The organism is Actinoplanes sp. KI2 (assembly GCF_025630775.1).
In the GTDB taxonomy this organism is placed as follows: Bacteria; Actinomycetota; Actinomycetes; order Mycobacteriales; family Micromonosporaceae; genus Actinoplanes.
Map to the genome: position 1 here is coordinate 1 of NZ_JAOSZE010000053.1, position 54,454 is coordinate 54,454.

General features: G+C 70.9%; 58 protein-coding genes and 2 tRNA genes (1 of these 60 cut by a window edge). 28 read left to right on the forward strand and 32 right to left on the reverse strand.

The features are described from left to right. Positions 1–560 precede the first annotated feature (560 nt). Both ODJ79_RS39405 and ODJ79_RS47320 read right to left on the reverse strand, forming a co-directional pair. On the reverse strand, positions 561–1,562 hold the full coding sequence (locus ODJ79_RS39405; protein WP_263028808.1) for a hypothetical protein: 1,002 nt from the start codon (positions 1,560–1,562) through the stop codon (positions 561–563). A 108-nt stretch (positions 1,563–1,670) separates the two neighbouring features. Then, a complete protein-coding gene (locus tag ODJ79_RS47320; RefSeq protein ID WP_411267416.1) occupies positions 1,671–2,105 on the reverse strand; it encodes an Imm8 family immunity protein in 435 nt (144 codons plus the stop codon). Here ODJ79_RS47320 and ODJ79_RS39410 point away from each other — a divergent pair. Further along, positions 2,031–2,246: a hypothetical protein gene (locus ODJ79_RS39410; RefSeq protein WP_263028809.1), complete on the forward strand. Its 216-nt coding sequence runs from the start codon at positions 2,031–2,033 to the stop codon at positions 2,244–2,246. The two genes, ODJ79_RS47320 and ODJ79_RS39410, sit on opposite strands and share 75 nt — an antisense overlap. Positions 2,247–2,374: 128 nt before the next feature. On the opposite strand, the gene ODJ79_RS39415 is transcribed toward ODJ79_RS39410, so the two are convergent. Next, positions 2,375–2,749 (reverse strand): hypothetical protein, encoded by a 375-nt coding sequence (locus tag ODJ79_RS39415; RefSeq protein ID WP_263028810.1) that lies wholly within the window; start codon positions 2,747–2,749, stop codon positions 2,375–2,377. Positions 2,750–2,991: 242 nt separating this feature from the next. On the opposite strand from ODJ79_RS39415, the gene ODJ79_RS39420 reads away from it, so the two are divergent. Further along, entirely contained in the window at positions 2,992–3,678 is a 687-nt protein-coding gene (locus ODJ79_RS39420) for a hypothetical protein (protein ID WP_263028811.1), read from the forward strand. A 208-nt stretch (positions 3,679–3,886) separates the two neighbouring features. Here ODJ79_RS39420 and ODJ79_RS39425 read toward each other — a convergent pair. The 3 genes from ODJ79_RS39425 to ODJ79_RS39435 all read right to left on the reverse strand — a co-directional run bounded on the left by ODJ79_RS39425 (position 3,887) and on the right by ODJ79_RS39435 (position 6,779). Then, positions 3,887–3,963, reverse strand: a tRNA-Ile gene (locus tag ODJ79_RS39425). A gap of 47 nt (positions 3,964–4,010) precedes the next feature. Further along, the gene (locus ODJ79_RS39430) at positions 4,011–5,273 is read right to left on the reverse strand and encodes an NAD(P)/FAD-dependent oxidoreductase (protein WP_263028812.1); all 1,263 of its coding nucleotides are present in this window, start codon (positions 5,271–5,273) and stop codon (positions 4,011–4,013) included. Positions 5,274–5,366: 93 nt separating this feature from the next. Beyond that, entirely contained in the window at positions 5,367–6,779 is a 1,413-nt protein-coding gene (locus tag ODJ79_RS39435; protein WP_263028813.1) for a PLP-dependent aminotransferase family protein, read from the reverse strand. A gap of 65 nt (positions 6,780–6,844) precedes the next feature. On the opposite strand from ODJ79_RS39435, the gene ODJ79_RS39440 reads away from it, so the two are divergent. Then, a complete protein-coding gene (locus ODJ79_RS39440; protein WP_263028814.1) occupies positions 6,845–7,990 on the forward strand; it encodes a pyridoxal phosphate-dependent aminotransferase in 1,146 nt (381 codons plus the stop codon). Between the two features lie 155 nt (positions 7,991–8,145). On the opposite strand, the gene ODJ79_RS39445 is transcribed toward ODJ79_RS39440, so the two are convergent. Beyond that, positions 8,146–8,218: transfer RNA gene (locus ODJ79_RS39445), tRNA-Asn, on the reverse strand. A gap of 184 nt (positions 8,219–8,402) precedes the next feature. On the opposite strand from ODJ79_RS39445, the gene ODJ79_RS39450 reads away from it, so the two are divergent. From ODJ79_RS39450 to ODJ79_RS39465, 4 genes are all read left to right on the forward strand, one after another. Beyond that, positions 8,403–8,693 carry a hypothetical protein gene (locus ODJ79_RS39450; RefSeq protein WP_263028815.1) on the forward strand — a complete coding sequence of 97 codons (291 nt, stop codon included), beginning with the start codon at positions 8,403–8,405 and terminating at the stop codon, positions 8,691–8,693. A 240-nt stretch (positions 8,694–8,933) separates the two neighbouring features. After that, a complete protein-coding gene (locus ODJ79_RS39455) occupies positions 8,934–9,533 on the forward strand; it encodes a hypothetical protein (RefSeq protein ID WP_263028816.1) in 600 nt (199 codons plus the stop codon). A gap of 5 nt (positions 9,534–9,538) precedes the next feature. Continuing rightward, positions 9,539–9,892, forward strand: a complete 354-nt coding sequence (locus ODJ79_RS39460; RefSeq protein ID WP_263028817.1) for a hypothetical protein — start codon at positions 9,539–9,541, stop codon at positions 9,890–9,892. Between the two features lie 29 nt (positions 9,893–9,921). Further along, positions 9,922–10,494: a class I SAM-dependent methyltransferase gene (locus ODJ79_RS39465; RefSeq protein WP_263028865.1), complete on the forward strand. Its 573-nt coding sequence runs from the start codon at positions 9,922–9,924 to the stop codon at positions 10,492–10,494. Here the strand turns inward: ODJ79_RS39465 and ODJ79_RS39470 are convergent. Next, a complete protein-coding gene (locus ODJ79_RS39470; RefSeq protein WP_263028818.1) occupies positions 10,478–10,915 on the reverse strand; it encodes a hypothetical protein in 438 nt (145 codons plus the stop codon). The genes ODJ79_RS39465 and ODJ79_RS39470 overlap by 17 nt on opposite strands. A gap of 264 nt (positions 10,916–11,179) precedes the next feature. Between ODJ79_RS39470 and ODJ79_RS39475 the strand changes: the two genes are divergently transcribed. Both ODJ79_RS39475 and ODJ79_RS39480 read left to right on the forward strand, forming a co-directional pair. After that, positions 11,180–12,553 carry a cellulase family glycosylhydrolase gene (locus tag ODJ79_RS39475; protein WP_263028819.1) on the forward strand — a complete coding sequence of 458 codons (1,374 nt, stop codon included), beginning with the start codon at positions 11,180–11,182 and terminating at the stop codon, positions 12,551–12,553. A 138-nt stretch (positions 12,554–12,691) separates the two neighbouring features. Next, positions 12,692–13,339 (forward strand): hypothetical protein, encoded by a 648-nt coding sequence (locus ODJ79_RS39480; protein WP_263028820.1) that lies wholly within the window; start codon positions 12,692–12,694, stop codon positions 13,337–13,339. On the opposite strand, the gene ODJ79_RS39485 is transcribed toward ODJ79_RS39480, so the two are convergent. Beyond that, positions 13,330–14,634, reverse strand: a complete 1,305-nt coding sequence (locus tag ODJ79_RS39485; RefSeq protein WP_263028866.1) for a serine/threonine-protein kinase — start codon at positions 14,632–14,634, stop codon at positions 13,330–13,332. The genes ODJ79_RS39480 and ODJ79_RS39485 overlap by 10 nt on opposite strands. A gap of 54 nt (positions 14,635–14,688) precedes the next feature. Here ODJ79_RS39485 and ODJ79_RS39490 point away from each other — a divergent pair, with 54 nt between their 5' ends. The 3 genes from ODJ79_RS39490 (at position 14,689) to ODJ79_RS39500 (ending at position 17,223) form a co-directional block, all read left to right on the forward strand. Further along, the gene (locus ODJ79_RS39490; RefSeq protein WP_263028821.1) at positions 14,689–15,237 is read left to right on the forward strand and encodes an RNA polymerase sigma factor; all 549 of its coding nucleotides are present in this window, start codon (positions 14,689–14,691) and stop codon (positions 15,235–15,237) included. A gap of 108 nt (positions 15,238–15,345) precedes the next feature. Beyond that, a complete protein-coding gene (gene mdlC / locus ODJ79_RS39495) occupies positions 15,346–16,923 on the forward strand; it encodes a benzoylformate decarboxylase (protein ID WP_263028822.1) in 1,578 nt (525 codons plus the stop codon). A gap of 9 nt (positions 16,924–16,932) precedes the next feature. Then, complete coding sequence (locus tag ODJ79_RS39500; RefSeq protein WP_263028823.1) at positions 16,933–17,223, forward strand: DUF1905 domain-containing protein; 291 nt, start codon at positions 16,933–16,935, stop codon at positions 17,221–17,223. Here the strand turns inward: ODJ79_RS39500 and urtE are convergent, their stop codons facing one another. From urtE to ODJ79_RS39530, 6 genes are all read right to left on the reverse strand, one after another. Continuing rightward, the gene (gene urtE / locus ODJ79_RS39505; protein ID WP_263028824.1) at positions 17,224–17,916 is read right to left on the reverse strand and encodes an urea ABC transporter ATP-binding subunit UrtE; all 693 of its coding nucleotides are present in this window, start codon (positions 17,914–17,916) and stop codon (positions 17,224–17,226) included. Further along, on the reverse strand, positions 17,916–18,647 hold the full coding sequence (gene urtD / locus ODJ79_RS39510; RefSeq protein ID WP_263028825.1) for an urea ABC transporter ATP-binding protein UrtD: 732 nt from the start codon (positions 18,645–18,647) through the stop codon (positions 17,916–17,918). The genes urtE and urtD overlap by 1 nt, the downstream gene beginning before the upstream one ends. Beyond that, positions 18,644–19,726 carry an urea ABC transporter permease subunit UrtC gene (urtC, locus tag ODJ79_RS39515; RefSeq protein WP_263028826.1) on the reverse strand — a complete coding sequence of 361 codons (1,083 nt, stop codon included), beginning with the start codon at positions 19,724–19,726 and terminating at the stop codon, positions 18,644–18,646. The genes urtD and urtC overlap by 4 nt, the downstream gene beginning before the upstream one ends. A gap of 85 nt (positions 19,727–19,811) precedes the next feature. Next, complete coding sequence (gene urtB / locus ODJ79_RS39520) at positions 19,812–20,693, reverse strand: urea ABC transporter permease subunit UrtB (protein ID WP_263028867.1); 882 nt, start codon at positions 20,691–20,693, stop codon at positions 19,812–19,814. A 68-nt stretch (positions 20,694–20,761) separates the two neighbouring features. Next, positions 20,762–22,012: an urea ABC transporter substrate-binding protein gene (gene urtA / locus ODJ79_RS39525; RefSeq protein WP_263028827.1), complete on the reverse strand. Its 1,251-nt coding sequence runs from the start codon at positions 22,010–22,012 to the stop codon at positions 20,762–20,764. A gap of 170 nt (positions 22,013–22,182) precedes the next feature. Beyond that, positions 22,183–23,268, reverse strand: a complete 1,086-nt coding sequence (locus tag ODJ79_RS39530; RefSeq protein WP_263028828.1) for a substrate-binding domain-containing protein — start codon at positions 23,266–23,268, stop codon at positions 22,183–22,185. 68 nt (positions 23,269–23,336) lie between these two features. On the opposite strand from ODJ79_RS39530, the gene ODJ79_RS39535 reads away from it, so the two are divergent. From ODJ79_RS39535 to ODJ79_RS39555, 5 genes are read left to right on the forward strand one after another with little or no spacing between them, the layout of a single operon-like run. Next, positions 23,337–23,750 (forward strand): MarR family winged helix-turn-helix transcriptional regulator, encoded by a 414-nt coding sequence (locus tag ODJ79_RS39535; protein ID WP_263028829.1) that lies wholly within the window; start codon positions 23,337–23,339, stop codon positions 23,748–23,750. A gap of 26 nt (positions 23,751–23,776) precedes the next feature. Further along, complete coding sequence (locus ODJ79_RS39540; protein ID WP_263028830.1) at positions 23,777–24,343, forward strand: flavoprotein; 567 nt, start codon at positions 23,777–23,779, stop codon at positions 24,341–24,343. Next, positions 24,343–26,022, forward strand: a complete 1,680-nt coding sequence (locus ODJ79_RS39545) for a glycoside hydrolase family 3 protein (protein WP_263028831.1) — start codon at positions 24,343–24,345, stop codon at positions 26,020–26,022. Before ODJ79_RS39540 ends, ODJ79_RS39545 begins: the two co-directional genes overlap by 1 nt. Before the next feature lie 36 nt (positions 26,023–26,058). Beyond that, entirely contained in the window at positions 26,059–28,617 is a 2,559-nt protein-coding gene (locus ODJ79_RS39550) for an ATP-binding protein (protein WP_263028832.1), read from the forward strand. A gap of 49 nt (positions 28,618–28,666) precedes the next feature. Next, positions 28,667–28,804 (forward strand): hypothetical protein, encoded by a 138-nt coding sequence (locus ODJ79_RS39555; RefSeq protein ID WP_263028833.1) that lies wholly within the window; start codon positions 28,667–28,669, stop codon positions 28,802–28,804. Position 28,805: 1 nt separating this feature from the next. Here ODJ79_RS39555 and ODJ79_RS39560 read toward each other — a convergent pair whose 3' ends face one another. Both ODJ79_RS39560 and ODJ79_RS39565 read right to left on the reverse strand, forming a co-directional pair. Beyond that, a complete protein-coding gene (locus tag ODJ79_RS39560) occupies positions 28,806–29,303 on the reverse strand; it encodes an SRPBCC family protein (RefSeq protein WP_263028834.1) in 498 nt (165 codons plus the stop codon). 84 nt (positions 29,304–29,387) lie between these two features. Continuing rightward, on the reverse strand, positions 29,388–29,831 hold the full coding sequence (locus tag ODJ79_RS39565) for a protein phosphatase (RefSeq protein ID WP_263028835.1): 444 nt from the start codon (positions 29,829–29,831) through the stop codon (positions 29,388–29,390). A 163-nt stretch (positions 29,832–29,994) separates the two neighbouring features. Between ODJ79_RS39565 and argS the strand changes: the two genes are divergently transcribed. Together argS and ODJ79_RS39575 are read left to right on the forward strand one after the other, a co-directional pair. Next, on the forward strand, positions 29,995–31,689 hold the full coding sequence (gene argS, locus ODJ79_RS39570; RefSeq protein ID WP_263028836.1) for an arginine--tRNA ligase: 1,695 nt from the start codon (positions 29,995–29,997) through the stop codon (positions 31,687–31,689). 99 nt (positions 31,690–31,788) lie between these two features. After that, positions 31,789–33,588, forward strand: coding sequence for a bifunctional metallophosphatase/5'-nucleotidase (locus ODJ79_RS39575; RefSeq protein WP_263028837.1), 1,800 nt, complete (start codon positions 31,789–31,791; stop codon positions 33,586–33,588). Positions 33,589–33,630: 42 nt separating this feature from the next. Here ODJ79_RS39575 and ODJ79_RS39580 read toward each other — a convergent pair whose 3' ends face one another. The 4 genes from ODJ79_RS39580 to ODJ79_RS39595 all read right to left on the reverse strand — a co-directional run bounded on the left by ODJ79_RS39580 (position 33,631) and on the right by ODJ79_RS39595 (position 36,966). Next, positions 33,631–34,473, reverse strand: a complete 843-nt coding sequence (locus ODJ79_RS39580) for a MerR family transcriptional regulator (RefSeq protein ID WP_263028838.1) — start codon at positions 34,471–34,473, stop codon at positions 33,631–33,633. Positions 34,474–34,520: 47 nt separating this feature from the next. Continuing rightward, positions 34,521–35,915: a serine/threonine-protein kinase gene (locus ODJ79_RS39585; protein WP_263028839.1), complete on the reverse strand. Its 1,395-nt coding sequence runs from the start codon at positions 35,913–35,915 to the stop codon at positions 34,521–34,523. Positions 35,916–35,988: 73 nt separating this feature from the next. Further along, the gene (locus tag ODJ79_RS39590; protein ID WP_263028840.1) at positions 35,989–36,558 is read right to left on the reverse strand and encodes a YdeI/OmpD-associated family protein; all 570 of its coding nucleotides are present in this window, start codon (positions 36,556–36,558) and stop codon (positions 35,989–35,991) included. A gap of 60 nt (positions 36,559–36,618) precedes the next feature. Next, on the reverse strand, positions 36,619–36,966 hold the full coding sequence (locus ODJ79_RS39595; RefSeq protein WP_263028841.1) for a hypothetical protein: 348 nt from the start codon (positions 36,964–36,966) through the stop codon (positions 36,619–36,621). Positions 36,967–37,283: 317 nt separating this feature from the next. Here ODJ79_RS39595 and ODJ79_RS39600 point away from each other — a divergent pair, with 317 nt between their 5' ends. After that, entirely contained in the window at positions 37,284–37,646 is a 363-nt protein-coding gene (locus tag ODJ79_RS39600) for an STAS domain-containing protein (RefSeq protein WP_263028842.1), read from the forward strand. A gap of 156 nt (positions 37,647–37,802) precedes the next feature. Here the strand turns inward: ODJ79_RS39600 and surE are convergent, their stop codons facing one another. The 4 genes from surE to ODJ79_RS39620 all read right to left on the reverse strand — a co-directional run bounded on the left by surE (position 37,803) and on the right by ODJ79_RS39620 (position 42,315). After that, positions 37,803–38,642, reverse strand: a complete 840-nt coding sequence (gene surE / locus ODJ79_RS39605; RefSeq protein ID WP_263028843.1) for a 5'/3'-nucleotidase SurE — start codon at positions 38,640–38,642, stop codon at positions 37,803–37,805. Further along, positions 38,639–39,571, reverse strand: a complete 933-nt coding sequence (locus tag ODJ79_RS39610; RefSeq protein WP_263028844.1) for a 1-phosphofructokinase family hexose kinase — start codon at positions 39,569–39,571, stop codon at positions 38,639–38,641. Before ODJ79_RS39610 ends, surE begins: the two co-directional genes overlap by 4 nt. A 63-nt stretch (positions 39,572–39,634) precedes the next feature. Then, on the reverse strand, positions 39,635–39,946 hold the full coding sequence (locus ODJ79_RS39615; protein WP_263028845.1) for a hypothetical protein: 312 nt from the start codon (positions 39,944–39,946) through the stop codon (positions 39,635–39,637). A 188-nt stretch (positions 39,947–40,134) separates the two neighbouring features. Next, positions 40,135–42,315 (reverse strand): HelD family protein, encoded by a 2,181-nt coding sequence (locus ODJ79_RS39620; protein WP_411267414.1) that lies wholly within the window; start codon positions 42,313–42,315, stop codon positions 40,135–40,137. 46 nt (positions 42,316–42,361) lie between these two features. On the opposite strand from ODJ79_RS39620, the gene ODJ79_RS39625 reads away from it, so the two are divergent. Then, positions 42,362–42,685, forward strand: a complete 324-nt coding sequence (locus tag ODJ79_RS39625; protein WP_263028847.1) for an ArsR/SmtB family transcription factor — start codon at positions 42,362–42,364, stop codon at positions 42,683–42,685. Beyond that, positions 42,682–43,125, forward strand: coding sequence for an SRPBCC domain-containing protein (locus tag ODJ79_RS39630; protein ID WP_263028848.1), 444 nt, complete (start codon positions 42,682–42,684; stop codon positions 43,123–43,125). Before ODJ79_RS39625 ends, ODJ79_RS39630 begins: the two co-directional genes overlap by 4 nt. On the opposite strand, the gene ODJ79_RS39635 is transcribed toward ODJ79_RS39630, so the two are convergent. Continuing rightward, positions 43,122–44,084 carry an alpha/beta fold hydrolase gene (locus ODJ79_RS39635; RefSeq protein WP_263028849.1) on the reverse strand — a complete coding sequence of 321 codons (963 nt, stop codon included), beginning with the start codon at positions 44,082–44,084 and terminating at the stop codon, positions 43,122–43,124. The two genes, ODJ79_RS39630 and ODJ79_RS39635, sit on opposite strands and share 4 nt — an antisense overlap. Positions 44,085–44,278: 194 nt before the next feature. Between ODJ79_RS39635 and ODJ79_RS39640 the strand changes: the two genes are divergently transcribed. Then, complete coding sequence (locus tag ODJ79_RS39640) at positions 44,279–44,899, forward strand: carbonic anhydrase (RefSeq protein WP_263028850.1); 621 nt, start codon at positions 44,279–44,281, stop codon at positions 44,897–44,899. A 520-nt stretch (positions 44,900–45,419) separates the two neighbouring features. Here ODJ79_RS39640 and ODJ79_RS39645 read toward each other — a convergent pair. Continuing rightward, positions 45,420–45,746, reverse strand: coding sequence for a hypothetical protein (locus tag ODJ79_RS39645; protein ID WP_263028851.1), 327 nt, complete (start codon positions 45,744–45,746; stop codon positions 45,420–45,422). A 231-nt stretch (positions 45,747–45,977) separates the two neighbouring features. Here ODJ79_RS39645 and ODJ79_RS39650 point away from each other — a divergent pair, with 231 nt between their 5' ends. After that, positions 45,978–46,469 carry a DUF3145 domain-containing protein gene (locus ODJ79_RS39650; RefSeq protein ID WP_263028852.1) on the forward strand — a complete coding sequence of 164 codons (492 nt, stop codon included), beginning with the start codon at positions 45,978–45,980 and terminating at the stop codon, positions 46,467–46,469. Positions 46,470–46,541: 72 nt separating this feature from the next. Further along, a complete protein-coding gene (locus ODJ79_RS39655; protein WP_263028853.1) occupies positions 46,542–48,227 on the forward strand; it encodes a glycoside hydrolase family 3 protein in 1,686 nt (561 codons plus the stop codon). 51 nt (positions 48,228–48,278) lie between these two features. Here the strand turns inward: ODJ79_RS39655 and fabF are convergent, their stop codons facing one another. The 5 genes from fabF to ODJ79_RS39680 form a co-directional block, all read right to left on the reverse strand. Further along, positions 48,279–49,505, reverse strand: a complete 1,227-nt coding sequence (fabF, locus tag ODJ79_RS39660; protein WP_263028854.1) for a beta-ketoacyl-ACP synthase II — start codon at positions 49,503–49,505, stop codon at positions 48,279–48,281. Between the two features lies 1 nt (position 49,506). Next, positions 49,507–49,749: an acyl carrier protein gene (locus ODJ79_RS39665; RefSeq protein ID WP_020516670.1), complete on the reverse strand. Its 243-nt coding sequence runs from the start codon at positions 49,747–49,749 to the stop codon at positions 49,507–49,509. A gap of 61 nt (positions 49,750–49,810) precedes the next feature. After that, on the reverse strand, positions 49,811–50,764 hold the full coding sequence (locus tag ODJ79_RS39670; protein ID WP_263028855.1) for a beta-ketoacyl-ACP synthase III: 954 nt from the start codon (positions 50,762–50,764) through the stop codon (positions 49,811–49,813). Further along, the gene (locus tag ODJ79_RS39675; RefSeq protein WP_263028856.1) at positions 50,761–51,693 is read right to left on the reverse strand and encodes an ACP S-malonyltransferase; all 933 of its coding nucleotides are present in this window, start codon (positions 51,691–51,693) and stop codon (positions 50,761–50,763) included. Before ODJ79_RS39675 ends, ODJ79_RS39670 begins: the two co-directional genes overlap by 4 nt. A gap of 142 nt (positions 51,694–51,835) precedes the next feature. Then, positions 51,836–53,032: a PucR family transcriptional regulator gene (locus ODJ79_RS39680; RefSeq protein WP_263028857.1), complete on the reverse strand. Its 1,197-nt coding sequence runs from the start codon at positions 53,030–53,032 to the stop codon at positions 51,836–51,838. Between the two features lie 294 nt (positions 53,033–53,326). Between ODJ79_RS39680 and ODJ79_RS39685 the strand changes: the two genes are divergently transcribed. The 3 genes from ODJ79_RS39685 to ODJ79_RS39695 form a co-directional block, all read left to right on the forward strand. Beyond that, a complete protein-coding gene (locus tag ODJ79_RS39685) occupies positions 53,327–53,551 on the forward strand; it encodes a hypothetical protein (RefSeq protein ID WP_263028858.1) in 225 nt (74 codons plus the stop codon). A gap of 124 nt (positions 53,552–53,675) precedes the next feature. Further along, positions 53,676–54,227 (forward strand): TetR/AcrR family transcriptional regulator, encoded by a 552-nt coding sequence (locus tag ODJ79_RS39690; protein ID WP_263028859.1) that lies wholly within the window; start codon positions 53,676–53,678, stop codon positions 54,225–54,227. Between the two features lie 46 nt (positions 54,228–54,273). Then, positions 54,274–54,454, forward strand: partial view of a sigma factor-like helix-turn-helix DNA-binding protein gene (locus tag ODJ79_RS39695; RefSeq protein ID WP_263028860.1) — the beginning only. It continues 299 nt past the right edge of the window; 181 of the gene's 480 nt are visible here — the first part of the coding sequence; it begins with the start codon at positions 54,274–54,276; its stop codon lies off the right edge, out of view.

Below are 54,454 nucleotides of genomic sequence, written 5' to 3' on the forward strand. Positions count from 1 at the left end.
TTAGGAGCGACCACCGGACCGTGGGGCCTGGGGTCGCCCCCAGGCCAGTACCGTGGACCGGACGTGGCACAACCCGAACCGCATTCACGCTGTTCAGGGCCCGATCGTAACGTTGACGGCTGTACGCCGAACGCCTACCCTGAGCAGCTCACCGACGGTCCAGCCGTCGCAGTGTCGTCTGACGGATCCGATCGGCAAACAATATCGGCATGGCGGCCCCGGCCCCCCGACCACTACTGGTCGATCATGACGGCTATGGCGCTGACCGCCGCTGCCCGGTGTGCGACGCTTCGCTCCCGACATGCCCAGAACAACGACAGCACCTGCCAGCTGGAACGCGCCGCCGCCCCGCCGGAGCCCAGCCCACGACGACTCGCCGCCGGGGCTTCGCGTTGGCGCAGAGGCCGACGCCTTGACCACGACGATTACGTTGCGTAGCGAATTGACCGATAGAGTCCATGATCAATTCACTCATCTGCCGATGCCAGTTCATCGGAGCCTGCTTGAGTTCCATGTCCAGTCACCCGCGGTTAGGAACCTCCAATCAATCGCGGTGTCCTTCAAGTGAAATGACGTAGCCTTGTGCGGTCAAGAAGCTTGCGTAGAACTGCCAATGCATCGCTCTCAAGTTCGCCGGCCAAGAAGATTGAGTCTGCGCCTAACCCGTTGAGCGACGGCCCGAAAACTCCGCGAAGATTAGCAGTCGACCGGCCAGCCACGAGATAAAGGCGGTCGTGGAATATGGGGCCAGTGGAATCATCGACCCAGGCTAGCCTGGCAGCGGGATAAGCCCGCCGAATATGTCGCTCCCACGCCAACCCGCGGTTAGTGACTCGATGCTTGTTGAATTCTCTGTTCCACATTATCAATTGGAAGTCGTCGCGGGCTTTCACCTCGGCAAGGTATCGAAGGAAGTAATCCCAGGTGGGCCTGCGTCGTCCATCCTGCCCGGCCTCGCTCAGCAGGTACGGATCAGTGACGATGATCTTATATGCCTCACCTCGATCGCGATTGGACTTGCGTACCAGGTTAAGGAACTTGTTCCAAGTGGGCTTCGTGTCGACGGAAGCGTCGAGGCGACCGCCCAGGATCATGTATGCGAGCGGCGGATCCTCTGTGGATGGCAGTCGTCCACCTCGCCTGAGACCCGTATTCTTAATCGGACAGTTCGTCGAGGGGCAGGGAAAATCTTGCCAATAGTCCGGCCCGTCCCATGGTGGCTCCGCGCCCTGCCCGCTATCCCAATCGAACGACTGGACGGCTTCGACCTCTGCCAACCATGTGGCCAAGTCAAGGCGACCATCGTCCGCCTGAGAAAGGCTAATCGTCCCGGGCAGTCCTGTCCTCCTCAGGACGACTAGAGCAGTGAGATTGGGCTCGTCCCGGTTTGCACACTCGCGTGCCACACTGTTGAGAATAGGGGCGATCGATCTTGGGTGTTGGTCTATCTCTGCCGCGAGGTCACCATACGCCACAAGAGCTCTGTGTGGTGAGCGCGCGATGTGAATAAGTAATTCGCGTGCAGCTTGCACCAAGTGCGGTTGATGACTGATGCCGGTCATGACGTCAAACTGCCACGGATCGGCGGCGCGCGGTAGTAAATCTTCCTTGGTAGCTCCTGGCATCACACTCTCAGACCGCCGATCGCGCTCGTAAGTGCGATGTCGTGGTCACATTGCGTGGCCTTCCTCTGGTTTCTGCGGGTGCCCGTGGTCGGCCGATGTGCAGATGTCAAGGGCGGTAGTCCTCGAACTCCCAAGAGCCCAGCCGGCCCAGACGCTCGCCGGCCAGGTGTCGGCTTCAACTTCCTGTACCCTCGCCGCGAGCCAGGCTCGGAGCACTCGCATGTCGAAGTCGTCGAGGCTGACGACGAGATGGTGTCGTGCGTTGCATATACCGCCGACCTCGCGACAGGTCTTGGCGAGCCATTCCGGCGAGCACACGGTGACGTCGAAGGGCTCCTCGCCACGGCGCCGGCCGTACAGCGGCTCGCATCTCTCCCACGACCCTGGCAGAACGACGACTGCCCCATGTGGGAATCCCTGGAATACGTGGCCTGCGAGGTCGGCGACCAGCGGGCGGACATCGACGGGGACATCCGCGATGTCGTCACCGAGGAGCGCGCCGTAACCCTACGGTCAGATCCCAACCCCAATGACGTGGACTGGGCCAGGCTGGACACCGAAATGGTGGCCCTGCGTTACCCGCGCCTCTGGGCGCTGTTCGGCGAACACTGGAGCGAATAGGCCCCACACGTCTTTCGACTGCCGACAAGAACGCGTCCTCAGCTTAGGCCACCGGCATCCTGATTTGCCGCAGGCAGGGCGATACGTCGACGCGATGGGACACCTCGCACAAAAGTATCTCTTGATCGTTAGGAACGTAGCTTTACGCGAGCTGGACGCGCTCGATCGAGCTCAACGATGCCTGCTCGCTCCAGAACCACAGCAACGTAGTCAGCCGTCTGCCGCTTGATGAACTGTTTGACATAGCCATCAAGCGCATCTTGATCACCCTGGACGTCACGGTTGGCGCCGACGCGCACCCATTGCCGGCCTCGAAGGTAGTCCGGGATCCCTTCAAGGCATGCCCAGCTGATGGCAGTCCTTGTCTTCTTTGGGCCGAACAGAAGGATCAGTGCATCTGAGGTCATGGCACCGATCTGGAAGGTCGCACGCTCTGTCGGCGTGGGTAACTGGGCTTCCGGCTCCAAGCGGGCGCGGACCGCTGCTTCAACGGGACCTGTCACCACTGAATTCTCCGCCTCCCGAGCATGCAGGACAAGGCGGGCGACCTTGCTCCGGGCGGCATCTCATTTGCCGCGATTCGGTCGATGGGGTGACGCGGTTGGGGAGTGGAGCGGGCGCGGCGCCGTTAGGCGGTCCGCTCATGTTGCGCCGTACATCCCATGTTGAGCTGCCCGTACTTTTCGCGGAGCGCACGTCTCGTCGCCTTCCTGACTCAAGGATCCAGTCCAATATGATCCTCCGAATGCGACGATGGATTCTCGGCGTGCCCGGTCTGCTGACGTTGGGCGCAGGCGTATGGAAAGCCCTTAGCAGCAGCAGTGGTACTGCGGGCGGTGTGCTCGTCGTAGCCGGTGTACTGCTGCTCGTCGCGCCGTTCATGATCGACCGCCTGGAGCGGGTCGCGGTGGGCAGCGCTGGCTTGGAGCTCGGGCTTTCCCGCGACATCGCCGAGCAGGGCGCGCCAAAGGCGGCGGTCATCATCGACCGGAGCGAACTCGCGCAGCTGACCGAGGCCTACGGTGTGCTTCGGGACGTGCTGCCGGATCCGGATTACACGAATGCACGCACCTACGTCCAAGATGTGTTGGTCCGCCGGGCCGCCACGATTGCCGAGCGAGAGAAGTTCGACGCCGCCGAGATTCGAGCGCTTTTCGCGAACGGCACGCCGGTCATGCGCGTGATGGTGCTTGGCCTCATGGGCGGCGACCCATCGCTGGCGGATGCGGCCTCGCTCGCCGAGGGGATCGCAAGGCCGGCTACACGGACTGAGCAGTATGAGGCCTTGCGGTTGGCCGAGCGGCTGTGGGAACGATTCTCAGAGCACGAACGCGCCATGCTCCGCGCCGCGACGCAAGGGGTGCGGATCGCGAAGAACAGCCGCCGCGCCACGATGGCCGAGAAGATACTGGCCAAGCCCACGAGTTCCTAACCTGAGTCCGGGCGGTTGCCCGGGTTCTACGCGGCTATGGTGAGTCGCCACGCGCCGGAAAGTCCAGCCATTTCCGGAATGTTCGCCCCACGGCCCAGCCGCCACCCCTGACCTCGGCGCGTGCGTTTCCGCACGTCATGGGCCCCCTTGCCGCTCCGGTTCGGGTACCGCCACATCCGGTTTCACGTTTGCCCAGCTCACGCGCTGTTGGTGGGGCGGACGGGACTCGAACCCGTGACCGATCGATTATGAGTCGACTGCTCTAACCCACTGAGCTACCGCCCCTTACCGGCGGCGATCCTAACCCGCCACTCAACTCACAAGCCACCGATCTACGCCGCCACCTTCGCCCCCAGCCAGGCGAGCACCGCCCCCGCGGTGCGCCAGCCGCCGGCGAGGGCGCCCTGGATAGACGGACTGTCGCGGTGGTCGCCGGCCACGAAGAGGCCGTCGCCGAGGTCGACCGGTTTGCGCAGGTTGGCCTGGGGGACGCGGGCCGAGGGCAGCGCGTTGGGGATGCTGGCGACCTCCAGGAGTTCCCAGGAGTCCGTCGGTTGGCCGTACATCCGGGACAATTCCACTCGTATTACCGCCTCGGAGGCGCCGGAGGGGGCCGACACGCCGGCCACGGAGGCGGCGATCAGCGACATGCCGCCGGGGGCGTACTCGGGGGCCGCGTTGCTCACCACGACCGTGTTGGCGACGATCTCGCGGCGGTCGCCGTCGAGCAGCAGGGTCGGCTCGTCGAGCGGGGCCCGGTCGGCGCCGAAGTAGAACGTCGTCAGGCCGAGCATGTCGGGTTCCGGCAACTGCGGCAGCAGGGCGGCCGCGGTGGACGGATCGGTGGCCACGACGACGGCCCGGCAGCGGATCTCGCCGCCCTCGGTGACGACCATGCCCGGGCCGATCGACATCGCTCGGGCCCCAATCAGCAACTGCGGGTAGGGGAGCGGGCCCGCGACAGCGGCGGGGAGGGCGGCCATCCCGGCGGCGGGCACGCCGACGCGGCCGCGGGTGAAGGACCGCAGCAGCATCGCGAAGACGTGGCTCGACGTGTCCAGCGAGCGATCGGCGAAGACGCCGGAGAGGAACGGCCGTAGCACCTCTTCGATCATCCGGTGCGACAGGCCGGCCTTGCGGAGCATCTGCTGGGTGGTGGTCTCGCGCTCCTGCAGCAGCCGGGCCGGCGCCATGGTCGCGCATCGGGTGGCGAGCGCGGCGAGCTTGAGCCGGTCGCTGAGCGTACCCACGCCGGAAGTCAACGCCCCGGCGATCGCGAGCGGGCCGTGCAGCGGGTTCTCCAGCCGGTGCAGGTCGCCGCCGCGCCGCACGAGCACGCCGGAGGTGAAGTACCGCATGTCCAGCGCGCCGATGTCGACCAATGCCGGGATCCGCGGGTATGCCGTGTTGAGCACCTGGAAGCCCCGGTCGAGCCGCCAGCCGTCGACGACATCGGTGGTCACGCGTCCGCCGAGCCGGTCGGCGGCCTCGACGAGCAACCATTCGACTCCGGCGCGATCCAGGCGGCGCGCGGCGGCGAGACCGGCGAGTCCGCCGCCGACGATGACGACATCCACCTCCACGGGCTGCGACACGGGCACCTCACAAGGGGATGAAACAGGCAAGGCCCAGCGTAACGGCGCTCGCCGGTCGAGGAAGGGGAAACCTGAAGCACGCCGTGAGCCTCTTCAGACGGCCATGGCCGGCGGAAATACCGGACGCCCGGGCTCGGGCCGATACTCCCGCCAGGCCGCCGCCAGCCGCCGCACCGCCTCGCTCAACTCCGCATGCGACGCCAGGAAATGCAGCCGCAGGCGATCCGCGCTCCCGCCCCCGGCGTCCAGGCCCGACCCGGGCAGCACCGCCACCCCATGTCGCAACGCCTGCTGCGCGAACGACTGCCCATCGCCGCGGGGCAACCGCACCCACAGCGTCTGGCCGCCCGCGACGGCCGGCGCCTCCCACGTGGGCAGCAGCCGCCCGAGCTCCGACCTCAGATGGTCGTGCCGGTCCTGGCGCACCGCGGCGGAACGCGCCAGGACCTGGTCAAGGGAGGCGAACAGCGCGGTCGCCGCCAGCTGGGCCGGCACGTTGCCGCCGAGATCGGACACCGTCCGCAACCGCGCCAGCCGGTCGATCACCGCGGACGGCGCCCGCACCCACCCGACCCGCAGCCCGCCCCAGACCACCTTGCTCAGCGAGCCGATGGTGATCACCGAGGGGTTCTCGACGGCCAGCGGTGGTGGCGCCGTCCGGCCGGGGAAGCCGAGCTCGGCCAGCGCCTCGTCGTCGACGATCGGAACGCCCGCGGTCGCCAGCCGGCTCCGATCGGCCGGCGGCAGCACGGCGCCCGTCGGATTGTGGAAGGTGCTGATCACGTACACGAGAACCGGCCGATGCTCCGCGATGGCGGAAGTGAACCGGGCCAGCTCCACCGGCAGCGTGCGGAGCACCGCCGCCTCCTCGCGAAACGCCTCGAGCGCGCCGAAGTACGTCGGTGCCTGCACCAGCACCCGGTCGCCGGGCCGGATCAGCGCCCGCGCGAGCAGCGTCAGCGCCTGCTGGCCGCCGGTCGTGACCAGGACCTGGTCGGGCGTGGTCGGCAGGCCGCGGCGTGCGTACCGGTCCGCGATCGCCTGCCGCAAACCCCGATCACCCATCGGGTGATAACCGATGTCTCCGGCCAGGCGGGCCAGGTCCGGCACGATTTGCGCGTACGCCAGGGCCAGCTCCGGCGGTGGCGAGTCCGGCGCCGCGCAGGCCAGCATGATCACGCCGTCCCGGGGTTCGAGCAGGTGCAGGAAGCCGGGCGCCTCGGTCGTCGGCCGGACCGCGGCGCTCGCCGGGCCGGCCACCCGGGTGCCGCTGCCCTGCCGGCGCACGATCCGGCCCTCGGCGGCGAGCAGCTCGTACGCGGCGACCACGGTGCTGCGCCCGACCGCGAGCGCCGACGCGAGCGCGCGATCCGGCGGCAGCTCGGCCCCGGCCTGCAGTTCGCCGTCGTCGATCAGCGCCCGGATCCGCTCCGCGAGCAGCAGATACAGCGCACCGCGGCCGGACGACCAGCGGCCGAGGCGCTCCACGATCCCGATTGGCTCCATCGGCAAACCAATCTACCGGGTATTGGCTCTGCCCGTGGGCGAAACGTGCGCCGACGATGAGGCTCATGACTGTCTTCGAGCCGAGCGCCATGACCACGCTGATCGACACGACCGTCCGTTACGACCTGGCCGAGAGCACCTGTCCACCCGTACGGCTGAATGATCTTGTAGCTCCGGAGGAGCTGGCGGCGATCCCGCTCGGCTACGGCACGGTGGCCGGCGACCTGCATCTGCGCGAGCTGATCGCCACGAGCACCGGCGTCGATGCCGGCCAGGTGCTGGTCACGGTCGGCGCGATCGAGGCGATGTTCCTGCTGGCCCAGGCCGTCTGCGAACCCGGCGGCCGGGTGCTGCTGCTCGCGCCGACGTTCCCGCCCGCGCTCAGCGTCCCGGCAGCGCTCGGCGCGCGCCTGGACGTGGTGAAGTTGTCGTTCGACGAGGGCTACCGGCTGCCGATCGAGCGGGTGACCGCCGCGCTCGGCCCGGACACCCGCCTCGTGTCGCTCGCGTCGCCGCAGAACCCGTCCGGGGTGCGCTTCACCGACGCCGAGCTGGGCGCGCTGGTCGAGGCGGTGCACGATCGGGCCCCGAACGCCGTTGTCCTGGTGGACGAAACCTACCGCGATTCCAGGTACGGCAGGACGCCGGTGCTGCCCTCGGCCGCGACGCTCGCACCCGGCGTGGTCACCTGCTCCTCGGTCTCGAAGGCACACGGCGCGCCCGGCCTGCGCCTCGGCTGGCTGACCACGACCGACCCGGCGCTGCTCGGACGCCTGCGGGAGGCGAAGTTCCAGACCACGATCTCCTGCTCGCGGGTCGACGAGTTCCTGGCCGCGCGGGTGCTGAGCCGCGCCGCCGATATTCTCGCGCCGCGCGCCGAACTCCTTGAACGCCTGCTGGCCGAGCTGACCCGCTGGGCGGAGAAGCAGCAGGTCGAGATCGTGACGCCGGACGGCGGGCCGATGTGCTGCCTGCGCCTGCCGGCCGACACCGACGTCGCGGCGTTCCACCGCCGATTGGCGGCGCGGGAGACCAGGGTCGCGCCGGGCGCGTGGTTCGGCGAAGAGGATCACATCGTACGCGTGGGATTCGGTCACCTGAATGCCGCGGACTTCGGCACGGCGCTGGGACACGTGGCGGAAGCATTGACGAGGCCGAGCGGCGGTTCCGGTGGCGGGATCGACCGCGAAGACCGGCACAACCCGCGATGAGAAGCCCGATCGTTGCGTTGTGGCTCGATGTGCTCCGCGTGACCGACCCGGGCTCTGTCCGCCATCTGCCTGTACGCTGGCAGGAGAAATCGACCGGAGAAACTGGGATTGGGTTGCCCGGCGGCAACGAAATGTCGCCTCTGAGCTGGTAAAAGCTCCCCGAATAGGACTCGAACCTATAACCTGCCGGTTAACAGCCGGCTGCTCTGCCAATTGAGCTATCGGGGATCGTGCAGCACCCGCCTCGCGCGGTGCCGGGGAACAGAGTACATGACCGCGGGCCCTCGGCGCGAAGGGGATACCCGGCGTGCCGCAGCGGGGTGAAACACCTGGTGTATGAGTACCAAACGGGCAGGATGGGTAAGGGCACCGAAGAGACGCACACGCGTCAATAGCGGAAGGAGCCGCCACCATGCGCGGAAAGCTGATGTTCCTCACCGGCCTTGCGGCGGGCTTCGTCCTGGGCAGCCGTGCCGGCCGGGAGAAGTACGAGGAGATCCGGGACAGCGCCAAGAAGCTTTGGGAGAGCCCGTCGGTCCAGGAAGCGGCCGGTGTCGCCCAGGCGCAGGCCACCAAGCTCTACTCGGAGGGCAAGGACAAGCTCCAGTCCTCCAAGCTGGGCGAAAAGCTGCAGGCCGCCACGAACTCCACCCCGGCTGACTCATTGGCCGGCTCGAACAGCAAGTCCTCCGGCACACCCTGAGCCGGCTTCGACAGACGGCCGCCCCACCACGGGGCGGCCGTTTCGCGCTCAAGACATGGGCCGACGTTGTTAGGCTGCCGAGGCTGTGAGCAATCCTCCCGGCGAGTGGGCCGGATGACCGGTAGGCCTCGGGCACACGGTGGCGGAGGTGGAGACGACGGAACTCCGCCCGGCCACCGGCACGACGGCGGATCGGGGAGCCCGCATCCGGCCCGGAGCGTGGCCCGAGCGCAGGAGGCAGTGGCGGACGTTGCGCGGGCGGGGCGACCCACCGCGAACGGTGGCACCGGCCCCGCCGCGGGCCGATCGGCCGCGCCGGCCGCGCATCCCGACGACCCGCAGTTGGCCCAGATCATGCGCCGCCGGGACCTGCTCGGCGATGAGCCGCCGGAATTCAACATCGTGGCCAACGACGCCGCCTATGGGGCGCACGGCGCACACACGGACGAGCGGCACGGCCCCGGCGTGCCGCTGCCCAGAGATCCCGCCCGGCGGACGATCGAGGGCCGGATCTACGGCGACGATCCGTGGGGAAACCCCGAGAACTGGTCGTTCCGCTGGACCGATCCGTCGACCATGAACCGGACGGTGAACGACTACGTCCGGAACCACTGGACCGAGATTCGTGACGATCTCGCGTTGAACGGTCGCCACGACGCCAGTTTCAACGCCGGACACCGGGTCGGTCAGGGCTACTACAACGACGGCATGTACGGGGCCGGGCCGCGGAACTCTCACTACGCGGAGACGAGTTTCGTCAAGATCCGGATCCGTCTCCTCGAGGGCTCCGATCCGCCCGAGCCCTTCATCCTGACCTCGTTTCCGCTGGGGATAATGTGAGGCGTATGGACATGTCCCGGCTCCCGGAGTCGATGCGGGCGCGGGTCGAGGCGCGCAACGCGTTGCCCCCGCTGGACCGGGTCCGCGAGTTTCTCGGCAGCTACGTCCTGGACGCCGACAACCTCGACGAGATCCGGGCGGATCTGCGGCGGACGGCGAGCTTCAACACCATGCAGCACCACGGCGACCTGGCCGCCCTCGAAGCCGTCGTGGCCGAGGAGCATCCGCCGGGCACGCTGGCCCGCCTGGTCGGCTGGGAGGCGAACTGGGTGCTCGACGACCCGTCGGATGAGGGTGCGGCGCGGTTTCTCGGTGAGCTCGCCCAGATGGTTCGCGATGTGATCGACGAGGTGGAGTAGGCGTGGCCGAGGAGAATCTTTGGCGGCGGATGGTGGCCGAGAACCCGGAGCACTCGCGGCGGTACATTCAGCGCTTTCGGGATCTGGCGGCCGGGGGCATGGACCTCGGCGGCGAGGCTCGGATGATCGACGCCATGGTGGGGCGCGGGTCGCGGATCCTCGACGCCGGGTGCGGCACGGGGCGGGTGGGTGGCTTCCTCGTCGATGCCGGGCATGACGTGGTCGGGGTCGATCTCGATCCGGAGCTGATCGCGGTCGCCCGCGAGGAGCACCCGAAGGGCGAGTGGATCGTCGGCGACCTGGCCGACCTCGACGTGCCGGGCAAGTTCGACGCGATGGTCAGCGCGGGCAACGTGATGACCTTCGTGGCGCCCGGCACGCGGGTGGAGATCCTCCGCCGGCTGGGTGCCCACCTGCGCCCGGGCGGGCGGCTCGCGGTCGGCTTCGGTGCCGATCGTGGGTACGACTTCGACGCCTTCCTCGCCGACGCCGCGGCCGCCGGCCTGCGCCCCGACCTGCTGCTGAGCACCTGGGATCTCCGCCCGTTCACCCCCGAGTCGGACTTCCTCGTGGCGCTGCTGACCCCTACGTCGTCGACGTAGCGCCGTTCTGCACGGCGCCCTGCTGCGTCGTGCCGCCCTGCTGGGTGGTGCCGTTGCCGTTCTGCTGGTTGCCGACACCGCCGGGGCCGCCGCCGGGGAACTGGCCGTTGCCTCCACCGGGGAACTGGCCGTTGCCCGGGCCGCCCTGCTGGGTCGTGCTGCTCCCGCTCTGCACCGCCAACCCGATGCCGAACCCGGCCCCGCCGGCCAGCGCCGCGGTCAGCGCCACCGCCGCGATCACCTTCTTCCCGGTCCAGGTTCCCGAGGCGATGGTGGGAGCACCGGCCCAGCCCTCGGCCGGCGGCGGAGCGCCAACGGCCGGCGGGGCCCACTCGCCGTCGATCGTGGCCGTGACCGGCTCCGGCAACGACGAGTGCTGCCCATAGGGGGACTGCTGGGGTGCGACCTGATCGGTGCTCATCGCGCTTCCTCTCCGAGATGCATGTGCTTCTCAAAAAGGGTGCGGGAGTCACCTGTCGGCAACCTATGTCCGGCCCGTCCGCCGACTGAGACTTACCCGGCCCGGACGTCCAGGCCGGTCCGCGGTTGTCAATGGGAGCGCTCCCGATTGACGCCGGACGATGCGATCGGTAGGTTTTCGCATGTCGAGAGACATCCCGAGGGCGAGCGCGTTGCCGGCAGGCGGCGGGCTGGGGTGACGTTTCCCCCTTCCCCGAGGCAGGTCATGAAAAGACAGCTCACCCTGATCGGCACCGTCGTCGTCGCGCTCGTCGCGTCGGTGCTCACCTTCACCGGCCCGGCCTACGCGGCCACCGGTCTGCACATCAGCGGCACCACCATCGTCGAGTCCAACGGCTCGACCTTCATCATGCGCGGCATCAACCACGAGCACACCTGGTTCACGAACCAGACCAGCTCGTTCGCCAACATCAAGGCGACCGGCGCCAACACCGTCCGGGTCGTGCTCAGCGGCGGCCGGTGGACCGCCAACAGCGCCGCCGACGTGGCCAACGTGATCGCGCTCTGCAAGCAGAACAAGCTGATCTGCGTGCTCGAGGACCACGACACCACCGGGTACGGCGAGGACAGCGCGGCGTACACCCTGGACCAGGCGGTCAACTACTGGATCGGTCTGAAGAGCGTGCTGGTCGGCCAGGAGGACTACATCGTCATCAACATCGGCAACGAGCCGATCGGCAACACCAACCCGAGCCAATGGACGGCGGCGACCGTGGCCGCCGTACAGAAGATGCGCAGCAATGGTTTCCAGCACCTGCTGATGGTCGACGCGCCGAACTGGGGCCAGGACTGGCAGTACACGATGCGGGACAACGCGCAGACCGTGCTCGACGCCGACACCCAGCACAACACGGTGCTGTCCATCCACATGTACGCGGTGTTCAACACCGCCTCGTCGATCACCTCGTACCTGGACACCTTCAAGTCGAAGGGCTGGCCGCTGGTCATCGGCGAGTTCGGCTGGCAGTACGACTCCAGCCAGGTGGACGACCAGACCCTGATGTCCGAGGCGGTCAAGCGCGGCCTCGGCTACATCGGCTGGTCCTGGGCCGGCAACAACGACCCGATCCTGGACATGACGAACAACTTCGACCCCAACTCGCTCACCACCTGGGGCCAGCGGATCGTCAACGGCACCAACGGGATCAAGGCCACCTCGAAGCAGGCCACCATCTACGGCACGTCGACGACCACCCCGCCGACCACCACCCCGACGACGCCGCCCACCACCACCCCGACCACACCGCCGACCACGAGCCCGACGACGACCCCGCCGAGCGGCGGCTGCACGGCGGCGTACTCGATCGTCGGCAGCTGGCCGGGCGGCTTCCAGGCCGAGGTCAAGGTGACCGCCGGCGGCACGGCGATCAACGGCTGGACGGTGACCTGGACGTACGCCAACGGCCAGACCGTCACCCAGGCCTGGAACGCCACGGTGACCAGCAGCGGCTCGGCCGTGACCGCCAAGAACGTCAGCTACAACGGCAAGCTGGCGGCCGCCGGCACCACGAGCTTCGGCTTCCTCGGCTCGTGGAACGGCACCAACTCCGTCCCCACGCCGTCCTGCGCCGCGAGCTGAACCAGCGCGACGCCGCCGCGCCCCCGAGCCAGATCGGGGGCGCGGCTTTGCTGTTATCGGGTTGTTACCGTCAGCATCCGAACCACCTCGGCGGCGACCGCATCGCACCGAAGGACAACGCGAGAGAAAGGTCCATCCATGCGTCCCGCCCTTCTGATCGGTGCCGCCCTGCTGCTGCTGACCGCCGGCTGCTCCGGCAAGGTTCAGCACGTCGACGGCCCCGCCGCGCCGGTCACCGCGAGCCCGGCCCCATCCGTCACCGCCACCTCCGCCGCGCCGGCCACCGAGCCGACCCGCACCCCGCCGACCAGCGCGGTGCCGATCCGAAGCTCGAGCCGGGCCGCCGTGCTCGTGCTCGGGCCGAACGGATACGGCGCGCTCAAGCTCGGCATGTCCTACCGGGACGCCTCCGCGACCGGCCTGATCGACCCGTGGCAGGTTTTCGGCAACGGCAGCGGTCCGGGCTGTGTCCGCAAGACCCACCTCAAGGCGTCGAAAGACGACCGCGGCTTCGTGTACTTCTCCAACAACCTCGGGGTCGAGATCATCGACGCGTACGGTCCGAGCGTGCGCACCCCCGAGGGGGTGCACGTGGGCAGCACCACCGCGGCGATGCTCCGGGTCTACCCGAAATGGACCAACGTCGAGCTGCCGGACCCGCACGCGGAGGGCCGCGGTTACGTCACGGTGCCCGGCAACAGCAAGGCCGACTACCGGATCGTGACCCGGGACGGGAAGGTCACCGAGCTGACCCTGCAGTACCAGAAGCAGGACTGCTACGAGTGAACGGCGCGCACGATCTCGTCGGTGAGGTCGGCGTCGTCCACCTGCTTGATCTGCAGGTAGACGTCGCCGGCCAGCGCCTCGCTGTACGAGATCGCGGTACCCGCGCACCGTGTCCAGCGCACCACCCGGCCGCCCGGTATCGCGCGCTCGGACCGGTCGCACCGTTCATGCACCGGCAAGGTGGCCCGATCGAGTCCGTCCGCCGTGCCCGCGAAGACGCCCGGCCCGCCCGCGTACTCCTGGCTCCAGGAGCCCAGGTCGGCAGCGACCGCGACGCCGGGTCGATCGGCGGCCGGCAGGCCGACCGCGGCCGGGTTCCAGCCGGACTCGCGCGCCTGCCGGGCCCAGCCCGACGGCACCGCCACCGAAATCTTCCCGGACTCGTCGGCCACCCGCACCCAGCCCGCCGGGGTGCCCGCCGCCGGCAACGCGCCGCCGAGCAGCACCAGCCCGGCCACTGCCACCAGCGACCCGGTCGTCCGGCCGAGCAGATGCAGGACCCGATTGCGGGTACGCCGGGGCGCGGCCGCCGCGGCGTCCAGCGCGTCCGCCAGCGCCGCGGCCGACGGCCAGCGCCGATCCCGGTCGGTGGCCACCGCACGCAGCACGATCCGGTCGACCGTGGGCGAGATGCCGGGGCGCACCTTGGACGGCGCGAGCGCGGCGCCGTTCGGGGTGGTGGCGGTGAGCATCTGGTACGCCATGGCGCCGATCGCGTGCACGTCGGCCCGCACGTCCAGCCCGTCACCGGGCCGGGTCTGCTCGGGGGCCATGTAGCCGGGCGTCCCGGCGACGACGGTGAAGCCCGAGGCGTACGCGATCGCCTTGGCCAGCCCGAGGTCGGCGACCAGCACCCGCTCGACGCCGCGCACGGTGCCGAACAGCACATTGGACGGTTTGAGGTCGCGGTGCAGCACCCCGGACGCGTGCAGGTCGGCGGTGGCCCGGGCGACGTCGGCGGCGATCCGCAGCGCCGGCCGCACCGGAAGCGGGCCGCCGGCCATCCGCTCGGCCAGGGTGCCGCCGTCGGCGTACGTCATCACCTGGTAGGGACGCCCGTCCGGGAGCTCGCCGTAGTCGTGGATGCGGACCAGCCGCTCGGAGTCGGCCCGCCGCAGGACCTGCGCCTCCTGCTCGAAGCGGGCGCGCACGTCGGCCTGGTGCGCCCAGTTGTCGGCGAGCACCTTGATTGCCACCCAGGACTCGAGCGTCTCGTCCTCGGCGAGCCACACGGTGGCGAACGCGCCCGCGCCGAGGCGGCGCTCGACGCGGTAACGCCCGATCCGGTCCGGCATCAACACACTGACATTCTTGCTGTGCAAGGCGAGCCATCGATACGGGGGACGACCATGGGGGACGACCGTCAGGAGCTGTTGGCCCGGCGGGCGGCGGCGGGCGACGCCGCCGCGCTGAACGAGTTGCTGACCGCGATCCGCCCGGCGGTGCTGCGCCGCTGCGCCCGCTTCCTGCCGTGCTTCCAGGACGCCGAGGAGGCCTGCCAGGACGCGCTGCTGCAGGTGGCCCGCACGATCGGCCGGTTCGAGGGCCGGTCGCTCTTCTCCACCTGGCTGTACGTGGTCGTGGCGAACAGCGCGCGGCAGACGTACCGCTCGCTGCGGCGCCGCGCGGCCGAACAGGCGCACGGCGAGCCGCCGATCGACCGGCCCGACCCGCGTACGACCAGCGTCATCGCCGGCTCCCGGCTGGACCTGCTGGACGCGCTGGAACGGCTCGAGGCGCGCCGGCCCGACCTGGTGGCGCCGATCGTGCTGCGCGACGTCTGTCAGCTCGACTACGCCGAGATCGCCACGCACCTCGGCGTCCCGGTCGGCACGGTCAAGTCGCGTATCCATCAGGCCCGGGCCGACCTGCGTGCGTATCTGCTGGCGCCGATGTGAGCCGGGCTTGTCCGGACCCGCACGTTTACCTCCTGCCCGCGCACGGTGCCGCCGGCCGGTCTGGGCACCGATCGGGCCGCTCGGCATCCTGGGGGCGGAGGCGATGACATGACGACCGTGCGCGTGGCGTTCTTCGACGTCTGCCGGCAAGCCGGCATGACGACCTGGTTCGGCAACCCGGGCTCCACGGAACTGCGCATGCTGCGCGATTGGCCAACCGATTTCCGGTACGTGCTCGCGCTGCAGGAGGCGTCCGCGGTCGGGGTGGCGGCCGGCTACGCGATCGGCGCCGGCCGGGCCCAGCTGGTGAGCCTGCACTCGGCGGGCGGGGTCGGGCACGCGCTCGGTGCGATGTTCAACGCGTACCGGGATCGGGTGCCGCTGGTGGTGATCGCCGGGCAGCAGACCCGGGCGATGCTGCCGACCCGGCCGTTCCTCTCCGCCGATGAGCCGGCCCAGTTCCCCCGCCCGTACGTGAAGTGGAGTCACCAGCCGGAGACCGCGGCGGCCGTGCCGGTCGCGCTGGCCGAGGCGTACCGGGTGGCGATGCTGCCGCCGCGCGGGCCGGTGTTCCTGTCCATCCCGGAGGACGACTGGGACGCGCCCGGCGAGCCGGTGGCCGTGCGCGACATCCGAGCGGGCTTCGTCGCCGATCCGGCCGCGCTGGCCGAGGTGGCCGAGGCCCTCGGCGCCGCCCGCGCCCCGGCGATCGTGGCCGGGCCGGGCGTGGACGAGGACGACGCGTGGGCCGCCACGGTCGCCCTGGCCGAGACGGTGCGGGCCGCGGTGTGGGCGGCGCCGATGCCGAGCCGGGCCGCCTTCCCGGAGGACCACCCGCTGTTTCGCGGGTACCTGCCGCCGGTGCGGTCGTCGATCGCCGCGCTGCTCGGCGGCCACGACGTCGTGGTGGTGCTGGGCGCACCGGTCTTCACCTACCACGTGCACACCGAGGGGCCGTTCCTGGCGGCCGGCACGACGCTTTTCCACCTCGACTGCGATCCGGCGGCCGCGGCCCGCGCGGCGGTGGGCACGAGCGTGCTGACCACCGTACGGGCCGGGGTGAGCGAGCTGGCGCGGCTGGTCAAGCCGGCCACCGACCGGGCGGAACCACCGGCCCGGGGCCGGCCGGTCGCGCCGCCGCCGGCCGACCCGCTGCAGGCGACCGCGGTGCTGGGGGCGCTGCGCACGGCGCTGCCGGCGGACGCGGTCCTGGTCGAGGAGGCGCCGTCGCACAAGGACGCGCTGCACGAGCTGATCCCGGTGACCCGGCCGAAGGGGTACGTCTCCACCGGCAGCGGGGCGCTCGGCTGGGGACTGCCGGTGGCGGTCGGGCGGGCGCTCGCCGGGGAGCGGGTGGTCTGCGTCGTGGGGGACGGTTCCGCGCTCTACTGCATCCAGGCACTGTGGACGGCCGCTCGGCAGGGCGTGCCGCTGACCGTGGTGGTGCTGAACAACGCGAAATACGAGGCGGTCGCCGCGCTGGGCCGGCGGATCGGCGTACCCGAGGTGCCCGGAACCGATCTCGCGGAGCTGGACCTGACCGCCCTGGCCCGGGGTTTCGGGGTGCCCGCGCGGCGGGTGACGCGGGCGGCCGACGTCGAGGCCGCGCTCGCCGAGGCGATCACCCGGAACGGGCCCTGCCTGCTGGACATCGCGGTCGGGACAACGTCGACCACGCTCTATTAGCCTGTCCGGATGGATCTCGAGTTCACCGGCGAGATGTGGTTCTGGCGGGGACCGGCGCCCTGGCACTTCGTCACCGTTCCCGACGACGAGTGCCAGGCGATCGCGTCGGCCGCCTCGCTGGTCACCTACGGCTGGGGGATGATCCCGGTGGCGGCCCGGATCGGGCACACCGGGTGGACCACCTCGTTGTGGCCCAAGGACGGCCGGTACATCGTGCCGGTGAAGACGTCGGTGCGGCAGGCGGAGGGCATCGAGGTCGGCGACGCCGTGACCGTACGCCTGGTGGTCGACGCCGCCTGACTAGACAGTCAATGCCTGCCGCACCGCGCTCTCGGCCGCCGTACCGCCCTCGCCGGACGACGTCACCCGGCCGGCCTCCAGCACGTAGTACCGCTGGGCCGCGGTGAGCGCGAATCCCACGTGCTGCTCCACCAGCAGCACCGACATGCCGCCCCGGGACGCCACGGCCAGGATGGTCCGCTCGATCTCGGACACCACCGACGGCTGAATGCCCTCGGTCGGCTCGTCCAGCAGGAGCAGCCGCGGCCGGGTGATCAACGCCCGGGCGATCGCCAGCTGCTGCCGCTGACCGCCGGAGAGCAACCCGGCCCGCCGGGGCAACAGCTCGCGCAGCGCCGGGAACAGATCCAGCGCCTCGGCCATCGCCTGCTTGCCGTCCCGGCGGCCGTCGGCCACCAGTTGCAGGTTCTCCGCCGCGGTCAGATGCGGAAAGCTCTGCTGACCCTGCGGCACGTACGCCATGCCGCGCGCCACCCGCTGGTGCGGCGCCAGCCGGGTGATGTCCTCGCCGTCCAGCCGTACGCTGCCCTGCCGCGGCTTGAGCAGTCCGGCCGCGCATCGCAGCAGCGTGCTCTTGCCGGCGCCGTTGTGGCCCAGCGCGGCGGCCACACCGTCGGCCGGGACGGCGAGCGAGACGCCGTGCAGCACCACGCTCCGGCCGTACCCGACGTGCACCTCGTCGAACTCCAGCATCACGCCACCCCGTGTCCCAGGTAGACCTCCTGGACCCGGGGGTCCGCCTGCACCTCGGCCACGGTGCCCTCGGAGAGGACCTTGCCGGCGTGCATCACGGTGACCGTCCGGGCGAACCGCCGGAGGAAGTCCATGTCGTGCTCGATGACCAGCACCGTGCGGTCGGCGGCGAGCCGGCCCAGCAGTTCGCCGGTGGCGTCCCGCTCGGCCTGGCTCATCCCGGCGACCGGTTCGTCCAGCAGCAGCAGCTTGGCGTCCTGGACCAGGAGCATGCCGATCTCGAGCCACTGCTTCTGCCCGTGCGCGAGGGTGCCGGCCGGCTCGTCGCGCACGGCGGAGAGACCGACGGTCGACAGCGCGGCTGCCACCGGCTCCGGCACCCGCTTGCGCGCCCGCAGCAGGCTGAGCGGAGACCGCCTCCACCCGGCCGCGATGTCCAGGTTCTGCAGGACGGTGAGCTCCTCGAACACCGCCGCGGTCTGGAACGTGCGGCCCACTCCGAGCCGGGCGATCCGGTGCACCTTGCGGCCCAGCAGCTGATGGCCGTCGAAGGTTACCGAGCCGGTCGCCTTCACCAAACCGGTAATGGCGTCGATCAATGTAGTTTTGCCCGCGCCGTTCGGCCCGATCACGAACCGTACGTCGCCGGCCGGCACATCCAGATCGACGCCGCCGACCGCCACGAACCCGTCGAAGACCACGCGCAGGTCGCGCACCGCGAGCCCACTCATTTTCCGTCCTTTCGCCACAGCCGCCAGAGCGAGGCCAGCCCGCCCGGCAAGAAGACAATCGGAAGGATGAACAGCAGGCCCTCGAAATAGGTCCAGGCCGAGGGCGCCCGCTCGGAGAGGGCGGTACGCGCCCAGGCGACCGCGATCGCGCCGAGGGCCGGGCCGACCAGGCTCGCCCGGCCGCCGACCGCCACGCCGACCACGAACTCGATCGACGGCACCACGCCGACCAGTGCCGGCGAGATGATCCCGACGGCCGGCACGAACAGCGCGCCGGCCAGCCCGGCCATGCCGGCGGCGACGACGTACGCGACGAGCTTGACATTGGCCGGGTCGTAGCCGAGGAACCGCACCCGTTCCTCGGCGTCGCGCACCGCCACGAGCAGCTCACCGTACCGACTGCGGATCAACTGCCGGGCGATGGCGAGCACGAGCAGCAGCGCGCCGGCGACGATGAAGTAGATCATCTTGCGGTTGACCGGGTCGTTCAGGTCGTACCCGAAGAAGCCCTGGATGTCGGTCAGGCCGTTGGTACCGCCGGTGGTGCCCTGCTGGCCGACCAGGAAGATCGCCATGGCCGCCGCGAGGGCCTGCGACAGGATCGCGAAGTAGGCGCCGCGTACCCGCCGCCGGAAGATCAGCAGGCCGAGCAGGAGGGCCACCAGCATCGGCAGCGCCACGGGGGCGACCAGGGCGAACACCGGGTTCGCGAACGGTCGCCACCACCACGGCAGCGCGTCGAGCTGCCCGTACAACTGCATGAAGTCCGGCAGGTTGCCGGCGCCCGCGTCGGTGAGCTTGAGATGCATGGCCATCGCGTAGCCGCCAAGGCCGAAGAAGACGCCCTGGCCGAGCGTCAGCATCCCGCCGCGGCCCCAGGCCAGCCCGATGCCGACCGCGATGATGGCCAGGCAGAGGTACTTGGCCAGCAGGCCCAGCCGGAAGTCGTCGAGCATGACCGGGGCGAGCGCGAACAGCACGACGGCCCCGGCCGCGAAGCCGGCCAGCGCCCGCAGCCGGGTCCGCCGCCGGGGTGGCTCGACCGGCGACGCGACCGGCGGAGTGACGACCGCCGTCATGCTGTGTCCTCCTTCGGCATGCCCTTCTGGCCCTCGCCTGCGGCCTGGGCGCGCCGCTTGCGGAGGTGCCGCTCGGTGCAGGCGGTCATGCCAGGCTCCGGGTCCGCAAGGTGAACAGGCCCTGCGGACGCCACTGGAGGAAGGCCACGATCGCCACGAAGACGATCACGCTGGCCACGCTGACCGTGGTCGCGTACTCCACCATGGACTGCAGGACGCCGAGCGCGAACGCCACGATCACGGTGCCCTTGAGCTGACCGATGCCGCCGACCACGACGACCAGGAACGCGTTGACGATGATGTTGGTGCCCATGGTCGGCCCGATCGGGCCGACCAGGGTGAGCGCGACTCCGGCGATGCCGGCCAGGCCCGAGCCGACGAAGAAGGTGAGCCGGTCGACCCGCCCGGTGGCCAGGCCGGAGACGGCGGCGAGGTCGCGGTTCTGGACGACCGCGCGGATCCGCCGGCCGAGCGAGGTGGTCCGCAGCACCACCGTCAGCGCGGCCACCGCGGCCAGCGCGAGCCCGAGGATGAAGACCCGGCTGCTGGCGATCTCCAGTCCGCCGGGCAGCGGGATGCTGCCGGTGAGCAGGTCGGGCGCCCGGGTCTGCACGTTGGGCGCGCCGAAGATGTCCCGCGCCGCCTGTTGCAGGATCAGCGCGACACCCCAGGTGACCAGCAGCGTGTCCAGCGGCCGGCCGTAGAGGCGGCGGATCAGCAGGAACTCGAGCAGCACACCCATCGCCCCGGCCACCACGAAGGCGATCGGCAGGGCGACGATCAGCGACGCGCCGGCGCTGGTGATCACCTGCTGGAGCACGTAGACGGTGTAGGCGCCGGCCATGATGAACTCGCCGTGCGCCATGTTGATCACGTTCATCTGACCGAAGGTCAGGCTCAGCCCGAGGGCGATGAGCAGCAGCACCGCGCCGATGCTGATGCCCGTGAAGAGCTGGCTGAGAACCACGTTCAAGGTCAAACCCCCTTTCCGGTACGGGACGCCCGACGCTCGCCGGACGTCCCGCGGTAGTCGGGTCAGGAGAGCCCGGCGGCCCAGCTGTAGTCCTTGAGGTAGGGATCCGGTTTGATCGGCTTGCCGGAGCTCCAGACCTCCTTGATCAGCCCGTCCGAGCCGATCTTGCCGATCCGCGCGGTCTTGTAGACGTGCTGGGAGGGGCCGTCGACGGTGACCAGGCCCTCGGGCGCCTGATAGGTGATGCCGCCGGCGTCCGCGGCCGCCTTGACCTTCGCCACGTCGAACGAGCCGGCCTTCTCGACCATCGCCTTCCACAGGTAGACCGAGGTGTACGCGGCCTCCATCGGGTCGCTGGTCGGCTTGTCGGCGCCGTACTTCGCCTTGTAGGCCGCGACGAACTTCTCGTTGGCGGCGCCGGCCGTGGTCTGGTAGTAGTTCCAGGCCGTCAGCTGGTCGGCGAGGTACTGCGTGCCGATGCTCTTGACCTCCTCCTCGGCGATCGAGACGGAGACCACCGGCATGGACGCGGCGGTCAGGCCGGCCGACTTGTACTCCTTGAAGAACGCCACGTTGCTGTCGCCGTTGAGGGTGTTGAACACGGCCGAGGCGCCGGACGCCTTCACCTTGTTGACGATCGTGGAGAACTCGGTCGAGCCGAGCGGGGCGTAGTCCTCGCCGAGCACCTTCATCCCGTTGGCCGCCGCGTACGCCTTAATGATCTTGTTAGCGGTGCGGGGGAACACATAGTCGCTGCCGACCAGGTACAGCGAGGACTTGCCCTGCGCCTTCAGGTAGTCCAGCGCCGGGACGATCTGCTGGTTGGTGGTTGCGCCCGTGTAGAAGATGTACGGCGACTGCTCGAGACCCTCGTACTGGACCGGGTAGAACAGCAAGGCCTTGTTCTTCTCGAAGACCGGCTTCACCGCCTTGCGGCTGGCCGAGGTCCAGCAGCCGAAGACCGCGGCGACCTTGTCCTGGCTGATCAGTTTCTGCGACTTCTCGGCGAAGGTCGGCCAGTCCGAGGCGCCGTCCTCGCTGACCGGCTCGAGCTGCTTGCCGAGCACGCCGCCGGACGCGTTGATCTCGTCGATCGCGAGCCTGAGCGAGTCCCGCACGGTGACCTCACTGATCGCCATCGTGCCGGAGAGGGAGTTGAGCAGGCCGACCTTGACCGTCGGCCCGGAGGTGTCGACGACCGCACCGGCCGTGGTCTCGCCGCCGGTGTCGCTGGTCTTGGCGCCGCAGGCCGCCAGCGCGGCGAAGGTGGTTGCCACCGTCAGGACGGCGAGTGCTGCGCGAAATCTGACCATGAAGAAGCCTCCTGCTTCGACGAACAGGGCTTTTGTGCATTGCCTTTTGAAAATTCTTCGGTCAGTCTCGGAGCGTTCGATTTCCGCGCTGTTTCCGCGCCCTTAATTAGTCGTTTCCCATATTTCCGTGAAATAAAAAAAGCCGACCAAGAATGGTCGGCAGAAAACTGTTACTTCCAGTTGGAAGCATCCTCCGTGGAGGATGGCAGGGTTGTCAAGACGTCGAACTCGACACCACTCGCCCGAGCCAGATAAATCCGCTGGCGCACGTGCCGCCGGTGCAGCCGAAGCAAGCCGCGCGGACCCTCGTAGGACACCTCGCCGGCTCGGGCGCCGATCTCCCGTACGTCCAGGGTCCGCGCCGTTCGGATGAGGGTCGCCAGCAGCAGTACGCCCTCGTAGCAGGACTCGCCGAGACTGCCCAGCGGCGGCGCCTCCGGGCCGAACCGCGTCGCGTACCGGCCGTGGAAGTCGAGGCTCTCCGGGGTCACCATCGACGCGAAGAAGCCGGCCGTGCTGTGCAGGTCGTGTGTGGCCGCGGGTCCGGAGGCGAGCAGCATGTTCTCGTCCATCAGCGTGCTCAGCCGCAGGCATCGGGAGTCCAGGCCGGCCCGCGCGAAGGCCCGGTTGAAGCGCACCGCGTCGTTCCCGACGAGCAGCATGAGGACGGCATCCGCCCGGTCCAGCTTCTTGATCACCGTAGTGAAGTCGTGCGTACCGAGCGGAACGTAGTGCTCGCCGGTGACGCGGATACCGTGCCGCTTGACCGCCATGGCCGTCCGGCGTGGCCAGACGTAGTCGTTGCCGACGACGTGCCAGCTCTTGATCCGACGCTCGGCGGCCAGCAGCCGCATCGCCGGCAGCAGTTGCGCCTGCGGTGTCTCGCTGGTGAGGAAGACGCCGGCCGTGCGCTCGCCGCCCTCGTAGAGAGCGGTGTAGACGTACGGGACCCGGCCCGCGATCCGCGGCGTGACCGCCTGCCGCACCGTCGAGATGTGCCAGCCGGTCACCCCGTGCACCGCGCCCACCGAGACCAGCGCCTCCACCTCGGCGGCCACCCGCTCGGGCGCGTCGCCGCCGTCCACCGGCAGCAGGACCAGTTCGCGGCCCAGCACCCCGCCCGCGGCGTTGACCTCCTCGGCGGCCAGTTGCGCGCACAGTTCCGCGCTCGGGCCGAGGATGCCGGCCGGTCCCCGCAGCGGCACCACGAGCGCGACCCGCACGGCGGCCGTGCTGAGGTCCAGCAGCTCGGGCATGGCCCTATGCTCGCGGTTTCCCCGCGGCGAGCGGAACAGTCCGGCGTAAGCTGCGGCCCATCTGTAGCATGGCGGCCACCATGGACCTGATGCAGCTGCTGACCCGGGCCGAGCGGCTCGTGGCCCAGCGTGTCACCGCCGTGCTGGCCGAGTGGTCGGTCAGCATCGACGCCTGGCGGGTGATCACCCGGCTGGCCGAGGAGCCGGAGACGATGGGGTCGCTGTCCGCGGCCCTGTTCATGCCGGCGGCCAGTCTCACCCGTCTGATCGACCAGCTGGTGGACGACAACCTCGTCTATCGACGGGTCGACGCGGTGGACCGGCGGCGGATCCGGGCCCACCTGACGCCGCGCGGGCGGCGGCTCTACGCTCGAATCACAGCTGATTTATCGGATATGCCGGACGATTCGCTCCTCGCCGAGCGGCTGTCCGCGCTGATCACCTCGCTGTCCGGCGCCTCAGTGACCGGGATCACGTCCTAGATCCATCGTCCGGCAGAATCGGGGCTATGGGTGATTTGCGGGTGGTGGTGTGTGGGGGCGGCGCGGCCGCCGGCGTCGGCAGGCTCATCGTCGCGGCGGTCGGTCGAGGCTGGTCCGTCGATGTGACCGCGACCCGGAGTGCGCTCGAGTTCATCGAGACCGCTGAGGTGGTGCGGCTCAGCGGGAAACCGGTGCGGACCACCTACAAGTTCGCGCCCGATGGGCGGCGCATTTCGCCGCCCGCCGACGGGCTGATCGTCGCGCCGGCGACCTTCAACACCGTGAACAAGCTCGCCCTCGGGATCGCCGACACCTATGCGCTCAGCTCTGTCGCCGAGGTGATCGGGCGGGGCGTGCCGACCGTGGTGGTGCCGGCCGTGAACAGCGCGCTCGCCGCCCGGCGGCCGTTCCGGCAGGCGATCGAGAGTTTGCGGTCCGAGGGCGTACGCGTGCTGTTCGGTCCCGAGGACGAGTGGGAACCGCTGCCGCCCGGGCAGAACGACCCGGAGCTCTTCCCCTGGCTGCGAGCACTTGACCTGGTCGAAGAGGCCATCGGTTTGACAACTGTCGATCGAGGCGCTCCGATGAGGTGATGACGAAGCGGTTCGCGGCATTGATCGCGGTCACGGCGCTGGGGTTGAGCATCCCGGCCCAGGCACAGGCGCACGGTACCGACCCGATCAGCAAGATGACCCTGGCCGAGAAGGTCGGCCAGATGTTCGTCTCGTACGTCTACGGCGACAATGCCACCGCGCCGAGTGCCGCGGACGCCGCCGCCAACCGGGCGATGTTCGGCGCCGACGTGAGCACCGGCGCGCAGGCGGTCGCGAAGTACCACCTGGGCGGCGTCATCTACTTCACCTGGAGCCACAACCTCAACGGCCCCGACCAGATCGCCGGGCTCTCCCATGGACTGCAGGCGGCCGCGATGGCGGACTCCGGCATCCCGCTGCAGATCAGCACCGATCAGGAGGGCGGCGTCGTCAACCGGATCGGCGCCCCGCTCGCGGTCTCGCCGGGCAACATGGCGCTCGGGGCGACCTTCGACCCGCGCACCGCCGAGAGCGCCGCCCGAGTCAGCGGCGAGGAGCTCGGGGCGCTGGGCATCAACACCGTCGACGCCCCGGTGGTCGACGTCAACACGAACCCGAAGAACACTGCCGACGGCGTCCGATCGTTCAGCGACCGCACCCCGCACGTCTCCCTCTTCACGAAATATGCGATCAAGGGCTACGCGAGCGCACGGGTCGGGACGCAGGCCAAGCACTTCCCCGGGCTGGGCGACACGACGGTCAACACCGACAACGGCGTGGCGATCACCAACGAGAGCCGCCGGCAGATCCTTGCCACCCACGTCCCGCCCTTCCAGGTGGCGATCAAGAGCGGGGTGACCAGCGTGATGGCCGCGCACATCATCGCGCCGGCGCTCGACCCGACCAACAAGCCGGCCAGCCTGTCCAAGCCGATCATCACCGACCTGTTGCGGAAGAAGCTGCACTTCAACGGCGTAGTGATCACCGACGCGCTGTCCGCGGCTGCCCTCGAGGACTACACCGACCAGCAGATCGTCCTCGACGCGGTGAACGCCGGCGTCGACGAGCTGCTGATGCCCCGCAACGTCCCGCTGGCGATCCGGTCGCTGCTCGACGCCGTCGCCGACGGCACCGTCTCCGAGCAGCGCATCGACCAGTCCGTCCGGCGCATTCTCAAGACCAAAACCTTTGCGCCGTACGTGCCGGAGACGCCGACGGTGGGCACGCCGGAGCATCTGGCGACGATGGCCGACGCCGCCGCCCGCTCGATCACCGTCCTCCGCAAGGACGCCACGCTGCCGCTCCGGGAGGGTGAGCACGTGCTGGTCACCGGCTGGGGCGTGACCACCACGACCAACCTGGCCGCCGCGCTGGGCGCCACCCGGTTCTACACCGGCTCGCCGTCCGACGCGGTGATCGCCCAGGCCGTCGCCGCCGCGGCTCAGGCCGACGTCACCGTGGTCACGACGTACAACGCGTGGAACGACACCACGCAGCAGAAGCTGGTCGCGGCGCTGCTGGCCACCGGCAAGCCGATCGTGGTCGCCGCCGTCGGCGCGCCCTACGATCTGGCCTACTTCCCGTCCGCACCCACCTATGTGGCCGCCTACGACTATCAGCCGGTCTCGGTGACCGCCCTCGCGAACGTTCTCCAGGGGAAGGCGCGGGCAACCGGTCATCTGCCGGTGACGATCGACGGTCTTTACCCGTACGGGAGCGGTTTGTCCGATAGGCGCTAGGCCTGCGGCGATCACCACCCTAACCTGGCCGATGACATGGACCTGCTGGAACGCTCCGACGAGCTCGCCGTCCTGCACCGGCTGCTCGCCGAGACCACCGCCGGCGGCCGGGTCGCGGTGCTCAGCGGCGAGGCCGGTGCGGGCAAGTCCGCGCTGGCCACCGCGTTCGCCGAGGCCGCCGGCCCGCGGGCGCACGTGCTCTGGGGCGCCTGCGACCCGCTGCTGACCCCGCGCGCCCTCGGCCCGCTGCACGACATCGCCCGGGTGCTGGGCGGGCGGCTGCGCGACCGGATCGGCGACGGTGTTCGCAGCGAGGTCTTCGATCTGCTGCTGGAGGCGCTGGACCGGCCGCCGCAGGCGGCTCGCACGGTCGTGGTGCTCGAGGACCTGCACTGGGCGGACGAGGCCACGTTGGACATGGTCGCGTTCCTCGGCCGCCGTCTCGCGCTGTGCCGGGCGCTGCTGCTGCTCACCTACCGTGATGACGAACTTGCCCCCGACCACCGCCTGCGATCGGTCCTGGCCGGACTCCCGCCCGACCGGTCGCGGCGGGTGATCCTCCCGCCGCTGTCCCGGGCGGCGGTGGACCGGCTGGCCGGGCGGGACCGCCCCGAGGTGTACGAGGTGACCGGCGGCAACCCGCTGCTGGTCACCGAGGTGCTGTCGGCCGAGTCGGCGGACATCCCGCCCACCGTCCGTGACCTCGTGCTCTCCCGGCTCGCCACGCTCGGTGAGTCGGCCCGCGCGGTGGCCCGCCTGGTCTCCGTGGTGCCCGCCCGGGCCGAGGCCGACCTGCTCGCCGGCCGGGCCGAGGCGGTCGACGAGTGCCTGGCCCGGGGCGTGCTCACGATCAGCGGGGACGGCGTGGCCTTCCGCCACGAGCTGCTGCGCCGGGCCGTCGAGGGCGCCCTTTCCCCGGTACGCCGCAAGGCCCTGCACGCCGAGGTGCTGTCCGTCCTGATCGAGCGGCCGGGGGTGGACCCGGCCCGGCTCGTGCACCACGCCCACCACGCCGGCGACGCCAAGGCCACCCTGCACTGGGCGCCGATCGCTGCCCGGCGAGCCGCCCAGCTGGGCGCGTACCGGCAGGCCGCCGCCCACTACGCGACCGCGCTGCCGCTGGCCGCCGACCGCCCGGCCGAGGAGCGCGCCGAGCTGCTCGAGGAGTACTCGCTGGCCGCGTACCACGGCGGGCTCGGTGCCGAGGCGATCGACGCCCGGCGGGCCGCGCTGGGGCTGCGCGAGGAGCTCGGCGACCCGCTGCGGATCGGCGACGACCTGCGCTGGATGGCCCGGCTGAGCTGGTGGAACGGCCGGCCGGACGACGCCCGGCGGTACGGCTGGCGTGCGGTCGCGGTGCTCGAGGCGGCCCCGCACGGGCGGGAGCTGGCCGCGGCGTACAGCAATCTCTCGCAGTTGTTCATGCTGGGCAACGAGGAGCGGGCCGGCATCGAGTGGGGCCGCCGGGCCCTTGATCTGGCCCGGCTGACCGGGGACCTGAACACCGAGGTGCACGCGATGGTCAACATCGCCTCGGCGCAGCAGCAGATCGGCGACCCGGAGGGCGTCACCGGGCTGCTGGCCGCGTACGACCGGGCGATCTCGGCGGGGCTGGACGACCACGCCGGCCGCGCCCTGGTCAACCTGGCCTCGGTCGCCGACGACCGGTACGACCTGGACCTGGCCGAGGACACCTTCCGGCGGGTCCTGCCCTTCCTGCTGGCCCGCGACCTGGACGGGTACGCCCGGCACCTGCTCGGGCACAAGGCGCACGTCGAGCTGATCCGCGGCGACTGGGCGGCGGCCGACGAGGACGTCGAGCAGTCGATCTCCGGGGTGCCGATGCCGGGCGCGTTCCTGGTGCCGTCGATGACCGTGCGGGCCCTGCTGCGGGCCCGCCGTGGCACGCCGGGCGCGCACCAGGACGCCGACGCCGCGGCCGAGCGCGGGTACCGGGCCGGCGAGGTGCAGTTCGTCGTCCCGGTCGCGATCACCCTGGCCGAGCTGCACTGGCTGGACGGCGACCTGGAGCGGTCCGCGGCCGAGGCGGAGCGCGGCTACCGGCTCGCGCTGGAGGTCGGCCAGCCGTGGTTCATCGGCGAGCTCGCGTTCTGGCTGTGGCGCTGCGGCCGGCTCGACAAGGCGCCGGAGGAAGCGGCCGAGCCGTTCCGGTTGCTGATCGCGGGGGACTGGCGCGGCGCGGCCGACGCGTGGCAGGCGAAGGGCTGCACGTACCCGCGGGCCGAGGCGCTGTCCTACGGCGACGCCGACGCGACCGCCGAGGCGCTGCGGATCTACGAGCGGCTGGGCGCGGTGGTGCCGGCCCGGCGGTTACGCGGGCTGCTGCGCGAGCGGGGGCTGCCGGTGCCGCGCGGGCCGCGGCCGGCCACGACCACCGATCCGGTCGGGCTGACCGGCCGGCAACGGGAGGTGCTGGCGCTGCTGGCCGAGGGGTTGAGCAACGCCGAGATCGCCGCCCGGCTCACCGTCTCGGCCAAGACCGTCGACCATCATGTGTCGGCTGTGCTGGGCAAACTCGGCGTGCCGAATAGGGGTCAGGCCGCCGCCGAGGCCCGCCGCCGCGGCCTAATATAGGGAGCTTTCCCCATGTGGACCTGGGGGTTCGCTTCCTAACGTCGTTCCCATGACGCAACTTGCGCTCGACGGCCTGACGGCCGAGCAGCAGACCGACCATGTTTCCGCCCCGCCGGCCCACGGCCGCGAGCACATGCCGATGGACTTCGACGTCGGCGGGCTGCCGGGGCTGATCAGCGACCGGTGACCTATCCGGTCTCTTCCAGGGGGGCGGTGAGCCGGTTCGGCGCAATGGGGGCGCCGAACCGGTGCCGGACCGCGGAGCCCAGCGCGCCGGTCACCACCGCGACCCCGGCGGCGGCCAGCCTCTCCAACTCGGGTCGCAGCAGCGGGGTGGCCAGCTTGGCCAGCCCGTGCAACTCCAGCTCCACCCGGTACATGACCTCGGTGGCACCGGGGACGGCCCGGACGAAGACGGTGTCGATGCAGGTGGCGCCCTCGCTGCGGCCGTGCAGGACGAGCCCGCCGGGATCGCTGCTGATCAGCGTGTAGGTCAGCTCGGCGGTCACCCCGTACAGCTTGCGGACGTGCCGCCAGCGCGTGCCGGGCACGATCGGTCCGGTGCCGAGGCGAGTGGTCCGCACGCTCGACCGGTCCCATTCCTGGGCGTTTTCGAAGTCTTGCAGGTAGCCCAGCGCCACGCCCGGGGCGGCCGTCACGGCGAACGTGCGCTCCACGACGATCATCGGCCCCCCAGGGTGTCGGCGTGCTGTCCCAGCGTAATGGCAGCTTCCGTGTCGCGCCCCTGTTTCGCCCCGCGGAGGGCGATCCTATCGATGTGCGTCGAAGTTTCGGACGAACCGCCGCTGCCATGGGGTCTCCACCGCGCGCGGGTGGTAGCGCTCCCGGACATAGCCCACCGCCTCGGCCGCCGGCACCCCATCGAGGATCGCGAGGCAGGCCAGGGCGGTTCCGGTGCGCCCGCGCCCGCCGCCGCAGGCGATCTCGACCCGCTCACCCTCGGCGCGGCGCAGGCTTTCCAGCAAAACCTCGCGGAGGTACGCCGGGTCGGCCGGCAGCCGAAAGTCCGGCCAGCGCACCCAGCGCGACGCCCATCCGAAGTCTGGCGGCTTCCCGCCCAGCAGGTACACGCCGAAGGCCGGTGGATGGCCGGACGGCATCGGGTCGCGCAGCCCGCGCCCGCGCACCAGCCGCCCCGACGGCAACGTCAGCACCCCGGCCTCACCCGGCCGCCAAAGTTGCTCGTTCCGCACCCCACCATCCTGCTACAGTCGCGCCCATGCACAGCTTCAGCGACCGACGCCGGCGATCCGACGACCGCCGCTGCTGAGTTGTGCCCTTCCGCCGGCGGGTCGATCCCGCCGGTGACCAGGTGACCGGTCGACCCGCCTTGTCGCGTACGTCGATGGGTTGCCGATGAATCTCGAAGCTCTGCTCGCCGACCGGCTGACGGCGGCGTTCGCCGCCGTGGCCGGCGAAACCGTCGATCCGGTGGTGCGGCAGTCGCAGCACGCCGACTTCCAATCCGGCGCCGCGCTGGCGTTGGCCCGGCGGCTGGGCCGGCCGCCGCGCGAGGTCGCGACCGAGGTGGCCGGCCGGGCCGACCTGGCCGGCGTCGCCGCCGTCGAGGTCTCCGGGCCCGGCTTCCTCAACCTCACCGTGGACGACGCGGTGCTGACCGCCGCGGTCGACGCGCTCGACGACGACCGGCTCGGCGTCGCGCCGGTCGCGGCGCCCGAACGGATCGTCATCGACTACTCCGGCCCGAACGCGGCCAAGGAGCTCCAGGTCGGTCACCTGCGGTCGACGATCATCGGGGACGCGCTCGCGAGACTGCTCGCCTGGCTCGGGCACGACGTGCTCCGGCGCAACCACCTCGGCGACTGGGGCACCCAGTTCGGCATGCTCATCGAGCACATGATCGATCTCGGTGGGACGGACGCCGAGCATTCGCTGGGCGACCTGACCGACTTCTACCGGGCCGCCCGGCGCAAGTTCGACGGGGATACTGAGCCTTCAGTCCGGTCAAGGGCGGTGGCGGGGCGGTCGGACGGGGAGGACTTCAAGAGGCGGGCGCGGCTGCGGGTGGTGGCGTTGCAGTCGGGGGACGAGCTGACCCGGACGCTGTGGCGGCGGCTGATCGAGCAGACCGAGCGGACCTTTCTGGACGCGTACGGCCGGCTCGGGGTCACCCTCACCATGGACGACTTCGTCGGCGAGAGCTTCTACCAGGACCAGCTCGCCTCGGTGCTGGCCGAACTGGACGCGAAGGGCCTGCTGGTGGCGAGCGAGGGAGCGCTGTGCGTGTTCCCGGACGGGTTCGCCGGCCGCGACGGCGAACCGTTGCCGCTGATCGTGCGCAAGAGCGACGGCGGTTTCGGGTACGCCGCGACCGACCTCGCCGCGCTGCGGCACCGGGTGCGGGAGCTGGGCGCCACCCGGCTGCTCTACGTGGTCGGTGCGCCGCAGCGGACCCACTTCCGGATGGTCTTCGAGGTGGGCCGGCTGGCGGGCTGGCTGCCGGACGGGGTGACCGCCGAGCACATCGAGTTCGGCTCGATCCTCGGCGCCGACGGCAAGATGTTCAAGACGCGGTCCGGCGACAACGTCCGGCTGGCCGATCTGCTCGACGAGGCCTGTGTTCGCGCGACGTCGCCGGCCGTGGGGGTCGGCGCGATCAAGTACGCCGACCTGTCCGGCGACCGGCGCTCCGACTACGTCTTCGACTGGGACCGGATGCTGGCCGCCACCGGGAACACCGGGCCGTACCTGCAGTACGCGTACGCCCGGATCCGCTCGATCTTCCGGCAGGCCGGCCCAGCCGCGACCGGCCCGGTCGTGCTCGGCCACCCCGCAGAGCGGCGTCTCGCCCTCGCCCTGCTCGGCTTCGAGCCGGCCGTGACCGCCGCGGCCGGCCTGCGGGAGCCGCACCGGCTCGCGTCCTACCTGCACGATCTCGCGGTGGCGTTCACCGGCTTCTATGAGACGTGCCCGGTACTGCGGGCGGCGGGACAGACCCGGGCGAGCCGGCTCACGCTGGCCGACCGGACCGCCCGCACGCTGGCCCTCGGCCTGTCGCTGCTCGGAATCGATCTCCCCGATGAGATGTAGCAAGCGGGATGGTGATTTCTTCCGGTGTCGATGCGTCGGCGGTTAGGGTGCCTGGAAGCGGGCCTACCAGGCACGCTTTCCAAACCCGAAAGGTTCGTGATGACCTCACCCGCCGGTGTCTCGCGGCGCACAGTGATCGCCGCCTCGGCCGCCGCCGCGGCGGCCCCGCTCGCGTTCTCGCAGGCCGCGCAGGCCCACGGCAAGGGCGGCCACCCCGCTCCCGAGCCGCAGACCTTCCACCTCACCGTGCTGGGCACATCGGACACCCACGGCAACGTCTACAACTGGGACTACTACAAGGACGCCGAGTACGACGACGCCGCGCACAACGACGTCGGGGTGGCCAAGCTCGCCGCGCTGGTCAACAAGATCCGCGCGGAGGCGACCGGGGCGACGCTCGTGCTCGACGCCGGCGACACCATTCAGGGCACGCCGCTGGCCACGTACTACGCCAAGCAGGAGCCGATCACCACGACCGGTGAGAAGCACCCGATGGCCCGGGCCATGAACGTGCTGCACTACGACGCGGTGACGCTCGGCAACCACGAGTTCAACTACGGCCTGCCGCTGCTGAACCTGTGGATCCGCCAGCTCGGGTTCCCGGCGCTCGCCGCGAACTGTGTCAGCGCGAAGACCGGCCGGCCCGCGTACACGCCGTACATCATCAAGAAGGTCTCGCTCGGCAAGCACGCGCCGACGCTGCGCGTGGGCATCCTGGGCCTCACCAACCCGGGCGTGGCCATCTGGGACCGCGCCAACGTCGAGGGCAAGCTGGAGTTCCTCGACATGGTGAGCACCGCGGCCAAGTGGGTGCCGGTGATGCGGCGCTGCGGTGCCGACCTCGTGATCATCTCGGCGCACGGCGGCGACTCGGGCACCTCGAGCTACGGCCCCGACCTGCCGAACGAGAACCCGGTCGCACTGATCGCCCAGCAGGTGCCCGGTATCGACGCGATCCTGTTCGGCCACGCCCACCTGGACATCCCGCAGCGGTTCGTGACCAACACGGCCACCGGCGCGCAGGTGCTCACCTCCGAGCCGTCGAAGTGGGGCCAGCGGCTCACCAGGATGGACTTCGACCTGGTCCGATCGCAAGGCCGGTGGCAGGTCGTCAGCAAGGCCGCGACCACGCTGAACACCAACACGGTCGACGCCGACCCGGCGGTGCTGGCCGCGGTGAAGGCCCAGCACGCCAAGACCGTCGCGTACGTCAACCAGGTCGTCGCCCGGTCGACCGAGGAGCTGTCGGCCGCCACCTCGCGGTACGAGGACACCGCGATCCTCGACTACATCAACAAGGTGCAGACCGACACGGTCGCCGCCGCCCTGGCCGGCGGCCCGTACGCGGCGCTGCCGGTGCTGTCGATCGCGGCGCCGTTCAGCCGGACCGCGGTCTTCCCGAAGGGCGACGTCAAGATCAAGGACGTGGCCGGCCTGTACATCTACGACAACACGCTCGAAGCAGTCGTGATGACCGGCGCCGAGGTGAAGGCATACCTCGAGTACTCGGCGAAGTACTTCGTGACGCTCGCGCCGGACGCCCCAGTCGACCCGAACACGATCAACGACCCGTCGGTGCCCGACTACAACTACGACACGCTCTCCGGCGTCGACTACGACATCGACATCAGCAAGCCGGTCGGCTCGCGAATCACCCGCCTGCAGATCAACGGCGCCGACGTCGACCCGGCGGCGCAGTTCGTGGTGGCGGTGAACAACTACCGGCGCTCGGGCGGCGGCAACTTCCCCGGCATCGTGAAGACCCAGGTCTACAACGAGCAGAAGGAGATCCGCCAACTGCTGATCGACTGGGCCCAGGCCAAGGGCGTGATCGACCCGGCCGACTTCTTCGTGCGGAACTGGCAGCTCGTCCGCAACGGCGTACCCGTGAAGTTCTGAGTTTGCAGGGGGCGCCCCTCCCGTGAGGGGCGCCCCTGTTGCTCACTTGGCGACGGGGACCTGCATTTCCGTCACCCACTTGTCGAACTCGCCGGGCGGGCAGTCGAGGTAGACCTCGCGGGCGAAGCCCGGCTCGACCGTGCGGTAGCCGTTGTCGTCGATCCAGTTCGCGATCTTCTGCCCGGTGCGGAACGCCTCGGACATCGGGCCCTCGTGCAGCGCCGTCGCCGCCTGCTCGACCGAGGGCAGCACCGCCACGTCGAAGCCCGGGTCGGCGCCGACCTCCGCGTCGCCGATCGGGAACGCCGCGTGCACGGTGATCGTCTCGTCGCCCGGGCCGGTCGGCGCCGGCAGGTAGTAGGCGATCGGCGCGCCGCACATCGAGACGCCGCTCTTCTCCATCAGCTCCATCAGCCGCGGATAGAGCGGGCTCAGATTTTCGGTGATCGACGTCGGGTCGTCGTAGCTCGTCGCCGTCGCGGACAACTCCGCGACCCGCAGCGGCGGCAGGCTCTTGAGGATCACGTCCCCGGTGTCCATGTGTCCCTCGCTCTCGATCAAGCGGAGACGTGCGTCGACCAGCGCCAGCCGCACCGCGTCCCGCTGCACCTGAGCCTCCAGCTCGGCCCGCCGCAGGCGCAGCATGCCGCGCAGCTCACCGGCGTCGACCTTCTCGTCGATGAGCGCCTGCACCTGCTGCAGGGAGAAGCCGAGGTCCTTGAGGGCGATCACCCGGTTGAGCAGCTTGAGCTGGCTCGCCGTGTAGTAGCGGTAACCGGTGTGCGGGTCGACGTGGGCGGGTGGCAGCAAGCCGATGGCGTCGTAGTGCCGCAACATGCGCACCGACACCCGGCTCAGGCCGGCGAAGTCTCCGATAGTGAACATCGTCCTCTTAGCCTCCGGCCTGACACGGTGTGAGGGTCAATCCCCGACTACGCCGCCGGTTCGGTCGTCGGCGTCGTCGTCGGCGGTGTCGTGGGCGTCGTCGTCGGTGGTGTGGTGGGCGTCGTCGTCGGTGGTGTCGTCGGGGTGCTCTTGGTCGGCGTGGCGGTGGCCGACGCCGAGGCGCTCGCCGACGCCGACGCGCTCGCCGAGGCCGGCCCGCCCTTGGACGAGTTCGGCTTCGCGTTGTGCGCCTTCGTGCTCGACGAAGGCAGCGGGAGCGGTGCCACCGTCTCCGGCTGCTGCTCGGTCGGGGTGGTGGTCACGGTGAACGGCTTGCCCTTCTCCTCCGGCGAGGCGGAGCCGTGCAGGATGATCGCCAGGGTCAGGCCGAGGGCCAGCACGGCGATCACCGCGATCGCCATGGCCAGCGCGGTCTGGCTGCGCGGCCGGCGGTACGGCGGCGGCGATGCCGGGATCAGCAGCTCGCGCTGCACCGGCACGGTGCGGCCCGTCGAGCCCGGCCCGATGCGGCCCGTCGAGCCCGGCCCGGTGCGGCTCGGTGGCGCCGGGCTGAGCGGGGCGAGCATCGTGGTGCCGGTCATCCGCTTCCAGTCCAGCGGGCCGGCCGCCTCGAACGCCGCCTCGGCGAACTCGGCGGCGGTCGCGAACCGGTCGGCGGGCTGCTTGGCCATCGCCCGGGCGATCAGGTCGCGCACCTGCGGCGGCACGTGCGCCGGCAGCGGCTCGGGCTCCTCCTCCAGGTGGCGCAGGGCCACCTGGAGCGCGTTGTCGCCGTCGAACGGCGGGTGGCCGGCGATGCAGTGGTACGCCACCGCGCCCAGCGCGTAGATGTCGGTCGCGGCCGTGACCTTGCCCTTGGCGACCTGCTCGGGGGCCATGTAGAGGGCGGTGCCGACGATCGCGTTGAGCTGTGTGACGCTGGTCACCGCGGCCGAGCGGGCGACGCCGAAGTCGACCAGCACCACCGCGCCGGTCGGCCGGACGATCAGGTTGCCCGGCTTGACGTCCCGGTGCACCACGCCGACCTCGTGTGCGGCGTGCAGCGCGTCGGCGGCCTGGGCGACGACCGACATGGTCTCGCCGACCGACATCGGGCCCTGACGCACCCGGCCGGAGAGCGCCTCGCCCTCCACGTACGCCATCACCAGGTAGGCCACTTGGTCATCGGAGGCGTCGTCGGCGCCGGCGTAGTCGTACACCTCGACGACGCCCGGGTGGCGGAACGAGGCCATCATCCGGGCCTCGCCGTAGAAGCGGGCGGAGAACTCCGGGTCGCTCAGCATCGCGGTCTTCAGCACCTTGACCGCGATGACCCGGCCGAGCACCACGTCGGTGCCCTTCCAGACCTCGCCCATGCCCCCGGTCGCGATGCGCTCTTCCAACCGATACCGGTTGCCCAGGAGTAACCCCGCAGACAGCACCGCTGGACCTTATCTAATCGGGTGGCTTGGCCACAGCACACGAACGTCGCTCAACTCTACAGACGCCTCTCCGCTACCGGGACGCCAGCGGAGGCACTCGGGTGCCGGCCGCCGAATCGGCGATGAGCTGGGCGAGCCGCCGCTCCCGGGTTTCCGGACGCTTGGCACTGATCACCCAATGGGTGGCCGCCCGCCGGTAGTACGCGGACTGCCCGCAGAACCACTCCCACGCCTTCGCGTCGGCCTGGAACCGCGCGATCTGCTCCGGATCGAAGGACCCGTCCTGCTCGTACGAGTAGGCCGGGGCCTGATCGACTTTGCGCAGCTCGAAGGCTCGCACCCCGGCCGGAGTCATGAGCCCGCGGCCGGTCAGTTCGGTGATCTTGGCGATGTTGACCGAGCTCCACACGCTGCCCTTGCGGCGCGGCGTGAACCGCACCCGGTAGCGCTGCTCGTCCAGGCTGCGGGCGACGCTGTCGATCCAGCCGAAGCAGAGCGCCTGCTCGATCGCCTCCGGGTGGGTGACCCCGGTCCGCCCCGAGCCCTTCTTCCAGTAGCCGACGAACAACTCGGCCGCGGAGTCATGATGGGCCTCGAACCAGGCGCGCAGGTCAGCGGCGGTGTCGAAGAACAGTGCGTCCACCGGGACAGCGTAGGGCCGGGCGGCAAAGAGCTCCGCCCGGCGACCGATCTGTGGTATGTCTCAGCCGCGGCCGGTGATGATCACGGCGGTCTCGGCCAGTTCCTGCTCCTCCTGGGCGGCCTCGCGGGTCAGCACCCGGCGGCCGTACGCGGCGGCGGCCCAGCCGGCCGCGATCCCGGCCAGCGCGGTCAGCGTCAGCAGGCCCCACGGGCGGCTCGGGCGGCGCCCGGCCAGCGCGTCCGCCGCGGCGTTGGCCCGCCGCCAGGCCTCGTCCGCCCAGTCCTGGCCCTTGTCGCCGGCGACCGCGGCCGCCTTCGTGGCGGTGTTACCGGCCGCCGACATGGCCGAGGAAAGGTACTCCCAGGCCTGGTCGGCGGTTCGCTCGGCTTTGCTCTTTGTCGAGAACATCGTCGGTTTCTCTCCTCTTGCGCTCGCCGTACCTCGTTCACCTGCCCGTACGCGCCATGCGCGAAACGTGTCCGCTGTGGACGCCATCACGTTTCGGAAACGACTGGACGTACCCCGGTAGTCTTGACACGGTTCACACGGGTCACTCAGGTGGCTAACAGGTTCAGGGCCTAGCCTTTTGGTCAGTCTCACCGAACCTTCGGGGGTGGTCTCGCCGCCCCCAGCGTGACACGGGACACAGCATTGCTCTACGCTGCGTCGCGGCCCGCGCACAGAGAAGCTGACGCCCGGGAGTCCGGGCGGTGGAGGGAATTGGCGTGACGCTGTCGATAACGACGTCGACGCTTGCCGACGGTGTGGTGGAGGTCTCGCCCAGCGGCGAGATCGACGTGGAGAACGCGTACGAGATTCGCGAGGCGGTGGCGGCCCAGCTCGGCGACCCGCAGCTCGCCCGCATAGAGCTCAATTTGCAGGCCGTGACCTTCATCGACTCCGTAGGCATCAGCGCGCTCGTGGCCGCCTTCCAGCTCGCCGCGGTCAGCGAGGTCAAGCTGATCGTGACCCAGCCCAGCCGCTTCGCTCATCGCCAGCTGTGGGTGACCGGCCTGCTCGGCCTCTTCGGCAACCCGCAGCCGTTCGACGACGGCGCCGAGAGCGAGCGGCCCGCCTTCTCCGCCTAGGCGGCGGCCCGGCCCGCGTTCTCCGCCCTGGCGGCGGCCCGGCCCGCGTTCTCCGCCCTGGCGGCGGCCCGGCCCGCGTTCTCCGCCCTGGCGGCTGCCCCGCATGGCGGCTGCCCCGCCTGGTGATGCGGCGCGGTGCTCTGCTCGGCGGGGGCGTCACAGCGCCGGCGAGTGCACCTCTACCGCGTCGAGGCTGAAGCGGACGTCCGCGGCCTCCACCGGGGCGCGTAGCGGCGTGACCACGGCGAAGTGCTCGGCCAGCGCCGCCAGGTCGGTCTGCGGCTCCAGCAGCTCGTCGGCGGCCTGCACGGCGGTGCGCACGAAGCCCTCGCCGGCCTCGGCGATGCTCATCTGCACCTGGCCGAACTGCGCGAGCGACGCCCGGCGCAGCCCGCGGATGCCGTCCAGGTGCAGGTCGGGCACGTTGAGGTTGAAGACGGTGCCGCCCGCGGTGTGCCGCAGCGTGGGTATCAGCCGCACGGCGAGCTCGGCGGCGCTGCTCCAATGGCGCTTCTCGTCGTCCGCCTCGCTGATCACGTCCAGGGCGGCGCCGCCGCTGCGTGACGAGGCCGCCCGCGGCGAGAGCACGTCCAGCGAGACCGCGAGACCGTGCAGTCCCGCGTACGAGGCGGTCAGCGTCGCACCCACCGTCCCCGAGTGCACCACCGCCGACCCGGCATTGGCCCCCCGGTTGATCCCGGAGAGCACCATCGTGGGCACCTCGCCGAACGCCTCGCGCAGCGCGAGCAGCACGATGTACGCCGGGGACGCGGCCACGGCGTACGCGGGAATGTGCCGCGCCCCGGTGATCTCGCGCTTGTGCAGAATGATCTTGCCGTGCTCCTCGACCGCGGTCATCGCGGCGCTGCTGCCGCTCGACTCGCTGACCGGCGCGGCCACGACCACGTCGTGTCCCTCCCGGGCGGCGGCCCGCGCCAGGTGGCGGAGGCCGGGCGACTCGATGCCGTCGTCGTTGGTGACCAGGATTCGTGTCATCGTGCCTTCTTGATCGGGGTGAGCTTGATCCGCTCGGTGAGAACATGGACCGCGTCCAGGTGTCCCGTGCCGAGACCGTGCCGGGTGACGTTCAAGGCGCCGGCGGCCGCCCCGGTGCGGACCGCCTCGCACATCTCGCCGCCTCGGGCGAGCACCGTGGCGACGCCGGCGGTCATCGAGTCGCCCGCGCCCCGGCCGTCGGTGGGGGTCAGCCTGGGCGTGCCGACCCGGTAGATCTCCTCGTTGATCAGCGCCAGCGCGCCCATGTCCGCCCGGGACACCAGGGCCGCCTGTGCGCCGTCGTGGTGCAGCTTGACCAGCGCGTCGGTGAGGTGCTTCTCGGAGTCGTCGGGCGAGAGGCCGTCGGCGATGAGCTCCTCGTGGCTGACCTTCACGACGTCGAGGCCGGCCGACAGCACCGCCTTCAGGTGGTCGCCGCACAGGTCGGCGATCACCTTGCAGCCGTTGGCGCGGAGGTCGGCGGCGAGTCGGCGGTAGACGTCGGGCCGGATGACGGAGGGGTGCGCGGGGCCGCTGAGGATGGCGATGCCGGCCCGCAGCCCCTCGGCCAGGGCCAGGTTGTAGAGCTCGTCCAGCTCGTGGCGGGTGAACGGTGCGCCGGCTATCTCGGCGAGCGACCGGCGCTGCCCGTCCCGGCGGTCGTGCACGTACCAGCCGCTGCCGGTCTCGCGCTGGACGGTGCGCAGCGTGACGCCCTTGAAGTCGAGCAGCGGCTTGAGGACCCGGCCGACCTCGCCGCCCACGGCAGCGCAGAGAGTCACCTCGGCGCCGAGCGAGGTGATCATGCGGGTCTGCCAGATGCCCTGTCCGCCGGGGTGGACATGCAGCTCGGGCTGGTCATGCTGCTGCTCGATGGTCACGGTGAGTTGAGGTGCCGGCGCGAAGACCATGACCCGAGCGTCGCTCATATCCGACATAGTCCACTTTTGCGGGCGGCATGGTCTGGCAAATCCCGCAAAAGCGATGGAATCTCAGATTTCAAGCGCCTCGTCGGTGAGGTCCTGCAACGCGCTGGTGAGTGCCGGCTGCTGCCGCAACAGGTCCTCCAGCCGCACCCGCCACTTGCCGGCCTCGATGTCGGCGACGTTCCGGTCGCCGCCGGTCTCGACCAGGGCGGTCAGCAGCCGCTGCCGGGTGTCGGCGAACTGGCCGTAGACCTCGCTGCCCAGCCGGCTCAGCACCCGGGCCGCGAACTGGTCGGAGTGCGGGCTGCGGGCGGCCTGGACGAATGCCCGAGCGCCGTCCCAGGCAACCCGGGGCTGGTGGGTGTACGCCTGAGTCATGACTGTGTCCCCTCCGTGATGACTTGGCCACTAAGCGTAGTGATAGGGCTGACGTGTGATCAGGATGCCCGTGATCTGTGATGATCGCCATACCGATGGCCAGATCCCCGCAAGGCGGCAAAACGCGCAGGGTCAGATCGCCGCAAAGCGGCGAAACGTGCGGGGCCGGATGGGTAGCGCGACCGGGATCAGGGCCGGCCGGGCAGCCAGTCCGCCCGCGTGCCGACCGTGGTCAGGCGCTGGGTGGCCCGGGAAAGCGCGACATAGAGGGTGCGGATCCCGGCCGCGTCCCGGGTCAGCGCCGCCGGCTCGACCAGCACCACCGCGTCGTACTCCATGCCCTTCGCCTCGAGCGCCGTGACCACCTGCACCCGCTCGGGCAGCCCGGCCACCCACGCGGCCATCTCGTCCCGGCGCGGCACCGGCGTGATCACGCCGATCGTCCCGTCCACGTCGGTGAGCTGCTTCTCGGCCAGCTCGCGCACCATGCCGGGGAGGCCGGCCCGGTCGGCGAGCACGTCGACCGGGTCCACGCCGGTGCTGCGCACGGCCCGCGGCAGCGGCAGGTCCGGCATGATCGTGCGGATCACCTTGGCGGCCTCGGCGAAGATCTCCGACGAGTTCCGGTAGTTGGTGGTCAGGGCGTAGCTGTTGCGCTTGCGCGAGCCGAGCGCCCGGTCGCGGGACCGGTCCAGCTCGGCCGGGTCGCCGGCCCACGCGGTCTGCGCCGGGTCGCCCACGATCGTCCAGGACGCGTACTGACCGCGGCGGCCGATCATTCGCCACTGCATCGGCGAGACGTCCTGCGACTCGTCGACGACCACGTGCGCGAAGTCCCGGTAGTCGTCGTCGCGCTGGACCTGCTGGGCCCGGTTGGCGGCCTGCCGGTCGGCGTAGGTGCTGACCTCCTGGATGCCGTCGCGTACGTGGAAGGGGTTCTTGGTCTTCTTCTGCGGCTGGCGCGGGCGGCCCATCACCTCGTCGAGCTCGTCGAGCAGCGCCACGTCGGCGATCGTCGGGCCGTGCTCGCCGAGCGCGTCGAACGAGCCCTGCAGGGTGGCGATCTCCTCGCGGGAGAGCACGCCGTTCGCGTACCTGCGCAGCCGGCCCGGATCGGCCAGCCAGCGCAGCACCCGCATCGGCGTGAAGCGCGGCCACCAGGCCTTGAGGAACTCCCGGAAGTCGGCGCGGTCGGCCAGCTCGGCCTCGAAGTCCGCCTTCTCCGGCAGGCCGGTGACCTTGAGCTGACGTGCCTGCGCCCAGAGCGCGTCGAAGATCCGGTCGAAGCCGTGGCCGCGTACCTCGTTGCGGCGCGCGCCCCGGGGGAGCGCCTTGCGCCGGATGTCCTCCAGGTTCCGTGCGTCCAGCCGCAGCAGCGTGCCCCGGTAGAGCAGGCGCAGCTCGTCGGGGCCGCCCGGGACGGCGTCGTGCGAGGCCCGCTCGAGCACCCGGCGCATCCGCAGCGAGCCCTTGATCGCGGCGACCGGGCCGGGGTCGACCCGGGTCGCGTCGTAGCCGACCACCAGCGAGCCCAGCGAGCGCAGCGTCGCGGTCTCCTCGCCGAGCGAGGGCAGCACGGTCGCGATGTAGTCGACGAACACGCCGGACGGGCCGACCACCAGGATGCCGCCGCCGGCGAACCGGCTGCGGTCGGAGTACAGCAGGTACGCCGCCCGGTGCAGGGCCACCGCCGTCTTGCCGGTGCCCGGGCCGCCGGTCACGATCGTCACGCCGGAGGAGGGGGAGCGGATCGCCTCGTCCTGCTCGCGCTGGATGGTCGCGACGATGTCCCGCATGCCGTGCCCGGTCGCCTTGGAGAGGCTGGCCAGCAGCGCGCCGTCGCCGACCACCCGCATGCCGGGCGGGGCGGCCTCGGGGTCGAGCAGGTCGTCCTCGATGCCGGTGACCCGTTCCCGGCTCGACTGGATCATGCGGCGGCGTACCACGCCGAGCGGCTCGGCCGCGGTGGCCCGGTAGAAGGCGGCGGCCGCGGGTGCCCGCCAGTCCACCACCAGCGGCTGCGAGCCCTCGTCGCGGATGCCCATCCGGCCGACGTAGTGGGTCGCGCCGGTCTTCAGGTCGAGACGGCCGAAGACCAGCCCCTCGTACTCGGTGTCCAGGGCATGCCGGCGGCGGGCGGCGTGATAGACCATCGCGTCCCGCTCGACCAGCGCGCCGAACGTGCCGACACCGGCCAGCTGGTAGCCCTCCTTCTCGGCGCGGGACGCGTCCCGGCGCAACTCGGCCAGCCGGGCGTAGACCCGATCCACGTGCTGCTGCTCGATCGCAATCTCTTGCTGGAGGACGGTGTCGCTCAAGGTGGGTCGATCTCCCTGGAGAGAAAAGGGGGCAATCGAATCTACTCCCATAGACCAGGTCCTTGACAGTTGGGTCACGGCGCGGATACTTAAGCAAGTGCTTAACCATCAGCTCGACCTGATGTACGCGGCTCTCTCCGACGGCAGCCGCCGCACGATGGTCGACCGGCTCAGCCGCGGCCCGGCCACCGTCAAACAGCTGGCCGAGCCGCTGACCATGTCGCTGCCGGCCGTGCTGCAGCACCTGCGCGTGCTGGAGGAGAGCGGCCTGGTCCGCTCGGAGAAGGTCGGCCGGGTCCGCACCTGCCGCCTGCAGCCGGCCGCGCTGCAGGCCGCCGAGCAGTGGATCGCCGACCGCCGGGCCGGATGGGTGGCCAACCTCGATCGACTCGAACAATTTCTGCAGGAGGAAGAGCAGTGACCGAGCGTTCCGCACTCCACGACACGTTCCGCATCGACCGGCATTTCGACGCCGAGCCCGCCCGGGTGTTCCGCGCCTTCGCCGACCCGTCGGCCAAGGCGAAATGGTTCGGCAGTCCAGCGGACACCAGGCGCGAATCCTTCGACTTCCGCGAGGGCGGCCGCGAGGTTATGGAGTCCGTGTTCGAAAACTCCCGATACGGATATATCGCGACCTACACCGACATCGTGATGGACGAGAGGATCGTCTACACCTACGAGATGACCATGAACGGGCGGCGCATCTCGGTCTCGGTCGCCACCATCGAGCTGCGCGCCGGCGCCGGCGGCACCGACTTCACGCTCACCGAGCAGGGCGTCTATCTCGACGGGCTGGACAACTCGGCGCAGCGCAGGCAGGGCACCGAGGATCTGATGGACGCCCTGGCCAAGTCGCTTTAGGCGGCCCTACCGATCGCGCCGGCGCGGCGAGCCCGCTTGACCCGACGGTGACGTTCCCCGGGTGTGCTGGCCCGGGCCCGCTCGACGATCCCCACCAGCGCGGCCGACACCTCGGCGTGCCGCTCGAGGATCAGCATGTGCCCGGCCCCGGGGAAGACGGTCAGCTCGGTGCCCGGCAGCGCGTCGGCGATACCCTCCGCGCACGCCGGCGGGGTGAGCCGGTCGCGGTCGCCGACCAGCACCGCGGCCGGCACGTCGCCGAGCCGGGCGAGCGTGTCGAGCCGCTGCTGCTCGCCGATCGACGTGCGGAAGCCGCCGATCGACCGCAGCGTCGTGCGGCCCACCGACTTGATGGTCATCTTCAGCGCGGCGTCCTCGTACTCGTCGCCGAACAGCAGCCAGCGCACGGCCGGCCGCAGCGCCGGGAGCAGCGCACGATGCGGCCGCCAGGCGCCCGAGCGGGCCAGCAGGCCGGCGCCGAGCGTCTCGCCGGCCCGCATCAGGGCGGCCAGCCGCGGCGGCAGACCGTACTGCGTGTGCGCGGTGCCCTCGGCGGTGGTCGACACGAAGAGCAGCCCGGCGACCCGCTCGGCGAACTCGACCGGGTGACCGTGCGCGTACTCCATGATCGTCATGCCGCCCATCGAATGCCCGGCCAGCACCACCGGCCCGCGCGGCACCAGCCGCCGCAGCACCTCGGCGAGATCGTCACCGAGCTGGCCCAGCGTCGCCGACCCACGCTGGGTGGATCCGGAGCGGCCGTGCCCGCGGGCGTCGTACGCGATGATCCGCGGCGGCTCCGGCGATTTCAGCAGGGCCGCGACCTGGTTGTGCCAGGTGCGCCGGTGCAGGCACCAGCCGTGCACCAGCACCACGGTGACCGGCGCGTCCGCCGGGCCCCAGGCGTGGACGCACAGGGTGACGCCGTCGCTCAGCGTGAGCAGCGATCGCTCGGACATGGGCACCTCCGCCTGTTGCACGGCCCCGTCGTACCCACGGGTAGCAATCATCACTCGAGACTTACGTCACTGCCAGTGCGTACCGATGATTTTTGGCCGTTTGCCCGACGGGTCGTAACCCGCTGGGACGTGGCCATGGCGTGAGTTGGCTCGCACTCCGTGTACCCACGGCGCAACTCAGCGAGAATCTCGGCATGACCACCGACCCGTCCGCCCCGCTGCCTCCGCCGATCACCAACGCCGCCGACGCACTCGCCGAGCTGATCGCCGGCAACAAGCGTTTCGTCAGCGGCCGCCCCGAGCACGGCCACCGGGTCTCCGCCGCCGCGGCGGCCTCCGGCGGCCAGACGCCGATCGCGGTCGTGATCGGCTGTATCGACTCCCGGGTACCCCTCGAAGCGATCTTCGACCAGACCTTCGGCTCGATCTGCGTGGTCCGCTCCGGCGCCCACGTGCTCGACCGCGCGGTCCTGGGCTCCATCGACTTCGCGGTCGCCGTGCTGGGCGTTCCCCTGATCATGGTGCTCGGCCACAAGCGCTGCGGCGCCGTCCAGTCGACCATCGACGCCCTGCGCACCGAGAGTCGTCCCGCGGGCGACATCGGCTACCTGGTCGACCAGATCGCGCCGGCCGTGCGCTCGGTGGGCCTCGACGAACCGGACGTGGCGGACAGGGCGACCCGCGCCCACGTGACCGCGACGGTGGCCCGCATGCAGGAGATCAACGGGATTCCGGAGGCGATTGCGGCGGGTCGGGTGGATGTGGCCGGGGCGGTCTATGACTTGGACACCGGCTTGGTGGAGCTTCTTCCCTAAAATCCCGATATCGTACGGGTTTTGTCGAGTCTCGTGGTTTTCAACGCGGCCTGGGTGCAACTCCGGGCCGCAGCGCGACCGCCGGGCTGAAGTGGTGGGCTGGGCCCGGCCGGGCGCTGGGGTGGCTGGGCGTGGCGCCGCCCGTTGCGCTTGGTGGGTGGTGGCGCTGGCTTGCCGTGGCCCGGTGGTGGGCGGCTGGGCTGGGTGCCGCCCGTTGCGCTTGGCGGGTGGCTGGGCGTGGCGCCGCCCGTTCCGCTTGGTGGATGGTGGCGCCGCGCTGCGTTGCGCCTACGTTTCAAGGTCGCGGCCCCGGCCAGATCTTGAACGCTTTGTGCGCCTTCGTGACGTCTGCGCTTCAAGATTGCGGGTTGGGCGCCGACCTTGAATAGCGCGGGGTGGCGGAACGCGTGGTTTGGGGGGATGTGTGCGGATCGTTGCCGGGTGATCAATTCGGGATGATGATCGATTGGCGCGAAAAAGGCGCCGCCGGCTCGGCCGGGGCGCCTTTTGCGGTTTGCGGTCAGCCCTCGAAGACGCCCGCGTCGACCAGGCGCTTCTCGGTGGCGGCCCAGCCGTGCTGAGGGTTGGCGGACTCCAGGGCCTCGAACTCGGCGCGGATCTTCGCACCGTGACCGGCGGCGGCCAGCGAGCGGATCTCCTCGACGAAGGCGTCGGAGTCGGTCTTGAGGTGCACGGTCTTGCCGTTGGTCAGGTTGCGCACGTAGGCGAAGCGGCCGTTGGCGAGCGGGATGAGGTATTTGTACTCACCGAGCACGCTGAGGGCGCCGCCGGCGCTCTGGCCGGCGCGGACTGATGCGCGGGCGGTCTTGGAGGTGTTGCTCGCCACGGCGGTACTCCTTGAGAAGCAGAAAAGGGCCTTGGTAACTCTACACGATGCCCGCCGGACCGTGCCGTGAGAGCAGGTCCAGCCGTTGAGAAGGGTGTGCCACTACGGCAGTTCCGATGTCGATGTTGCCGATTCTCTGGCGCACCATCAGTACCAACCGGCATCATGGGACACGATCAACCGCGGTCGAGGTCGTAGGGGAAGACGCACCTCGGTCTCCGGGAGGTCACCGTGCCAACGCGTGGCGTCGTATACGTCCACTCGACCCCACTTGCCGTGTGCCAGCACGTCGAGTGGGCGATCGCGCGCGTCCTGACCGCGCCGGTCAATCTGCACTGGACCGTGCAGCCGGTCGACCCCGGCGCTCGACGGTCCGAGTGCAGCTGGACTGGGCGGGCCGGGACCGGCGCCGAGCTGGCTGCTGCCCTCCGGCAGTGGCCCATGATCCGTTTCGAGGTGACCGAGGAACCCAGTTCGGGCGTGGACGGCGAGCGGTTCATGCACGTGCCGGGTCGGGGCCTCTTCCACGGGATCATGGGCGCTTCGGGGGACATCCAGATCGGCGAGGACCGGTTGCGCTCGATCATGGCCTCCGCGCGAGCGCCGGAGGCCCTTTCGCATGCCCTGGAGAAGGCGTTGGGCGTGGCGTGGGATGCCGAGCTCGAGCCGTACCGGTACGCCGGCGACGGCGCGCCGGTCACCCTGCTCACCCGGGTCGGGTGAGCCGCCGGGCCGCTCCCGTTCGGTGCATCGGACACGGAAGACCTTTTGCGCGGTGGGGCGCCGCCTGCTTCGATGGCGGGCGTGATGCGGAGACTAGGACTCGCCTTGGCCGTCCCCCTGCTGCTGATCGCGGCTTGTGGGGAGAAAAAGGCCGATAAGCCGCCTAGCGCTCCGGTGATCACGGAAGGTCCCTCGGCGGCGCCGGTCACCGACCCCGCGGCCACCGCCGCCGCGATGAGCGACGCCGACCTCGCCGGGCAGGTCCTGATGCCGTACGCGTACGGCAACGACGCCACCGCTGTGGACAAGACGTCGGCGGCCGGCAACCGGAACCTGGCCGGCGTGGACACACCGGCCGAGATGGTCGCCAAGTTCCGCCTGGGCGGCCTGATCCTGGTCGGCTTCACCGCGCAGGACCCGACCGGTTCCACCAACCCGGCGACCAACGTGGAGAACCCGCAACAGGTCCGCAAGCTCACCGACGGCCTGCAGACCGCCGCGCGGCAGGCCGGCCTGCCACCGCTGACGATCGGCACCGACCAGGAGTACGGCGTGGTCACCCGGATCACCCAGGGTGTCACCGCGCTGCCGTCGGCGATGGCGGCCGGCGCCGCGGGCAACCCGGCGCTGACCGAGGCGGCCTGGCGGGCAGCCGGCGAGGAACTGTCCGCGATGGGCATCACCGTCGACTTCGCGCCGGACGCGGACACGCTCGGGCCGCCGGCCAACACGGTGATCGGCTCGCGGTCGTTCGGCGGCGACGCCAGGGCGAATGCCGAGCAGGTCGCGGCGGCCGTTCGCGGGCTGCAGTCGGCCGGCGTCACGGCCGGGCTCAAGCACTTCCCGGGGCACGGGCACACCAGCGGGGACAGCCACGCGACGCTGCCGGTGGTGGCGCAGACCGCCGCGCAGTGGCGCGCGCAGGACCTGCCGCCGTTCCAGGCCGGCGTGCGGGCCGGCGCCGGCGTGGTGATGTCCGGTCACCTCGACGTCCAGGCTCTGGACAGGGGCACGCCGGCCACGTTCTCGCACAAGGTCATGACCGACGAGCTGCGCGGCACGCTGAAGTACACCGGGGTGGCGATCACCGACGCCATGAACATGCCGCCGGCGATGACGTGGCCGGCGGGCGAGGCCGCGGTGCGGGCGCTGAACGCCGGGAACGACATGCTGCTGATGCCGCCGGACATCGCCGGGGCCCGGGACGGGATCCTGGCCGGGCTCAAGAGCGGGGAGCTCCCGCGGGGCCGGCTGGTCGAGGCGGTGACTCGGATCCTCACCCTGAAGAGCCGGGCCGGCGCCGGAAAGGGGCTGGACGTGGTCGGCGCGCCCGCTCATCAGCAGGCGGTCGCGGCGCTGGACGCCGCCGCGGTGACGGTCCTGCGCGGGTCGTGCCGGGGTCCGCTGCTCACCGGGCCGATCACGGTCACCGCCGCCGAGAGCCGCGAGGTCGCGCGGGGCAACCTCGTCCGTGCCCTGCAGGCGGCGGGGGCGAAGGTGCAGGCGGCGGGCGGGCAGGTCGTCCACCTCGTCGGGTACGGGGACAGCCGCGCCGACCTGGAGCCGGGCGCGGCGGTGACCGTCATGATGGACACGCCCTACCTGTTGGCGTCCGCCGACTCGCCCACTCTGATCGCCACCTACTCGTCGAGCAAGCTGTCGCTGACCGCCCTGGCAGGCGTGCTCGCCGGAAAGGCGAAGGCGAGCGGTCGGTCCCCGGTCGCTGTGCCGGGACTGCCGCCCTCCGCCTGTCAGTGACACGCAGAAAGGGAGCGCCCGGGCGGGCGCTCCCTCAGGGTGCGTAAACCGTCAGGGGCGGGTGAAGACCACGGCTACGTTGTGGCCGCCGAAGCCGAACGAGTTGTTGACCGCGGCCGAGATCTCCATCGGGCGGGCCTTGAGCGCGGCCACGTCCAGGTCCAGGCCGTCGTCCGGGTCTTCCAGGTTGATCGTGGGGGGAACCACGCTGTCCCGGATCGCCAGGATGGTGGCGATCGACTCGAGCGCGCCGGCCGCACCGAGCAGGTGACCGGTCATCGACTTGGTCGAGGTGACCACCGGGTGGTCCCCGATGGCGGCCCGGATGCCCCGGATCTCGCCCATGTCGCCGGCCGGGGTGGAGGTGGCGTGCGCGTTGACGTGCTTGATGTCGGCGCCGGTGAGACCGGCGTCGCGGATCGCCATCTGCATGGCCCGGATGCCGCCGCGGCACTCCGGGTCGGGCTGGACGATGTCGTAGCCGTCGGAGGTGACGCCCGCGCCGGCGAAGCGCGCGTAGACCCGGGCGCCGCGTGCGGCGGCGTGCTCGGCGCGCTCCAGGATGATCGCCCCGGCGCCCTCACCGAGGACGAACCCGTCCCGGTTGCGGTCCCAGGGGCGGGATGCCCGCTCCGGCTCGTCGTTGCGCGTCGACATGGCGCGCATCGAGGCGAAGCCGGCGATCGGCAGCGGGTGCACCACGGCCTCGGTGCTGCCCGCGATCACCACGTCGGCCCGGCCGAGGCGGATCAGGTCGAGGCCGAGGGCCAGCGCCTCGGCGCCGGTGGCGCACGCGCTGGCCATGGCGCGCACCCCGGCCCGCGCGCTGAACTCCAGGCCGACGTGGGCGGCCGGGCCGTTCGGCATGAGCATGGGGACGGTGTGCGGGCTGACCCGGCGGGGGCCGGACTGCTCCAGGATGTCGTCCTGGATGAGCAGTGTGGTGGCCCCGCCGATGCCGCTGCCGAAGCTGACGGCCAGGCGCTCCTTGTCCACCGCGTCGTCGCTCAGGCCGGCGTCCGCCCAGGCCTGCTGCGCGGCGATCAGGGCGATCGCCTCGGAGCGGTCCAGGCGGCGCATGCGGACCCGGTCGATGACCTCGGAGGGCTCCACGGCCAGCGATGCGGCGATGCGTACGGGCAGTTGGGCCGCCCACTCCTGGGTGAGCGAGCTCACCCCGGAGCGACCGGCCACCAGGGCGTCCCAGGTGGACGCGACGTCCCCGCCCAACGGGGTGGTCGCGCCGAGCCCGGTGACGACGACGTCGACGGTAGTCATGTCAGTGGTTCGCCTCGATGTAGGAAACGGCGTCGCCGACGGTCTTCAGGTTCTGCACCTCGTTGTCGGGGATCTTGACGCCGAACTTCTCCTCGGCGGCCACCACGACCTCGACCATGGACAGCGAGTCGACGTCCAGGTCGTCGGTGAACGACTTCTCCTCGGCGACGTCGTCCGGGTTGACCCCGGCGACCTCCTCCAGGATCTCGGCGAGGCCGGAAGTGATCTCTTCGCGAGTTGCCATTGTTTTGGTGATTCCTCTCAGAAATGGTGATGAGGTGCTTCCGGCTCGGCCGGCGTGCCCGTCAGGGGCAGCGCACGACCTGGCCGGCGTAGGTGAGGCCGCCGCCGAAGCCGAACAGCAGCACCGGGGCGCCCGAGGGCACCTCCCGGCGCTCGACCAGCTTGGACAGGGCCAGCGGGATGCTCGCCGCGGAGGTGTTGCCGGACTCGACCAGGTCCTTCGCGACGACCACGTCCGGGCCGAGGCCCAGACGCTTCACGATGCCGTCGATGATCCGCACGTTGGCCTGGTGCGGGATGAACGCGGCCAGCTCGGACACGTCGACCCCGGCCTTCGCGCAGGTCTCCCGGGCGAACGGGGCGAGTGCGGTGGTGGCCCAGCGGAAGACGACCTGGCCCTCCTGCTGGATGTACGGCTGCCAGCCCTCGATCCGCAGGACGTCGCCCTTGTCCGGCGCCGACCCCCAGAGCACCGGGCCGATGCCGGCCTCCTCGCCCTCGCCGGCGGCGGTGACCACGGCCGCGCCGGCGCCGTCGCCGAAGAGCACGGCGGTGGTGCGGTCGGTCCAGTCGGTCACGTCGGAGAGCTTCTCCGCGCCGATCACGATGGCGTTGCGCGCCGCGCCGGCCCGGATCGCGTGGTCGGCGGTGCCCAGCGCGTACGAGAAGCCGGAGCACGCGGTGTTCAGGTCGTACGCGGCCGGGGCGGTCACCCCGAGCCGGGCGGCGACCCGGGTCGCGACGTTCGGGCAGCGGTCGATCGAGGTGCAGGTGGCGACCGCCACCAGGTCGATGTCGGCGGCGCTCAGGCCGGAGCTCGCCAGCGCCTTCTCCGCCGCGTAGGTGGCCATGTCGGCGACCGTCTCGGCGTCGGCGACCCGCCGCGCGGCGATGCCCACCCGGTCTTTGATCCACGCATCGTTGGTGTCGATCGTGCTGGCCAGGTCGTCGTTGGTGACGATGCGCGAGGGCTGGTAGTGCCCGAGCGCGACGATGCGGGAACCCGCGGCGGTCATGCTGCTCCTCCATTGCCGTGCCGGGCGATCAGGTCGCGAGCCGCGGGCAGGTCGTCCGGCGTGTTCAGGGTGACGATCTCCGGCGCGCCCTCGCCCTTGAGCTCGCGCTTGACCAGGCCGGCCAGGGTGCCGGCCGGGGGCAGCTCGACGATCCCCGTGACGCCGAGGTCCTTCATCGTGCGCATGCACAGGTCCCATCGGACCGGCGCGGTGACCTGGCGAACCAGGCGCCGCAGCATTTCGTCGCCCGGCGCGACGGCCGTGCCGTCCAGGTTGGAGAGCAGGGTGCGGACCGGCTCGGCCACCGTGATGTCGCCGGCGATCGCGCCGAGAGCGGTCTCGGCCGGTTTCATGTACGGCGTGTGGAACGCGCCGGCCACCTGCAGCGCGATCACCCGCGCCTTGGCCGGCGGCTCGGCGGCGAACTTGGCCAGCCCGTCGAGCGAGCCGGCCGCCACGATCTGGCCGGCGCCGTTGCGGTTGGCGGGGTAGAGACCGTGCCGCTCGATGGTGGCCACGACCTCGTCGGGGTCGCCGCCCAGGACGGCGCTCATCCCGGTGGGCTCGAGGGCGCAGGCGGCGGCCATCTCGCGGCCGCGCACGCCGGCCAGGGTGACGGCGGCGTCCGCGGAGAAGACCCCGGCGATCGCGCTCGCGCCCAGCTCGCCGACGCTGTGGCCGGCCACCAGGCCGACCCCGTCGAGGGGCAGGTGCTCGGCGGCGAGCAGCGCGGCGGCGACCAGCAGCGGCTGGGTCCGGGCGGTGTCCTTGATCTCCTCGGCGTCCGCCTCGGTGCCGAGGTGGAGCAGGTCGACGCCACACCGGGCGGACCACTCCCGCAGGCGGGACTCCGAGCCGGGGAGGTCGAGCCAGGGGGTCAGGAAGCCGGGCTTCTGCGAGCCCTGGCCGGGCGAAAGTACGGCGAGCACGCTTTTGACTCTTCCGGATAGAACGGGGTTACGCGGTGCACGGCGGCAACCAAACCCTACGACCACCGTTGTGGGAATCCTACAAAGCGACCCCCTTTAAGCCCTATTTGTACCGGACTGGAACGTGAAACGAGCCGGTGATTTAGCTCGCAGGGTCGAGCCGCCCGATCGTCATGGCGAGCCGCAGGGCGAACGCGTCCCGGCCGTCGAGCGGGGACAGGCGGGTCACCTCGGCGACGCGTTTGAGCCGGTAGCGCACGGTGTTGGGATGAACGTAGAGCTCCCGGGCCGCGCTCTCCAGCACCCCGCCGGCCGCGAAGAACGCGTCGAGGGTCTCGAGCAGGCCGCCGCCGGCCCGGCTGAGTGCTCCGTAGACGTCGTGCCGCAGCGTCCGGCGAGCCGCCATGTCCCCGGCCAGCGCCCGCTCGGGCAGCAGGTCGTCGGCGGCCACCGGGTTCGGCACGCCGGGCCACGCGCCGGCCGCCCGGAACCCGGCGAGCGCGGCCCGGGCCGACTCGGTGGCCTGATCGAGCGAGGGTACGGCCGGGCCGACCACGATCGGGCCCTCGCCGAAGCTGGCGGCCAGCGCGGCGGCGCCGGCGGCCGGGTCGGTCACCCCGCCCATCACGACCACCAGCCGGTCGCCGTGCACGCCGCCGATCACCTCGAGCCGGGCCCGGCGGGCGGCGCGGTAGACGGCGTGCAGCACCGAGGTGATCTCGCCGCCCGGCGAGCGGCCCACCACCACCGCGACCGGCGGCGCGTCCGCCCAGCCCAGCGCCGCGGCCCGGCTGGCCAGCACGTCCGAGGAGTCGCCGCGGAGCAGCGCGTCGACCAGCATGGCCTGCAGCCGGGCGTCCCAGGCGCCGCGTGACTCGGCGGCCCGGGCGTACACCCGGGCGGCCGAGAAGGCGATCTCCCGGGAGTAGCGGAGGATCGCCTGCAACAGCGCCTCCTCCTCGCCGGGCGCGGCCAGGTTGCCGACCTCGGACTCGGCGACGTCGATGGTCACCTTGATCAGTTGGACCGCCTGGGTCAGCGTGATCGAGCGGGCCAGCGCCCGGGGCGCGGCCGCGAACACCTCGTCGGAGATCTCCTGGGTGGTGGCCGCCACGGCGCCGCCCGAGCGCAGCCACTCGACCAGCGAGCGGACGCCGGCCTGGGCGACCAGCATGACCCAGGAGCGCTGGTCGGCCGGGAGGGCGCGGAACCAGGGGAGGGTCTCGTCCATCCGGGCCACCGCCGAGCTGGCGAGCGAGCCGGCCGTGCGCTCGATGCGGCGCAGGGTGGCGGCGAGCGGGGGCTTGGCCGTCCCGGCGGGTCGTACGCTCTCTGCCACGAAGCACAGCGTGCCACGTCGCGCGGCGACAGCCCGACTCGGAACCGTTCCGTCCGTGAACGCCGGTTCCGCCCGGCACGACCCAAGACCGCGGGTCACGGGGCAAATGCGAGTTATGTATGGGGTATATATACTGTTTTGGGGCAATTGCCGGAGTAGCGGTGCGCCCCTCCCGCGATTTCGGTCGGTGACCTGGCATGGTTGCGCATTAGCGTTGCCGGCTGACCGTGCCGGAGAGGTAAAGCCGGAGGCTGCGCTGCCGATGTGACACCGCGTGAAGTTGGGGGAGGCGAGATGACGGAACGGGAAGACGTGCCGTTGGGCGCCGACGTCGATCCAGCTCTCGAGGAAGCACCGCCGATGGCCGTCGCGGCCGTGGAGGACGAGCCGGAGCCGGGACCGAGCCGGATGGGCTGCCGCACGCAGTTGCGCGGATGGGCGGGCGCCCATCTGCACGGCGCGGTGCGGCCGCGTCGGCGGGCGGCCGGTCGGGGCCGGCCTCCCAAACGCTGGTGCTGACCTCACTCGACCGAGTGAGCCGCCGGGGCCGTCGCCCCGGCCGACCGTGCTGACCTCACTCGACTGAGTGAGCCGCCCGGCGCGTCCCGGGAAACACGGCCGGGGACCCCGACACGGTGAGGTTGTGGACGACAAGAGACGGCTGATCCTCGACCAGGCGCTCGCGTTGGTCGACGAGCGCGGCCTGGCCGCCATGTCGATGCGCGCCGTCGCGGAGCGGGTCGGGCTGACCTCGATGGCGCTCTATCCGTACGTGGGTGGCAAGGACGCTCTGCTGGACGGGCTGGTCGGCCTGCTGCACGAGGAACTGGGCTCGGCCCTCGAGGAGGACGGCGGCGACTGGCGCCGGCGGCTGCACGCGCTGGGCCGGGCCGTCCGCCGGCTCGGGTACGCCCACCCGGGCGCCTTCCCGCTGCTGCTCAACCGCTCGGCGGCCGGCGCCTCGGCGTCCTGGCTGACGGCGGCGCTGCGCGGGATCCTGCACGACGCGGGCGTGCCCGCGGACCGGGCTCCCCGGTTGTCCCGGATGATCTGCGCATTCCTGCTGGGTTACGTCACCGGCGAGGTCACCGGCGGGCTGCCGGCCGCGCCGCGCGGGGAGGCGGGGGAGCGCGAGTTCGAGGCGGACCTGGCCGAGCTCGTACGCCTGGTGGAGGTCGCCGTCCGGGCGACGTGATGCGGTTTCGCCGGTACCCGTACGCCAATTTTCCTATAAAGGTGCTATGTCCGGCGACATTGATGATGGTCTGCGCGAGTACGTGACCAGCCGACTCCCGAGCCTGCGCCGTTCGGCGTTCCTCATGTGCGGCGACTGGGAGTTGGCCACCGAGCTCACCGAAGCCTGCCTGGCCCGGGTGGTGGACGGGACCCGGCGCGGGGCGGTTGCGGACGCCGACGTCCACG

Excerpts from the sequence above, each read along its gene's own strand:
- ODJ79_RS39485 (WP_263028866.1), bottom strand. The coding sequence starts at position 14,634 with ATGCCGGACCGGATCGGGCGTTACCGCGTCGAGCGCCGCCTCGGCGCG.
- ODJ79_RS39595 (WP_263028841.1), bottom strand. The coding sequence starts at position 36,966 with ATGTTCTCGACAAAGAGCAAAGCCGAGCGAACCGCCGACCAGGCCTGG.
- ODJ79_RS39610 (WP_263028844.1), bottom strand. The coding sequence starts at position 39,571 with ATGAGCGACGCTCGGGTCATGGTCTTCGCGCCGGCACCTCAACTCACC.
- ODJ79_RS39405 (WP_263028808.1), bottom strand. The coding sequence starts at position 1,562 with ATGACCGGCATCAGTCATCAACCGCACTTGGTGCAAGCTGCACGCGAA.
- ODJ79_RS39670 (WP_263028855.1), bottom strand. The coding sequence starts at position 50,764 with ATGACCGCCGCGGGTTCCCGCATCGTCGCGCTCGGGCACTACCAGCCC.
- ODJ79_RS39465 (WP_263028865.1), top strand. The coding sequence starts at position 9,922 with ATGGTGGCCGAGAACCCGGAGCACTCGCGGCGGTACATTCAGCGCTTT.
- mdlC (WP_263028822.1), top strand. The coding sequence starts at position 15,346 with ATGACGACCGTGCGCGTGGCGTTCTTCGACGTCTGCCGGCAAGCCGGC.
- ODJ79_RS39450 (WP_263028815.1), top strand. The coding sequence starts at position 8,403 with ATGCGCGGAAAGCTGATGTTCCTCACCGGCCTTGCGGCGGGCTTCGTC.
- urtD (WP_263028825.1), bottom strand. The coding sequence starts at position 18,647 with ATGAGTGGGCTCGCGGTGCGCGACCTGCGCGTGGTCTTCGACGGGTTC.
- ODJ79_RS39530 (WP_263028828.1), bottom strand. The coding sequence starts at position 23,268 with ATGCCCGAGCTGCTGGACCTCAGCACGGCCGCCGTGCGGGTCGCGCTC.
- ODJ79_RS39535 (WP_263028829.1), top strand. The coding sequence starts at position 23,337 with ATGGCGGCCACCATGGACCTGATGCAGCTGCTGACCCGGGCCGAGCGG.
- ODJ79_RS39440 (WP_263028814.1), top strand. The coding sequence starts at position 6,845 with ATGACTGTCTTCGAGCCGAGCGCCATGACCACGCTGATCGACACGACC.
- ODJ79_RS39635 (WP_263028849.1), bottom strand. The coding sequence starts at position 44,084 with ATGTCCGAGCGATCGCTGCTCACGCTGAGCGACGGCGTCACCCTGTGC.
- ODJ79_RS39550 (WP_263028832.1), top strand. The coding sequence starts at position 26,059 with ATGGACCTGCTGGAACGCTCCGACGAGCTCGCCGTCCTGCACCGGCTG.
- ODJ79_RS39500 (WP_263028823.1), top strand. The coding sequence starts at position 16,933 with ATGGATCTCGAGTTCACCGGCGAGATGTGGTTCTGGCGGGGACCGGCG.
- fabF (WP_263028854.1), bottom strand. The coding sequence starts at position 49,505 with ATGACTACCGTCGACGTCGTCGTCACCGGGCTCGGCGCGACCACCCCG.
- ODJ79_RS39620 (WP_411267414.1), bottom strand. The coding sequence starts at position 42,315 with ATGGGAGTAGATTCGATTGCCCCCTTTTCTCTCCAGGGAGATCGACCC.
- ODJ79_RS39540 (WP_263028830.1), top strand. The coding sequence starts at position 23,777 with ATGGGTGATTTGCGGGTGGTGGTGTGTGGGGGCGGCGCGGCCGCCGGC.
- urtC (WP_263028826.1), bottom strand. The coding sequence starts at position 19,726 with ATGACGGCGGTCGTCACTCCGCCGGTCGCGTCGCCGGTCGAGCCACCC.
- ODJ79_RS39640 (WP_263028850.1), top strand. The coding sequence starts at position 44,279 with ATGACCACCGACCCGTCCGCCCCGCTGCCTCCGCCGATCACCAACGCC.
- ODJ79_RS39475 (WP_263028819.1), top strand. The coding sequence starts at position 11,180 with ATGAAAAGACAGCTCACCCTGATCGGCACCGTCGTCGTCGCGCTCGTC.
- ODJ79_RS39615 (WP_263028845.1), bottom strand. The coding sequence starts at position 39,946 with ATGACTCAGGCGTACACCCACCAGCCCCGGGTTGCCTGGGACGGCGCT.
- ODJ79_RS39470 (WP_263028818.1), bottom strand. The coding sequence starts at position 10,915 with ATGAGCACCGATCAGGTCGCACCCCAGCAGTCCCCCTATGGGCAGCAC.
- ODJ79_RS39580 (WP_263028838.1), bottom strand. The coding sequence starts at position 34,473 with ATGTTCACTATCGGAGACTTCGCCGGCCTGAGCCGGGTGTCGGTGCGC.
- ODJ79_RS39655 (WP_263028853.1), top strand. The coding sequence starts at position 46,542 with ATGGCGGGCGTGATGCGGAGACTAGGACTCGCCTTGGCCGTCCCCCTG.
- ODJ79_RS39555 (WP_263028833.1), top strand. The coding sequence starts at position 28,667 with ATGACGCAACTTGCGCTCGACGGCCTGACGGCCGAGCAGCAGACCGAC.
- ODJ79_RS39560 (WP_263028834.1), bottom strand. The coding sequence starts at position 29,303 with ATGATCGTCGTGGAGCGCACGTTCGCCGTGACGGCCGCCCCGGGCGTG.
- urtE (WP_263028824.1), bottom strand. The coding sequence starts at position 17,916 with ATGCTGGAGTTCGACGAGGTGCACGTCGGGTACGGCCGGAGCGTGGTG.
- ODJ79_RS39480 (WP_263028820.1), top strand. The coding sequence starts at position 12,692 with ATGCGTCCCGCCCTTCTGATCGGTGCCGCCCTGCTGCTGCTGACCGCC.
- ODJ79_RS39410 (WP_263028809.1), top strand. The coding sequence starts at position 2,031 with ATGTGGGAATCCCTGGAATACGTGGCCTGCGAGGTCGGCGACCAGCGG.
- ODJ79_RS39435 (WP_263028813.1), bottom strand. The coding sequence starts at position 6,779 with ATGGAGCCAATCGGGATCGTGGAGCGCCTCGGCCGCTGGTCGTCCGGC.
- ODJ79_RS39575 (WP_263028837.1), top strand. The coding sequence starts at position 31,789 with ATGACCTCACCCGCCGGTGTCTCGCGGCGCACAGTGATCGCCGCCTCG.
- urtA (WP_263028827.1), bottom strand. The coding sequence starts at position 22,012 with ATGGTCAGATTTCGCGCAGCACTCGCCGTCCTGACGGTGGCAACCACC.
- argS (WP_263028836.1), top strand. The coding sequence starts at position 29,995 with ATGAATCTCGAAGCTCTGCTCGCCGACCGGCTGACGGCGGCGTTCGCC.
- ODJ79_RS39490 (WP_263028821.1), top strand. The coding sequence starts at position 14,689 with ATGGGGGACGACCGTCAGGAGCTGTTGGCCCGGCGGGCGGCGGCGGGC.
- surE (WP_263028843.1), bottom strand. The coding sequence starts at position 38,642 with ATGACACGAATCCTGGTCACCAACGACGACGGCATCGAGTCGCCCGGC.
- ODJ79_RS39545 (WP_263028831.1), top strand. The coding sequence starts at position 24,343 with ATGACGAAGCGGTTCGCGGCATTGATCGCGGTCACGGCGCTGGGGTTG.
- ODJ79_RS39685 (WP_263028858.1), top strand. The coding sequence starts at position 53,327 with ATGACGGAACGGGAAGACGTGCCGTTGGGCGCCGACGTCGATCCAGCT.
- ODJ79_RS39460 (WP_263028817.1), top strand. The coding sequence starts at position 9,539 with ATGGACATGTCCCGGCTCCCGGAGTCGATGCGGGCGCGGGTCGAGGCG.
- ODJ79_RS39665 (WP_020516670.1), bottom strand. The coding sequence starts at position 49,749 with ATGGCAACTCGCGAAGAGATCACTTCCGGCCTCGCCGAGATCCTGGAG.
- ODJ79_RS39420 (WP_263028811.1), top strand. The coding sequence starts at position 2,992 with ATGCGACGATGGATTCTCGGCGTGCCCGGTCTGCTGACGTTGGGCGCA.